Genomic DNA, 55,045 nt, shown 5'->3' with positions numbered 1-55,045 from the left:
TCATCGGGGAGCCGTACGAGATCCACCCCGAGGTCGCCCCCAAGGGCAGCCGGCGCCGGAAGGTCCAGGACCTGCTGGATGTCGTCGGGCTCAACCCGGAGTACATCAACCGCTATCCGCACCAGTTCTCCGGCGGTCAGCGCCAGCGCATCGGCATCGCCCGCGGCCTCGCGCTCAACCCCGAGATCATCGTGGCCGACGAACCGGTCTCCGCGCTCGACGTCTCCGTCCAGGCACAGGTGGTCAACCTGCTGGACCGGCTCCAGTCGGAGTTCAACCTCAGCTTCGTCTTCATCGCCCACGACCTGTCGATCGTGCGGCACATCTCCGACCGGGTCGGGGTGATGTACCTGGGCCGGATCATCGAGATCGGCACCGACGAGCAGATCTACGAACACCCCACGCACCCCTACACCCAGGCGCTGCTCTCGGCCGTCCCGGTGCCGGACCCGATGGCCCGCGAGTACCGCGAGCGGATCATCCTGCACGGCGACGTGCCCTCGCCCGCGCACCCGCCGTCCGGCTGCCGCTTCCGCACCCGGTGCTGGAAGGCCCAGGAGCGCTGCGAGCTGGAGGTGCCGCTGCTGGCGGTCCCGGCGGTGTTCCGGCTGGTGGACAGTCCGGCGAAGCACGACTCGGCCTGTCACTTCGCGGAGGAGAAGCGGGTGGTGCCGCCGGAGGGGCAGCTGGAGACCCAGGACGGGACTCCGGGCCCGGATGTGGAGGCCCCCGGCACGGCGCTCAGGAAAGGCCGGCCGCCGCAGGAAGCGGACCCCTCCGGCCCGGAGCCGGAAAAAGGACCGTGACGCCGCCCGGAAATTCCGGGAACGGTCCGTTGGATTACGGGGAGCCGCCGGGTGAATATCCCGCCGCCGGATTCCCGGACCGATTCCTGACCGATTCCGAACCGGAATGCGGAGCCGGGCGGCATACGGTGATGAATGAGCACCGACTTCGTTGACACGGAGGCAACTCGGCCGTCGCCGCACCGATATACGAACGCCCGACGATGAACGGCGTACGGCCGTGCGGGTGCCGTGAACCGGCCGGGGGGTCGTCATGTCGCCCCGGCCGGCTGCCCGTTCCCGTATCCAGGGCCGATTCCCTCCGGAGCCCCTTGTCCATCGTCACGGGGCAGTGGAGTATCGCCGGTGTGACATTGACACGGGGAGCAAGAATCACCGGTGCCGTGCTGTGCGCGGTGCTCGCGCTGATCGCGGCGGGCTGGATAGTGCGGGACCTGCGGGCCCTCGGCGGACCGGCCGAGCTGTGGGAGTACTGGGCCGGCTATATGGACTCCCGGCCGAAGGGAGTGCCCGCGACCTCGCAGGACGGCGCGGTGCTGCTCGTGGTCCATGTGCTGGCCGCCGTCGCCGCGCTGCGGTCCTCCGTCGCGGCCTCGGTGCTGGTCGCCACCGGGGTGGTCACCCTGGTCGTACGGCTCCCCGGCATCTGGATCATCGGCGCCTCCTGGATGGACGGTTCCTACGCGGACGAGCTGCGCACCCGCGCGATGATCGGCACCTTCGTGGCCCTGGCGGCCGCGCTCGCGCTGATCATCACCGGTGCGGCGGGCCGCCGCCCCTCGGACGAGACCGGCGGGCAGCGGCCCGCCCGGCCCGGCCGGGGTGCCTCGGTCCTCGCCTTCCTGGTGCTGGGTGCCACGGGGGCGGTCTACCTCGCGTGGGAGATCCGGCAGGCGTTCACCCTGCCGTCCTCCGTCTACCCCGACTGGTACACCGGAGGGGAGCGGATCCGGGTCGCGCTGACCGACGCGCCGCCCGGCTGGAGCAGTGTGTCCGTCGCCCTGCTCTGTCTGGTCGCCGCCTTCAGCGCCCTCGTCCAGGCGGTCCACACCCGGCCGCTGGGCCTGATCGCAGGCGGGTTCGTGCTCTCCTCGGGCGCCCTGGGCGTCGCCCGCACGGTCCACCACGACATGCTGGACAACTTCGACGGTATGGGGACCGAGCTCCAGCTGAACATGCTGACCATGTTCTTCTCGGTCCTCGCCGGGGCGGTGACGCTGATGGCCCTGGCCCGCGGCGGCGTCGAGCAGGTCCCCGGCGGGAACCAGGGCCCCGGCGGCTGGGGCCAGGGCTGGGGCCCCGGCGCCACGCCCGGTCAGGGAGCCGGACCGGGGTACGGACCGGGATACGCGCCGCCGGCCGGGCCGGGTCCGGGATACGGCTACCCGCCCGTTCCCGGCCAGGCGCCCGGTTACGGCTACCCGCAGGGCGGACCTCCCGCCGCCGCGCCGGGCACCCCGCCCGCCGGTCCGCCCGGCTACGGCCCGCCGCCGCCCTCCTCCCCGCCGCCCGGCTGGTGACGGGGCCTCCGGGAGCCCCGAGGCGCCCGGAGGCCCGGAGAAGGCCCTGCGGCGCGGAGAGGGCCGGCCGGGCGGGGCTGTCCGGCCGTGCGTGGCTCAGACGGCCTTCAGGCCCAGGGACCGCTTGAGGAAGTCCACCTGGAGCAGCAGCAGGTTCTCCGCCACCTGCTCCTGCGGGGTCATGTGCGTCACCCCGCTCAGCGGCAGCACCTCGTGCGGCCGGCCCGCGGCGAGCAGCGCCGAGGACAGCCGCAGGGCGTGGGCGACCACCACGTTGTCGTCCGCCAGACCGTGCACGATCATCATCGGCCGCATCTCGTCGGCGGGTTCGGACAGCCCGTCGTCCGTCATCAGGGCGTTGCGCGCGTACACCTCGGGCTGCTCGGCGGGGTCACCGAGATAGCGCTCCGTGTAGTGGGTGTCGTACAGCCGCCAGTCGGTGACCGGAGCGCCCACGACCGCCGCGTGGAAGACGTCCGGGCGCCGCAGCACCGCGAGCCCCGCCAGATAGCCGCCGAACGACCAGCCGCGGATCGCGACGCGGGACAGATCCAGCGGAAAGCGCCCGGCGAGCGCGTGCAGTGCCTCGATCTGGTCGTCGAGGGTGAGCACGAAGTCGTCCCGGACCGCCTTCTCCCAGCCCGGCGAACGGCCCGGTGCGCCCCGGCCGTCCGCGACGACCACCGCGAACCCCTGGTCGGCGAACCACTGGGACGTCAGATGCGCGTTGTGCGCGGCGACCACCCGGCGGCCGTGCGGCCCGCCGTACGGATCCATCAGAACCGGAAGCGGACCGTCCGACTCCTTATAGTCCGTGGGAAGCAGCACGGCGCACGGAATCCGCCGTGCGCCCCCCTCGGTGAGGGTCACCCGGGCGGACAGCACCGGTTCCTGGGCAAAGTTCGCGACCCGGGCGATCCGCTTGCCGTCCCGCAGCACCTGTACGTCGGCCCCCGGCCGCTCCGGCGACGCCGAGACCAGCACCGTCAGCGCACCGGACCGGACCGCCGAATGCACCCCCTCGCCCTCGGAGATCCGCTCGACGCCCAGCTCGTTGACCCGGTACACATGGCTCTGCCCGGTCTCCGCGACGGCCGCCTCCTCGCCCGCCGTCGCCGACACCAGGACATCCGAATCACCGATGTCCAGCACCGCCTGGATGTGCAACTGGGCCCCCGTCAGCGGCCGGTCGCCCACCGCGAGCACCCGTGCGCCGCCCTCGTCGGCGATCCGGACGAGCCGCCCGTCCGGTGCCCACGCGGGCACCCCGGGGAAAAGATCAAGCCACACCGGGTCCTCGTCGGCATGCACGGTCCGCGTCGCACCGCTCTCGGTGTCCACCGCCAGATACCGCTGGCCGCGCTGGTCCCGGGCCTGCACCAGCAGCAGCGGAGCGCCCGCCGACGACCAGTGCACCTGGGCGAGATACGGGTAGTGCGCCCGGTCCCAGACCACCTCGGTACGGGCCCCGTCCAGGTCCGTCAGGAAGAGCCGCACCTCGGCGTTGGGCGTCCCCGCGGCCGGGTAGGCGACCTCGGCGGGCCTGCGGTCCGGATGCGCCGGATCGGCGATCCACCAACGCTGTACCGGGCTGTCGTCGGCGCGTGCCACCAGCAGCCGGTCCGATTCCGGCGACCACCAGAAGCCCCGGAAGCGGTGCATCTCCTCGGCCGCGACGAACTCCGCGAGGCCGTAGGTGACGTTCGGGGCCTCCGGTTCGGCGAGGGCCCGGTCGTCCTCGCCCGCCGCGCCCACGACCCGCAGCGCACCCTTCGTCACATAGGCGATGTGCCGTCCGTCGGGGGAGGGCCGCGGGTCGATCACCGGACCCGGCACCGGCAGCGCCCGTGCCGTCCCGGCCCGCAATTCGGCCACGTACACCTTTCCGGAGAGGGCGAACGCCGCCAACTCGGCGGCGCTGTCGACCGCGTAGCCGACGATGCCCGCCGACCCCTCCCGGGTCCGCTCACGCCGGGCCCGCTCCTGGGGCGACAGCTTCTCCGCCGAACCGCCCAGCAGGGCTTCGGGGTCGGCGGCCAGGCGCTCCTCGCCGGTCGCCGGGTCCAGCACCCAGAGCCGGTTGGTCCGGTCGGTGCCCGAGGACGAGCGAAGGAAAATCACCCGTGTCTCATCCGGTGAGACGGTGAACGCGCGAGGTGCGCCGAGAGTGAACCGCTGGGTCCGTGCGTGCTGGCGGGGGAAAGACAGCTTCTGCGAGGTCATGGCTCCGAACTTAGCCCCGGGGAAGGGTTCGTGCGCCCCTCGTGCTGCCGTGCCCCGATCAATGCCTTGGCACGGATAGTTATGATCCGTAGCGCTCGGTGGGTATGAACCTGCTGGCTCCACGTGTGCTGCCCGTCCCGACCGTACTGATGGAGGTGAACCGCCGTGGCGCTCTCGATTTCGGCGGTAGTGCTGCTGGCGATCATCGTCTTCCTGCTGATCCGGAAATCCGGACTGAAGGGCGGACACGCGGTGGTCTGCATGCTGCTGGGGTTCTACATCGCGAGTTCGTCCATCGCGCCGACCATCTCCGATCTGACGAGCAACGTGGCGGGGATGATCGGCAGCATCAAGTTCTGACCGTGTGCGCCCGTCTTCTGACCGTGTGCGCTCGGCTTCTGCCCGCGCACCGGTCGATGCCGGGTATCTGAGCCCCAGCCCCGGACGCCGGACCCCGGACCCGGGGCCGGGCTCGTAGGGTGGTCCTCATGAAGGACCTTCCCGCGCGCCGGCTGCTCCTGGTGCACGCGCACCCCGACGACGAGTCGATCAACAACGGCGCCACCATGGCCAGGTACGCGGCCGAGGGCGCCCACGTCACGCTGGTGACGTGCACGCTCGGCGAGGAGGGCGAGGTCATCCCGCCCGCACTCGCCCACCTCGCCGCCGACCGGGACGACACGCTGGGGACCCACCGCATCGGTGAACTCACCGCCGCGATGCGGGAGCTGCGCGTGTCCGATCACCGCTTCCTCGGCGGCCCGGGGCGGTTCCGCGACTCCGGCATGATGGGCGCCGGGCAGAACCACCGGCCCGGCGCGTTCTGGGACACCGCCGTCGACGACGCCGCCGCCCCGCTCGTCGAGGTGATCCGGGAGGTCCGCCCCCAGGTCCTCGTCACCTACGACCCCGACGGCGGCTACGGGCACCCCGACCACATCCAGGCGCACCGGGTCGCGATGCGCGCCGCGGAGCTCGCCGCCGACCCGGCGTACGGCACCGGCACCGCCGCACCCCACACGATCGCGAAGATCTACTGGAACCGGGTGCCCCGTCCGGTGGCCGCGGCGGGCTTCGAGCGGCTGAGGGCCACCGCCCCGGACGCCTTCGCGGGCATCGCCGCCGTCGAGGACGTACCGGGCGTGGTCGAGGACGCGCGGATCACCACGGAGATCGACGGCTCGGCGTACGCGGAGGCGAAGACGGCCGCCCTGCGTGCCCATGCCACCCAGATCGCGGTGGAGGGCCCCTTCTTCGCCCTCTCGAACGGCCTCGGACAGCCCGTCTTCACGACGGAGTACTACGAGCTGGTGCACGGGGTTCCGGGGGCCGGAGGGGAGGCCCGGGAGACGGACCTCTTCGCGGGGCTGCCCGGCACGGAGCACGGACCGGACGGCGTGCCGGACGCGGCACGGGCACCGGGAGCGCGGGCATGAGCAACGGCAAGGACAAGGCGCGGGCATGAGCAACGGCAAGGACAAGGCGCGGGCCCAGGCACGTTCGCCGCGTACCAACGCACCGCCCAGGAGCCCGCAGCCCACCGGTCTCGCCGCGCCGCTGAACCCCTCCCGGATCGCCGCCTACGTCGGCCTCGCGGTGCTGGGGGCGCTGGTCGCGCTGGCCGGATCGTTCGTCCAGGCGGCCTGGTTCCCCGGCGGACTGCTGCTCGCCCTGGCCGCGTCGGCGGGAGTCTTCTACGGCGGCCGGACCCTGTTCGGGACCCAGCTCGGCGCGCTGGCGCCGGGCGCGGGCTGGCTCGTCGCGGTCATCGTCCTGCTGGGCGGCCGGCCCGAGGGCGACTACGTCTTCGGGGACGAACTCGGCCTGACGCTCTTCCTGCTCGGCGGGACGGCCGTCGCTGTGATCTGTGCCACCACCTCCAGGCTGCCCCGGCCGGCCACCGGAACAGGACGGTCCGGTACGTGAGGTGCCATGTCCTATCCCTGAACGACCCTCACGGGTGTGATGCGGGGGTGGAGGTTTCCCCCGGTCGCGAAGTGTCCTTCGGCGGCGGCCAGTATGGTGGTGCGCGCGCCGAGCCGTCCCCTGGCCTGCGGCATGGGGGAAGTACGGGCGGCGGAGCCAATCGGGAGAACCTGCTTTGAGTCGTGAAACTGACAGTTCGTCCTCCGGGCCCCAGGGGCGCGGCGGAGCCGCGTACCCGTCGGGTACGCCGCCGTACGGATCCCGCCAGTATCCGTCGCAGGACGGTCCGGGCGAGACCCCGGACCCTGCGGACCCGCCCCGGCCCGAGGAACCCAGGACCGAGACGACGCTGACGACGCGTATCCGGATCAACATCCCCGGTTCGCGCCCCATCCCGCCGGTCGTGATGCGTACGCCGATGGGCGAGGGCGACACCTCCGGTGGCCGCCCCGAGTCCGAGCGCACGGGGAGCACCGCGCGTCCCGGCACGCTCCCGCCCGGGTTCGCGCCCGCGGCGGACGGCGCGGGCTCCGGCGGGCCGGACACGGAGGCGCGGGACGGCGCCGCCGCCGAGCCGCCCGCCGCCAGGCCGGGCAGGGAGAAGAGCGGCAGCGACTGGTTCGCCCCGCGCAAGACCCCGACGACCACCTCGGTGGCCGGCCTCGCCGCCCCCTCCGGCGGCAGCGGTGACACCGGTGCCCCGGCGACCGGCGCGGGCAGCGCCGCCGGAGCCGGTACGGGCGCCGGGGCCACCCCGCCCCATGCCGACCTGCCGTACTTCTCGGACGGCCCGCAGTCCGGCGGCAGCGCCCTGGACGAGTTCGGCGACCGGGCTCCCGGTGGCCTCGGGGCCACCCCGCATCCCGGGGTACGCACCCCGGGCCCGTCCGGTCCCACCACGGGTCCGGCCACCGGCAGTTCGTTCCTCACCCCCGGCCTCGGGGAAGTCCACGGCATCGGCGTCCCGGCGGGGCCGGGCGGTCCGGGCGCCGGCGGGCCCGGTCCGATGGTGCCCGGTGCCCCCGGCGGCGTACCCCCGCGGATGTCGGACGACACCGCGATACTGACCCCGCAGGCCCCGGCCCCCGAGCCCGGCCCCGGCGGCCATGTCTTCGGTGACACGCTCACCAGCGGCATCCCCGTCGTGCCGAGCGAGCCCCGCTCGTCGTTCCCGAGCAGGTCCGCCGGAGCCGACGGCACGGGACCGGGCCCGATGGGCAGCGGGCCCGGCGGTGTGTCCGCCCAGGCGCCCGGAACCGCCGCCCGCCCGGCCCCGAAGGCCGCGCCCGCGAAGAAGGGCCGCTCCAAGCTGGTCCTGCTCGGCGCGGGTGCCGTCGTGCTGCTCGGTGTCGCGTACGGCGCGGGGCTCGTGATGAACCACTCCGAGGTCCCCAAGGGCACCACCGTGCTCGGCGTCGACATCGGCGGCGGCACGAAGGAGGAGGCGGTCGGCAAGCTCGAAGCCGCCCTCGGCAAGCGTGCCCAGGCTCCCCTCCAGCTGTCCGTGGACGGCAAGAAGGAGACGCTCGTCCCGGAGAAGGCCGGTCTCACCCTGGACAGCCAGGCGACCGTGCGTGCCGCCGCGGGCAGTGACTACAACCCGGTCTCGGTGATCGGTTCCCTGTTCGGCGGCGTGCGTCCGGCCGACCCGGTGATCCCGGTCGACGAGGAGAAGCTCGGGGTCGCGCTGACCGACCTGGCGGGCGTCTCCGGCTCCGCGACCGAGGGCACGGTCAAGTTCGAGCCGAACAAGGCCGTCGCCGTACCGGGCAAGGCGGGCAAGGCGCTGGACGTCAACCAGTCGCTGATCTCCGTACGGGACGCCTACCGGGCCCAGGTGCAGACCGGAAAGGCGGGCGTCGTCGAACTGCCCGTCGCCACGCACGAACCCACCATCACCCAGGCCGAACTGGACCGGGCGATGAAGGAGTTCGCCAAGCCCGCGATGTCCGGTCTGATCCTCATCAAGGCCGGTCCCAAGGAGATCCTGTTCGGCCCGGCGAGGTCCCTGCCGAAGATCCTCTCCATGAAGGCGGTCGACGGCCGGCTCGTCGACCACTACGACAAGCAGGCCATCGACACCCTGTGCGACGGAGTCTTCGACGGCGTCATGGCGGTCAAGGGCGACGGCAAGAAGCACCAGGTCAGCGCGGACGACGTGGCCCAGGCCATCAAGACCGCACTGGCGGGGAAGACCGCGGCCGAGCGCACCGTCACGATCGATCTGACGGGCCAGGGCTGACCCGCCGCCCGTACGAACCCGCGCAGGCACCCGCGTACGCGCCGGCGCACCCGCCCCGCCCCCGGCCGGAACCCTCCGGCCGGGGGCGGCGTCGTACGCCCCGTCACCGGCCCGGCATGACATCTGTCATCCCGCATCCACGACAGCCGGCCCTGCCGCCCGTACCCCTTCGACGGCGAGGCTGGGCACATGACAACAACAGCCGAAGCGCGAGCCGTTCCCGTACGGTTCGACCGCGTCAGCAAGGCGTACGGGGACGTCACCGCCGTCGACGGGCTCACGCTGGACCTGCACCCCGGCGAGACCGTGGCACTCCTCGGGCCCAACGGCGCCGGCAAGTCCTCCACCCTCGATCTGCTCCTCGGACTGCGCACCCCCGACTCCGGTACGGTCCGGCTCTTCGGCACCGCTCCCCAGGAGGCGATCGCCGCGGGACGGGTCGGCGCGATGCTCCAGAGCGGCGGCCTGATGGAGGACGTCACCGTCGGCGAACTGGTCCGCCTCGTCCACGGGCTGCACCCCAGGCCGTATCCGGTGGGCGAGGTGCTGGCCAGGGCCGGGATCGCGGAGATCGCCGGACGGATGGTCAACAAGCTCTCCGGCGGCCAGGAACAGCGCGTCCGGTTCGCGCTCGCCACCGTCGGGGAGAGCGATCTGATCGTCCTCGACGAGCCGACCACCGGCATGGACGTCACCTCCCGCCAGGCCTTCTGGGCCACCATGCGCGAACAGGCGGGCCAGGGCCGTACCGTGCTGTTCGCCACCCACTACCTCGAAGAGGCCGACACGATCGCGGACCGTGTCCTCGTCCTGCACAGGGGCCGCCTCCTCGCCGACGGCAGCGCCGCCGAGATCAAGGCCAGGGCCGGGGCCCGCCGGATCTCCTTCGAGCTGGAGGACGGCGCGGACCCGGCGGTCCTGCGCTCGCTCCCCTCGCTCACCGCCCTGGACATCACCGGCGGCCGGGTCCGTATCCAGTCGCACGACGCCGACGCGACCGTGCACGCGGTGTACGGCCTCGGGCTCCACCCCCGCAACCTCGAAGTCGCCGGGCTCGGCCTGGAACAGGCCTTCGTCGCCATCACCGGGGCAGAGGAGGCCGGAGCCGCATGACCAGTCCCTTCCCGGGTGCCCTCATCGGACTCGAAGTGACCCGCACCCTGCGGAACAAGAAGTTCATGTTCTTCTCGGTGATCTATCCGTCGGTGATCTACCTGCTGATCTCCGGCACCCGGAACACCACCGACACCGTGCCCGGCACGGACCTGAGCATGCAGGCCTTCTTCATGGTCTCGATGGCCTCCTTCGGCGCGCTGACCGCCGTACTCATGGGGAACAGCGAACGCATCGCCAAGGAGCGCGAGAAGGGCTGGGTGCGCCAGCTGCGGCTGACCCCGCTGCCCGGCAGCGGCTACGTCCTGGCCAAGATCGCCGGTGCCGCGATCGTCACGCTGCCCTGCGTCGTGGTGGTGTTCCTCGTCGCCGCGTCCGTCAGGCACGTCACCCTCGACGCCTGGCAGTGGTTCGCCCTGACCGGTCTCATCTGGGCCGGGTCGCTGGTCTTCGCCGCGCTGGGGGTCGCCATCGGCTATCTCGCCAGCGGTGACGCCGTCCGCCCGATCACGATGATCCTCTACTTCGGACTCTCGATCCTCGGCGGGCTGTGGATGCCGGCCGCCACCTTCCCGCAGTGGCTCCAGAACATCTCCGTATGGCTGCCCACCCATGCGTACGCTGCTGTCGGCCAGTCCGTCGAGATGGGCGGCGCACCGGCCGCCAAGGACATCGCGGTCCTCTGCGGCTACTTCCTGCTCTTCGCGGGCGGCGCGGCCTGGCTCTACCGGAAGGACACCCTGAAGGCGTGAGTGGCGTGAGCAGTGCGGGGGAGAGCGGTGCGGAAGAGACGTACGCGGGACCGGGCCGCCCGCCCCAGGACCGCCGGCAGTTCTTCATCAAGCTGCTGTGGATCGGCATCTGGCTCGCCTTCATGGGCGCGCCCGTCACCGATGTGGTCAAGGGCGACCACACCGCGTGGGCCCGCGCGCTCGGGGCGCTCGGCCTGATCGTCTTCGTCGCCGCCTACCTGGTCCTGGTCTTCCGGCACACCTCCAAGGCGCTCGCCCGCACCAAGGTCCTCGCGACGATCGCGTTCCTCGGCGCCCTGGCGGTGACCCTCTCGCTGACGCTCGGCACGCCCTGGCTGGTGCTGTTCGTGTACGTCGCGGTCTCCGCGGGCGCCACCCTCCCGATGCGGCTCGCCGCCCGGCTGATCCCGCTCACCACGGGGGTGCTGGTGCTCATCGGGCTGACCGGCGACCACCCGCGCGAGGTCATCACGGCGCTCGTCTTCCCCGCGCTGCTGGGCGGATTCGCCATGACCGGCGTACGGCAGATGATCCGTACGACGATCGAGCTGCGGGAGGCCCGTGCGACGGTCGCCCAGCTCGCCGCCAACGAGGAACGGCTGCGCCTGGCCCGCGATCTGCACGACCTGCTCGGCCACTCGCTCTCCCTCATCACGCTCAAGAGCGAGCTGGCGGGCCGGATGCTGCCGGACCATCCGGACCGGGCCGCCGCCCAGATCGCGGACATCGAACAGGTCAGCCGTCAGGCCCTGGTGGACGTGCGCAGCGCGGTGACGGGCTACCGCCGCCCCACGCTCCCCGGCGAACTGGCCGGAGCCCGTACGGCGCTGGCCGCCGCCGGAATCGCCGCCGCCGTCCCGGCGGAGGCTCCCGAGGACGTACCCGGGAAGCAGGAGGAGGTGCTGGCGTGGGGGCTGCGGGAGGCCGTCACCAACGTCGTACGCCACAGCGGCGCCCGCCACTGCACGGTCACCCTCACCCCGCGCCAGACCCTCGCCGGGCCGGTCCTCGAACTGTGCGTGGCCGACGACGGCCGGGGGCCCTCGGGGACGAAGGCGGGCAACGGCCTCACCGGCATCGCCGAACGGCTCGCCGCGGTCGACGGCACCCTGTCCACGGATCCGGCCCCGGGCGGCAGGGGGTTCGCCCTGACCCTCCGGGTCCCGGGCGCACTAGGATCCGCGGAATGAGCATGATCAGGCTTCTCCTCGCAGAGGACCAGTCCATGGTCCGCGAGGCCCTCGCGGCCCTTCTCGGCCTGGAACCCGACATCGAGGTGGCCGCCCAGGTCGCCCGCGGCGACGAGGTCCTGGCCGCCGCCCGCGAACACCGCGTCGATGTCGCGCTCCTGGACATCGAGATGCCCGGGATGACCGGGATCGAGGCCGCCGCCGAACTGCGCCGCGAACTGCCCGGCGTCAGGATCGTGGTCGTCACCACCTTCGGCCGCCCCGGCTATCTGCGCCGGGCGATGGAGGCGGGCGCCGACGCCTTCCTGGTCAAGGACGCTCCGGCGGCCCAACTCGCCGAAGCCGTACGCAAGGTGCTGGCCGGGGAGCGGGTCATCGACCCGACCCTCGCCGCCGCCGCGCTCGCCGACGGGGCGAGCCCGCTGACCGACCGCGAGCGTGATGTGCTGCGCGCGGCGGCCGACGGCTCCACCAACGCGGAGATCGCGAGCGCGCTGCACCTCTCGCAGGGGACCGTGCGCAACTACCTCTCCACGGCCATCCAGAAGATGGTGGCCCGCAACCGGGCGGAGGCCGTCCGGATCGCCCGCGAGAAGGGCTGGCTGTAGCCACCGGGCGGCTCACCGGCCGGTGGCCGACACCAGCCCCGCCTCGTACGCGATGATCACCAGCTGCACCCGGTCCCGGGCGTCCAGCTTGGCGAGCAGCCGGGACAGATACGTCTTCGCGGTGGCGACGCTGATGCTCAGCCGCTCGGCGATCTCGGTGTTGGACAGACCGCTCCCGACCAGGGTCAGCACCTCGCGCTCCCGCTCGGTGACCGCGGAGAGCGGCCGCGCGGCAGCGGAGGACGGCGCGGCCGGACGTCCGGCGAAGTCCTTGATCAGACGGCGGGTGACGCTCGGCGAGATCAGGGCGTCCCCGGCGGCGACGACCCGGATCGCGGCGAGGATGTCGTCCAGTGCCATGTCCTTGACCAGGAAGCCGGACGCGCCGGCGCGCAGGGCCCCGTAGACGTACTCGTCGTCGTCGAACGTCGTCAGGACGACGACCTGCGCGGCCGTGGGGCCCCCGGTGATCAGGGAGGTGGCCCGGATGCCGTCCATGCCCGGCATCCGGATGTCCATCACCACGACATCGGGGCGCAGTTCGGCGGTCAGCTCGACCGCCTCCGCACCCGTACCGGCCTCGCCGACGACCTCGACGTCGGGGGTGCCGGAGATGACCATGTTCAGCGCGGCCCGTACGAGCGGCTGGTCGTCGGCGAGGACGACGCGGACGCTCATCGCCCGGCCCCCGCCGGTACCGGCAGTCTGACCGCGACCCGGAAGCCGCCCGAGGGATCCGGCGCGGCGCTGAACTCGCCCTTCAGCAGGGCCACCCGCTCCCGCATGCCGACCAGGCCGAATCCGGTGCCCGGCGTACCCCCGTCGCCCCGGCCGCTGTCGGTGATCTCGATGGCCAGCTCCTCGGCGCCGTAGCCGACGGACACCCGGCAGGAGCCGGTGGCCGCGTGCCGCACCACATTGGTGACCGACTCCTGAATGATCCGGAAGGCCGACAGGTCGATGTCAGGCGGCAGGGGCCGCCGCTCACCGTGCCACCGCACGTCCACCCGGACCCCGGCGCCGGTCGTCGTCGCGGCCAGCCGATCGACGTCCGCGAGGCCCTCGGCGGGCCGCAGCGGTGCGGCGGCGGGCTCCGGCGCCCGCCCCCGTCCGTCGGCCGGTTCGGGCTGCCGCAGGGCGACGAGCATCCGGCGCAGCCCCGCCAGCGTCTCCCGCCCGGCCAGCTCCACCGCCGTCATCGCCTCGCGCGCCGCGTCGGGCCGGGTGTCGATGACCCGGGCCGCCGCACCGGCCTGCAGGGCGATGATGCCGATGCTGTGCGCGACGCTGTCATGCATCTCGCGGGCGATCCGCAGCCGTTCGGCGGTGACCGCCTGCGCCGCCGCGCGGGCCGTCAGCTCCCGTGCGTACTCGCGTGTCCGGCGCACCGACAGCCCGGCCAGGAAGGCGATCACCGACAGCAGGGTGTAGGTCTCCCAGAAGGTCCAGGTCGATTCGGCCCTGTGCGGGAACCGCAGAGGCAGGTCCAGGAGGGAACGCAGCAGCGCATGGCCGGGCAGCGCCGCGACGGTCAGGACGAAGGCGAGGGCCCACGTGCGGCGCGGCCGGTTCGCCACGATGACGCCGAGCGCGATGTCCAGGGCCAGATGATGGAGGAAGGCGAGCCCCACCGAGTCCACCGCCAGCGCCGCCCCGAGCGAGCCGGCGGCCAGCAGGGCGAGCGCGGACAGGGGCCGCGTGGACAGCAGCCGGCAGCCGGTCAGCGCCATGAGGACGGCCACCGCCAGGAGCGGCCAGTCCCCGGCGCCCAGAAGGCGAACGCCCTGGGGCATTCCCGGAATCCCGAACTGCGCACGGATCGAGGAGAGCGTGGCGGCGCACCACAGGAGGGCCGCCCAGGCGCCCGGCGACAGTCGGCTGAGCAGGAGGGACGGCTTCGTGGACATGGGGGCGATCGTAGCCAGACACTGCCGCGTCGCCATCCGCCCACGGATGTACACCCACGGCTGACACGCGGCCCCGCCGGGTGTCAGCGGTGGGCCGATGACGCGCGGGTGCGGCCGGCGGCACCGTGGTCACCGTGATCGAAGTCAACGGACTCACCAAGCGATACGGGGCGGCCACCGCCGTCAGCGACCTCACGTTCACCGTGCGCCCCGGCCGGGTCACCGGTTTCCTGGGCCCCAACGGTGCGGGCAAGACCACCACCCTGCGGATGCTGCTGGGGCTGGTCGGGCCCACGTCCGGGACGGCCACCCTGGACGGGCGGCCGTTCCGCGAGCACCCGCGCGGACTGCGGCACGTCGGCGCGCTCCTGGACGCGGGCGACGTCCACGGCGGGCGCACCGCCCGTGCCCATCTGTCCGCGCTGGCCCGCAGCAACGGCATCCCGCGCGGCCGGGTCGACGAGGTGCTCCGGGACGCGGGGCTGGCCGGTGCGGCCCGCCGCCGCATCGGGGGCTTCTCCCTCGGGATGCGCCAGCGCCTCGGCATCGCCACCGCCCTGCTCGGCGACCCTCCGGTGCTGCTGTTCGACGAACCGCTCAACGGGCTCGACCCGGAAGGGGTGCTGTGGGTGCGCGGGCTGTTCCGCGGGCTCGCGGCCGAGGGCCGCACCGTGTTCGTCTCCAGCCATCTGATGACCGAGATGGAGAACACCGCCGACCAGCTCGTCGTCATCGGCCGGGGCCGGCTGATCGCCGCGGAGAGCCTCACGGAGTTCGCGGCCCGGGGCACCCGTACCGGCGTGAGCGTCCGCAGCCCGGACGCCGCCCGGCTCGCGGCCCTGCTGGAGGCGGAGGGCGCCTCGGTGGGGCGCGGGCCGGAGGACGGCCCGCTCTCGGTGACCGGTATGGACGCGGCCCGGGTCGGTGAACTCGCCTTCCGGCACCGCGTACCGGTGCATGAACTCTTCACCCGGAGCTCCTCCCTGGAGGACGCCTTCATGGAACTGACGGCCGACAGCGTCGAATACCCCGCAGGAGACCCCCGATGACCACGGCGACGACCGCGCCCGCCCGTCGGGCGGCGGACACCGGCCCCCGGGCCCGCTTCACCGATCTGCTGGCCGCCGAGTGGATCAAGCTGTGGTCCCTGCGCTCGACCCCCTGGACGTATCTGATCACCGCGCTGGTGGTCATCGCGTTCAACGTGGGTACGGCGTACGACCACTACACGTACTGGTACGAGTCCGACGAGAGGGGCCGGACCGGCTTCGTCGCCGACGGCATGCCCCTGCTGGACGCCTTCACCACGAACGCGGGCATGCTGCTGGCGCTGGCCACCGGTGCCATCGGCGCCGTGGCGGTCACCGCCGAGTACGGGTCCGGCCTGATCCGCACGACGTTCACCGCCGTCCCGGCCCGCCGCTCGGTGATGGCGGCCAAGGCGGCCGTGCTCGCCTCGGTCATGACGGTGTTCGGCGCGGCCGTCGCGGGGACGTCCTTCTGGCTGACCCAGGCGATCCTGTCCGCGCGGGACGCCGGGGTCCCCCTCGGCCACCCGGGCGCCCTGCGGGTCGTCGTGGCCTCGGCGCTGCTCGCCCCGGTGGCCGCGCTCACCGGCCTGGCGCTGGGCACCCTCGTCCGGCACGGCGCGGGCTCCGTGGTCACCTCCGTCGTGGTGCTGCTCCTGCTCCCGATGGTGATCGACGACCGCCGGTATGCGGCGGCGGTCCTCGACCACGCCTTGCCGCTCAGCGCCTGGACGAGGCTGACCGATGTCCGGCACCTGCCCGTGCCGTTCCCGTGGACGGACGCGGGGGCGTGGACCGTGTACGCGGTGTGGGCGGCCGCGGCCGCGGCCGTCGCGGTCACCGCGGTGCACCGGCGCGACCAGTAGCGCGCCGGCCCCGGCCGCGAGCGGGGGTCCGCGGCGGGTACGGGTGCGGGGTGGGGAGCCAGGACCGGCTGGCCCCAGTCGGGGGCCCGCTGACTTCACAGGATGATGCGGGGGGAGCCGGAGCGCCCATTCAGCTCGCGCACCATGACCGAGAAGCTCGGACTGTCCGGGAAGGGCCGCTGATCGCCGACGCGCCGGTAACCCCAGGACTCGTACATGGCCAGCACCCCGGGGTGCTCCGGGTCGCACAGCAGCGTCACGCGCTCCTCCGGGCGCGGCCTCAGCAGCTCCTCGTGTATTCGGCGCGCGGCACCCGTCCCCTGCCAGGGCGCCCGGACCATCAGCTCGAAGAGGGCGAGGGTGCGCGCCCCGTCCTCGTCCGCGAACCCCTCGGGCAGCGGGGTCGTCATGTGCGACCACCAGCGGGCCCCCCGGCCCAGCGGAGCGCCGTACGCGTAGCCGACCGGCCGGTCGCCGTCGTAGCCGATCACCGCCTCCCACCCCTCGCCGGCCGAGTGGTTGGTCAGCCGCCGGTCGAACCGGTCCAGGCTGGTGAACGGGACGTGCAGCTCGTCGGCGTACACCTCCGCGTAGACATCCAGGAGTACGGGGCGGACGGCGGGCAGGCCTGCGGTGGTGAACCGGCGCAACTGGACGGTCATGATGTGGGAGTCCCCTTCGCTGTCCGCTGGAGCCATTCCTGGGCGAGTGGTGCCGGGTGCGCCGCCAGCCGATGGCGGAACCCGTCGAGGAGGTGCCCGATGCGCAGACTGCCGGGCGCGGTTCCGGCCGTGGCCAGCGCCCGGTCGGCACTCGCACAGGCCGCCTCGACGTCCTGCTGGCCGAGCTGCGCCAGCGCCAGCTGGGCGGTGTAGTAGACCCTGTTGCGCGTCAGCCCCGGGTCCAGCTGCGCGAGGGCCTGATGGATCCGGGCCTCGGCGGGCTCGGCCCGGCCGAGCCGGTAGTGGACGATGCCCGCCAGCCCGTGCAGCTCGGCCTGGTCGTAGAAGCTCAGCCAGGTGGGCCGGCGGCTCATGTCCGCGCGGGTGAGGGCGTCCTCCGCGTGCCCCAGGGCCCGCAGCGCGGACTGCTTGTCGCGCAGCCGGGCGTGGGACAGCGCGATGCGGGCGTGGGCCTGCGAGGCGTACAGCGGATCGCGCCGCGCCATCCCGGCGTCCCGCACCGCCTGCGCGGCGTGCAGCGCCTCCATGAGGCTGCCCCGCTGTCCGGCGAGTATGGCGACGTTGTTCCACACCCGGTGCATCGACTCCCCGTCCCCGGACAGCCCCGCGAGCGTCACCGCGCGGTCGAGGTACTGCGCCGCGCGCTGCGGGTTGCGGGAGTCGAGCGCGGCCCAGGCGGCGGTGCTGGCCGCGTTCGAGGCGGCGGCGTAGAGCATGGACCGTACCCGGGAGGAGGCGCGCCCCGACTCCAGGAGCGAGAGCGCGTGACGCATCCAGTGCAGGAACTGCGTCTCGATCCGGCTGGTGCCGCCGACCCTGCTCTCCTGGCGGTAGAGGGAGGCGAACGCCTGCCCTACGCGCTTCACATCGGCGATGCCGACGGTGGTGCGGCCGGGCGGCAGAACGACCGTCGCGGCCATTACGGCGGCCCGCTGGTTGAAATCCCGCCTTTCCACGGGATTGCCCGCGGCCGTCCCCCGGGCCCCGCTCGTCCGGGATCCGGCCCGTTGCCGCGGAATGAATCCGAGTTCCTCGGCGGTGCAGCCGAATTCCTTTTCCAGGGCGATCCGTTGACGGGCGTGCGGCCAACGCGTCGTGCCGGTCAGATAGTTCCGGATATGCCGGTCCTGCAGTGACCCCGGTTGTCCCGTAAGGCTCTCGATGTGCTCATTGAGCCGACTCGCGAGCTCGTGCTGCTTCAGCCCGGCGGCGCTCATACGGGCGGCCAGCAGAACATTGCCGGTCTTCCTCGTCATGAAACATCACCGTAGCGGTTCTCGTACCGCCAGATGGCCGATGATCCGGTCGAAATTTCCGGTTTCCGGAGAGTGGGAGAAACGCCGAATTGCCTGGGTTCCCCACCCGTTTGCGGCTCTCCTTGATACTTCACTGCCGGAAGAGCGGCCGGTGGCGGCCACCGCCGGCCACCGGGGAGGAGGACATGTGACCGGGGCCGACGTCACTCCGCCACGCACGAGCGTCGATATCGAGTCGGTCGCGGCGGCCGTGGACCATGCGCTCGCCACCCGCCCGGCCCTCCCGCCGCGCGGTGTCATCAACGCGGGTACCGACCAGTTGATCGGCCAGCTGCGCTCCCTGATGGCCCTGGACGACTACGGCCACGACGAGCCGGGGCGCGGGGCGGTCCGGGTGCTGTTCCGGGTCGCGTACCGCAACCTCGACCGCGCCGTGCGTCCCGACGAGACGACCTCGGACGCGGACGCGTACACCTACTGGCGGACCGTCGCGAGCCTGGCGGCCGCGTTCCGGGACCTGTATGTGAACCTGCCGCGGGAGCGGCCCGAATGACCGCCCCCGCCCGGACCGCCGGTGTACCGCGCCGGGAGCACGGCCTACGCTGAGCGGCACCGGAAACGGTGATGCGGGGGCGGCCGTGCCGAAGAGGTGCGCGAAGCGCGGCCGGTACGCGGGGAGTCCGGGACGCCCGTGCGGCACACCGGAGCCCGCCGCGGGCGGACGGCCGCTCCCGCCACCGGCGGCGGGCGGTGAGCCGCTGGTCCCTCGCACCGGATCGCCGCACCGCCCCAGCCGACGTTCGTGGAAAGGCCGTACGATGCCGGTCGTCCTGGTGCTCCTGCTCTCCGGGACCTGGCTGCTGTCCGGCGCCCTGGTCACCGGGACCGATCCGCTGATCGTCGCGGTCGGCCGCACCGCGGTCTGCTGCGCCGCGCTCACCGCCGCGGCCGCCTCCGCCCCCGGCGGCCGGGCCGATCTGCGCCGTGCGGCGGCCCGACCCGGCACCGTATGGCTGCTGGGCCTGCTCGGCTTCGCCGGATACGCCGCGGGGACGCTGCTCGCCATCCCGCGCATCGGCACCTCGCTCGCCAACCTGGTCGTCGCGCTGATGCCGTGTGTCTCGGTGGCGGTGGGGGCACTGTTCTTCGCCGAACGGTCCGGGCCGCGCAAGGCGGCGGGGGCGGCCCTCGCCTGCGCGGCGGCGGCCGGATACGCGGCGCTCGGCGCGGACGCGGGCGACGTGGACGGACCGGGGCTGCTGCTGGTGGCGGGGGCGACCGTGGCCTTCGCGGTGTACGGGTTCCTCTACCGGCGGCGGATGTCCGGGGTGCCGCCGTCGGCCGCCCTGCCCGTCCTGCTCGCGGCGGCCACCTGTCTGCTGCTGCCGATGGCCCTGCCCGCGCTGATTTCCCACCCCCCGACGCTCGCCGCGACGGGCGGGATCGTGGTGCTCGGCGCGGTCGTGTACGCGCCCGCCTACCTCGTACAGCACCGCCTCATCCTGCGCCGCGGGCCGGTCTTCACCGCCGCGGTCCAGCTGGCCGTGCCGTTCACCGTGCGCCTGGGGGACTGGGCGCTGGGCACCGCGCCCGTGCCCTCGTCGGCCGAACTGCTGCTCCTGGCCGTGTGCTGCGGGGGCATCGCGCTGGTCACCGGCCGGCCGGCCGCCCCGCTCGCCGCGAAGGCGTGACCGGCCGGCCGGGGCGGGACCTCGCGGCGGACCGGATCAGCCGGCCCGGCCGGCCACGGCGTCCTCCGGGCCGATCTTCCGGAGCACCCGTGCCGGATTGCCGACCGCGACGACGTTCGCCGGCAGGTCCTTCGTGACCACCGATCCGGCGCCGACCACCGTGTTCTCACCGATGGTCACCCCCGGGCAGACGATCACGCCGCCGCCCAGCCAGACGTTGTCGCCGATCGTGACGGGCCGGGCCGCCTCCCACTTGGCCCGGCGCGGCTCGGGGTCGACCGGGTGGGTGGGGGTGAGGAGCTGGACGTTCGGGCCGATCTGGGCGTCGGCGCCGATGCTGATCCGGCCGACGTCCAGGAGGACGGCCCCGACATTGATGAACGTACGGGCGCCGATGGAGATCTGATAGCCGAAGTCCACCCGCAGCGGAGGCCGGACCTCCACGCCCTCGCCCAGTTCGCCCACGAGCTCGGCGAGGGCCGCGCGCCGCGCCCGGGGGTCGGCGGCGGAGGAGGCGTTGAAGCGCTCGGTCAGCACGTCGGCGCGCAGGGCGTCGGCGCTCAGTTCCGGGTCGTCGGCGAGGTAGAGCTCACCGGCGAGCATGGCTTCCTTCTGGCTGGTCACGTGGTGCGTCCTCTCGTTCGGGTCGTCTCGGCCCGGTACATCACGATAAAGCGCCCGGTGGTGGCCCTGAGGCCGAGGGGAGGGGGAGGGGAGGGCGCGGTGGCCCCGCCGTTGCTGCCCGGAGCCGGGGGCCCGGAGCCCGGAGCCGGGGGCCGGGGGCCGGAGCCAGGGGTCAGGGCCGGGGCACCACGAGCGGGAGCGCCGTGACAGCCACCCGGGGTCCCGGGGTCCCGGGGTCCCGGGTGCGGGGCGAAGGCCCGGAGCAGCCGCGGCCCGCCGCCGGCCGGCGTTCGGCGACGCCCGCGCCGGCGGTCAGTTCAGCAGCGCCCGCGCCGCCCGCGCCCGTCGCCGGACCGCTTCGGCCGTCGCCGGATCGAACCCGGCGACGACCTCCGCGTACTCCTCCATCTCCGCTGCCCCGCGCCGGAACTCCCCGCGCTGCACGAGGAGCTGGGCCCGTTCGTAGCGCAGCCTGGCCGGGTGCGAGGGCAGCAGCAGCGACAGATCGACCGCCCACAGCGCCACATCGGTCCGCTCGGGGCGGGCCGCCGCCCAGGCCCTGATGTTGTTCAGGATCCGCAGTACGGTCTCCAGCGGCCGCGCGGGCACCAGCATCGAATCCTCCAGCGGTGCCCCGGTGGCGCCGGCCACCATCAGCTCGGCGTCCTGCCCGGTCAGCGGCGCACCGCCGGCGAACGGATCGGCCAGCACCCGTTCCCCGGGGTCCCCGAAACCGACGACGAAGTGACCGGGCAGCGCCACCCCGTACACCGGGGCGCCCGCCCGCCGCGCGACCTCGATCCAGATCACGGACAGCAGGATCGGCAGCCCGCGACGGCGGCGCAGCACCTGTTGGAGCAGTGAGGACTCCAGCCGCTGGTAGTCGGCCGGGGACCCCGCGAATCCGCACCGTTCACCGAGCAGTTCGGCCGCTGCCGAGGCCCAGGCGCGGGCGGAGCGCGCGCCGTACGGCAGCAGCCCGGCCAACCGGTCCAGCTCGATCTGCGCGGCGTCGATACCGTATGGATCAGGCGATTTTGCCCACGCGTCACCGGTCCCCGCGTCACCGGTCCCCGCCGCCCCGGCACCGGCCGCGGGACCGCCCGCACCCGGTAGCCCCGCACCGGCCCGCGGCCCCGTGTGCGGGCCCGCCTCCGCGCCGAGCAGCAGGCAGAGCAGCGCGAGGTCCGGCCGCTCCGCGCGGGCCTCCTCGGCGAACCGCCGCCGCCGTTCGGCCGCTCCGGAATCGTGGTGACCGCTCATCCGCCGCACTCGCCCGATGTGCTCCCGGGGCCCCGGCCGGTCCTCACTCCGCGGCCCGGAAGTGGTGATAGCGGTGATGCGCCGCGAAGCCCATCCCGTCGTAGAGCGCCCGCGCCCCCTCGTTGTCCGTCTCCACCTGGAGCCACGCGGCCGACGCGCCCTCGTCCAGCGCGCGGCGCGCCAGCGCGGCCATCACCGAGGTCGCCAGTCCCCGGCGCCGGTACTCCGGCCCCACCTCCACGGCCATGAACCCGGCCCAGCGCCCGTCCACGACGCACCGCCCGATCGCCGCGGGGGTGCCGTCCTCCGCGTCGCCGGGAACGGAGGCGAACCACACCGAGGGTCCCGATCCCAGGACCCGGAGCACATGGTCGCCGGGGGTGTCGAAGCGCTGGTAGCGGGAGAGCCACGCGGCGTCCGGCTCACGCTCCAGCCGGACCGCCGCCACCTCCGCGTCCAGATCCCCCACCGGCGCCAGCGCCGCGATCCGTACCTCGGCCGACACCTCGCGCAGCCAGCCGTGCCGCTCCAGCTCCGCGCACAGCTCCTCCTGCGTGCCCTCGGCACCGGTCGCGGTCTGGATGTACGCGGGCAGCCCCCGCTCCCCGTACCAGCGCCGGACCCGGCCGAGCGCCTCGGTGAGCGGCAGTCCCGGATCGCCGAGCGGCAGTACGGAGTTGGCCCGCCGGGTGAACCCCGCGGCGGCGCGCAGCCGCCAGTCGCCCAGGGGTTCGCTCTCCACCGGCTGCCAGGCCCGTGCGCAGGCCCGCGCCAGCTCGTCGAAGGAGGCGGCGGGACCCCGGCGCCGGGCCGGGGCGGCGGGCACGACCTTCCCGGCCACCAGCGTGGATTCCGCGATACGGACGCTCTCGCCGCTCTTCGGTGTGATCGAGAGCACACCGTCGTCCCATGATGTGAGAACCCCGACCGTGTCCGTGAACATGGCGCCTTGGCCGGCCCCCTCGGGGCGACTCCTGACCGATACGCGTTTGCCCACGTCAGCCGGTGTGATGCGGACTTCCAGCCGTCCGCCGATGGTGAATTCCACAGCTCTGTGCGCCCCTCCTGTTCGGATCGTGCCCGGGAACGGAGATACTAGGTGCGGGCATCGACGACGCCGCGCTCCCGCGCGAGAGCCAACGCCCTACCGAGGAGGAACGACAGCGTGACCTACGTCATCGCGCAGCCTTGTGTCGACGTAAAGGACAAGGCCTGCATCGAAGAGTGCCCCGTCGACTGTATCTACGAGGGCCAGCGGTCCTTGTACATCCACCCGGACGAATGCGTCGACTGCGGAGCCTGTGAGCCGGTCTGCCCGGTCGAGGCCATCTTCTACGAGGACGACACCCCGGAGGAGTGGAAGGACTACTACAAGGCGAACGTCGAGTTCTTCGACGACCTCGGCTCGCCGGGCGGTGCCTCCAAGCTGGGCCTGATCGAGCGCGACCACGCGTTCATCGCCGCGTTGCCGCCGCAGAACCAGTAATCAGCGGCAGCATGCGCGCCGCCCGGTCCCGTACGGCACGTCACCGTACGGGACCGCGGTGTTTCCGGCGCCCCGGCGGCCGCCCTCGTCACCGTGCGGGCGGCTCCCCGTAGTCCGTCGCCCGTACGAGAAAGCAGAGTTCCGTGTCCGCACCCGTCTCCTCCCGCCTCCCGGTCTTTCCCTGGGACAAGCTCACGCCGTACAAGACGACGGCCGACGCCCATCCGGACGGTATCGTCGACCTGTCGGTGGGTACGCCGGTCGACGCGGTGCCCGAGCTGATCCAGCGGGCGCTCGTCGCCGCCGCGGACAGCCCCGGATATCCGACGGTGTGGGGGACCGCCGCTCTGCGCGACGCCCTCACGGGCTGGGTGGAGCGGCGTCTCGGCGCGGTCGCGGTGGCCCACGAGAACGTTCTGCCGGTCGTCGGCTCCAAGGAGTTGGTGGCCTGGCTGCCGACCCAGCTGGGCCTCGGCGAAGGCGACCGGGTGGCCTACCCGCGGCTCGCCTACCCGACGTACGAGGTGGGCGCCCGGCTCTGCGGCGCCGAGCCCGTCGTCTACGACGACCCCACCGAGCTGGACCCGGCGGGCCTCAAGCTGCTCTGGCTCAACTCGCCGTCCAACCCGACCGGCCGGGTCCTGCCCAAGGACGAACTGATCCGGACCGTCGCCTGGGCGCGCGAGCACGGCATCCTGGTCTTCAGCGACGAGTGCTACCTGGAGCTGGGCTGGGAGGCCGAGCCGGTCTCCGTGCTCCACCCGGATGTCTGCGGCGGCAGCTACGAGGGCGTCGTCGCCGTCCACTCCCTCTCCAAGCGCTCCAACCTCGCCGGATACCGCGCCGCCTTCATCGCGGGCGACGCGGCCGTCCTCGGTGAGCTGCTGCTGATCCGCAAGCACGGCGGGATGATGACGCCCGCCCCGGTCCAGGCGGCCACCGTCGCGGCCCTCGGCGACGACACCCATGTCGCGGAGCAGCGCGCCCGGTACGCGGCGCGGCGCACCGCCCTGCGCGCCGCGCTGGAGGCCCACGGCTTCCGGATCGAGCACAGCGAGGCGAGCCTCTACCTGTGGGCGACGCGCGACGAGCCGTGCTGGGAGACGGTGGCCCACCTCGCCGAACTGGGCATCCTGGTCGCTCCCGGCGACTTCTACGGTCCGGCCGGCGACACCTTCGTACGGGTGGCGCTCACGGCGACCGACGAGCGGGTGGCGGCGGCGGTCAAGCGGCTGTCCTGACCGGCCTGTTCACGCGGCCGGGCGGCGCCGCACGCCCCAGGTGTGCGGCGCCGCCGGACACGCGCCGAGGGCCTCGGGAGTGCGCACTCCCGAGGCCCTCGGCGCGTTTCTGACCGCCGGTGCTGCCGGTGCTGCCGGTGCTGCCGGTGCTGCCGGTGCTGCCGGTCAGCCGATCGGCAGCTCGGTGGGGAGGCCGCCGCCGAGGGCGTCGGTGGGCAGACCGCCGCCGGTCGCGGCACCGGCGGTGTCCCCGAGGAGCTCACCGGCGCCGCCCGAGGTCCGGCCGGCGGTCTCCTGGGCGGAGGGAGCGGCGACGGCGCCCGCCTTGCCGACGGTCCTGCCCGCGGCCGGGAGGGTGGTGCCGACGAGCCGGCCGCCGGTCTCGCCCGCGGCCTTGGTGCCCTGCTGCGAGGCGCTGTCCAGGGTGTTGCCGAGACCGGCGCCGTCCAGCGCGGTCAGGCCGCCCAGGTCCGGAGCCGGCGGGAGCTCCGCGGCACCCGCGGCACCGGCCGCACCGACCACGGGTGCCGCGCCGGCGGCGATCAGCAGCGCGGCACGGGCGATCCGACGGGTCAGGGGGAGGGACATGATGCTCCTTCGACAGGAATTCAGAACAGATTTCGGAGTCTGTCTGTCCGCTGATCGGACGCACTGACAACCGGTCCGGGGGCGGGGAAGGTTGCGGTGCGGGAAGGTAAAGAGTCAGCAACGCGTCCGATGATCCGCGGCGGAGGAATCCGGGCAAACAGCGCCCCGGCCATGTGGATGACGAACCGTCACTTCCCTTTGCTGGCAAGGGAATTGGTGCTCGGAGACATGATTGCGTGACAAGCCGTCGGAGCGGCTTCCGGGGAGCGGTGGGATGCCCCGTCCGGGTGATCAGTCGTACTACTGCGCGATCCGGATTCCGACCTCGGCGGCGCCCGGTTCCTTCTGCTCCGCGCGCTCCGTCCGCCAGCCGGAACCGGCTGTCCACACCCGGTCCGCGAAGCGGACCTCGTCGATCCGCAGCGCCTCGGCGCTGGCGACGGCCCAGTGCGTCAGCTCCCAGCCGCGCTGCGCCGCGTCACCGTCCCCGGTCTTCGCGAGCGCCGCCGGCACGGGCACCGAGACCGTGGACGCGGCGGATGCCCCGGCCGCCTTGGCCGACGGCAGGACGCCCCGGCCGAAGGCGCGCACCAGCTCGGAACGGACCTTCGCCGCGTCGCCCGGACCCGACGCGGTCGCCGTGGACGGGGAGCAGTTCAGCGCGGCGGGCGCCCGCCCGGTCAGGGCGGCGGCCAGCAGCGTGGCGTCCGGCTCGTGCTTCGCGTAGGCCTGGGGGAAACCGCTGAGCTGCACCCGCTGCGCGGCGACCGTCAGCGGAAGCCTGGAGTAGCCGGGCACCTCGGCGAGCCGGTCGTAGAAGATCCCGGCGGAGTAGACCGGATCCATGATCTGCCGCGCGGTTCCCCAGCCCTGTGACGGCCGCTGCTGGAAGAGCCCCAGAGAATCCCGGTCGCCGTGGTCGATATTGCGCAGCGCGGACTCCTGCAGGGCCGTCGCCAGCGCGATGGTCACCGCGCGCTCCGGCATGCCGCGGGTGGTGCCGACCGCCGAGATCGTCGCCGCGTTGGCGGCCTGCTCGGGGCTCATCTCGTACGTACGCCCCTCGCCGCCCGCGCCGTCGGCGGCGCGCACCGTGCACCGGGGCACCCCCCTGTTGCCCGAGACGTACTGCATCGCCAGATATCCGCCCAGAGCCACGAGCACGGCGAAGGCGGCCGTGAGGCGGAAGAGGCGGCTGCGGCGGGTGGGGGTCGCGGTCCGGGGCACGGGCCCACCGTACTGGAGGGTACGAGCGGGGTGGAGACACAAGCCGCCACGGCCCGTTCCCGGGCGTCACCGCCGCCGCTCCCCGTGCGCCGCCGCCTCCGGCTCCCGCCCGCCGGACAGGCCGTTAGGGTCGTGACCATGGCCATCAGCACACTTGACCTCACCCTGGACGGACCGGCGCTGACCGCCCGGCTCGTGGACTTCCCCTCGGTCAGCGGGGAGGAGAAGGCGCTCGCCGACGCGATCGAGACGGCGCTGCGCGGGCTCCCGCACCTGACCGTCGACCGGTACGGCAACAACGTCGTGGCCAGGACGCGTCTGGGGCGCGCGGAGCGCGTCGTGCTCGCCGGGCACATCGACACCGTGCCGATCGCCGACAACGTCCCCTCCCGGCTCGACGACGACGGCGTGCTGTGGGGCTGCGGGACCTCCGACATGAAGTCGGGCGTCGCCGTCCAGCTGCGCATCGCCGCGACCGTTCCCGAGCCCAACCGCGACCTCACCTTCATCTTCTACGACAACGAAGAGGTCGCCGCCCACCTCAACGGTCTCGGTCACGTCGCCGAGGCCCACCCCGACTGGCTGGACGGAGACTTCGCCGTCCTGCTGGAGCCCTCCGACGGTGAGGTCGAGGGCGGCTGCCAGGGCACGCTGCGGGTCCATCTGCACATGACGGGGGAGCGGGCCCACTCCGCGCGCAGCTGGATGGGCTCCAACGCCATCCACGCCGCGGCCCCGGTCCTGGCCAGGCTCGCCGCGTACGAACCGCGCCGTCCGGTCATCGACGGGCTCGAATACCACGAGGGCCTCAACGCCGTACGGATCGGCGGCGGCGTCGCCGACAACGTCATCCCGGACGCCTGCACGGTGGTGGTCAACTACCGCTACGCCCCCGACCTCGGGGCCGAGGAGGCGCTGGCCCACGTCCATGAGGTCTTCGCGGACTGCGGAGTGGCCGAGTTCACCGTGGACGACCACTCCGGTGCCGCGATGCCCGGACTGACGCACCCGGCGGCCGAGGCGTTCATGACGGCCGTCGGCGGCACGGCCCGGCCCAAGTTCGGCTGGACGGACGTCTCCCGCTTCGGCGCGCTCGGCGTGCCCGCGGTGAACTACGGCCCCGGCGACCCGATCTTCGCCCACAAGCGCGACGAGCATGTGGCGGTCGACCGGATCACCCACTGCGAGGACCGGCTCCGCTCCTGGCTCACCAGCTGACGCACGGCATTCCCCTGCCCGTAACCCCGGTGGATCTACGCTGGCCCGGACAGGCACATCGCAGGTCGGCGGAGGGAGCAGGTCATGGGCAACCCCGAGGATGCACGGATCCCCGAGAGCACGGAGGTCCCCGAGGGCGTGGTCAGGCCCGAGGAACAGCGGATGGGCCCGGTGCTGCGCCGTCGCGAGCAGGTGCAGCCCGGTACGACCGATCAGCGGCTGCTGGACTCCGAGGGCGACTCCGAGTGGGTGCACACCGACCCCTGGCGGGTGATGCGCATCCAGTCGGAGTTCGTCGAGGGGTTCGGCGCCCTGGCCGAACTGCCGAGCGCCATCAGCGTCTTCGGATCGGCCCGTACGGCGCCCGGTACGGCGGACTACGAGGCGGGTGTACGGATCGGACAGGCGCTCGTCGAGGCGGGCTTCGCCGTGATCACCGGCGGCGGCCCCGGGGCGATGGAGGCGGCGAACAAGGGCGCGCGGGAGGCGAAGGGCGTCTCGGTCGGGCTCGGCATCGAGCTGCCGTTCGAGTCGGGGCTGAATCCGCACGTCGACATCGGAGTCAACTTCCGCTACTTCTTTGTCCGGAAGACGATGTTTGTGAAATATGCCCAGGGCTTTGTCGTCCTGCCCGGCGGTCTCGGCACGCTGGACGAGCTCTTCGAGGCGCTGACCCTGGTCCAGACGGGCAAGGTGACCCGCTTCCCGATCGTGCTCTTCGGTTCGGCGTACTGGGGCGGCCTCGTCGACTGGCTCCGGGACACCGTGGTCGCCCAGGGCAAGGCGTCCGAGAAAGACCTGCTGCTCTTCCACGTCACGGACGACGTGGAGGAGGCCGTCATGATGGTGACCAAGGAGGTCGGCCGGTAGGGCCGGTCCGGCACCTCCCGTCCGTCCGGCGCCCCGGCGCCCGCGGGCGGGTCCGGGGCGCAGGCTCCGGACCCGCCCCCGCCCGGAACGCGCCGAAGGCGGTCCCGTGATCCCCGCGCCCGTCCGCCAGGGAGCACGGGACGGCCTTCAGGCCAGCCCGCGCCGTGCCACCGCCGGCGCCCGGTGTCCGGCGATCGACGCCACCATGTCCAGCACCTGCCGTGTCTCGGCCACCTCGTGCACCCGGTACACCCGGGCCCCGAGCCACGCGGAGACCGCGGTCGTCGCGAGCGTGCCGGTCACCCGTTCCCTGACCGGCCGGTCGAGGGTCTCCCCGACGAAGTCCTTGTTGGACAGCGAGACGAGCACCGGCCACCCGGTCTCCGCCATCTCGCCGAGCCGCCGCGTCGCCTCCAGGGAGTGCCGGGTGTTCTTCCCGAAGTCGTGACCGGGGTCGATCATGATCCCGTCCGCCCGCACGCCCAGCTCCACGGCCCGCTCGGCCAGCCCCACCGTCACCCGCAGGATGTCCGCCATCACGTCCTCGTACGCGATCCGGTGCGGCCGGGTCCGCGGCTCGGCGCCGCCCGCGTGCGTGCACACCAGGCCCGCCCCGTACCGCGCCGCGACCTCCGCGAGCTTCGGGTCGACCCCGCCCCACGCGTCGTTCAGCAGATCCGCGCCAGCCTCGCAGACCGCCTCGCCCACATCGTGGCGCCAGGTGTCCACGCTGATCACCACGTCCGGGTGGCGGCGGCGGACCTCGGCGACGAACCCGACCGTGCGGCGGGCCTCCTCCTCGGCGGACACGTCCTCGCCGGGGCCCGCCTTCACCCCGCCGATGTCGATGATCGAGGCACCCTCGGCGACCGCCTGCTCGACCCGGGCGAGCGCCGGCTCGTCCGCGAACGTCGCGCCCTGGTCGTAGAAGGAGTCCGGGGTCCGGTTCACGATCGCCATGATCACCGGCTCGTGCGGCCCGAATTCCCGCCGTCCGAGCCTCAGTGCACCGCTTCGCATCCCGTGTTTCCTCCTCAGTAGGTCGCCTGCGACCCTAACCGCCGGTGCCGCATGGCACGATCGGACCCGGACAGGATTCCGCCCCCGGGGAGATGCTCGTGTTCTGGTTCTTGCTGCTGACGATGGTCGTGGTGGTCGCCGCGGTCACCCTCGCGGTGGTCGGCGGTGGCGGGAGCCCCGTGCTCCAGGACGTGGGGCCCGAGCGGCTCACCGACCCGCTGCCCGCGACGCGCCCGGTCGGCCGGGCGGATGTCGAGGCGCTGCGCCTGCCGATGGCACCCCGCGGCTACCGGATGGCGGATGTCGACGAGGCGCTCGACCGGCTCGGTGCCGAACTGGCCGAGCGGGATTCCCGGATCGCCGAGCTGGAGTCCGCGCTCGCCGGTGCCCAGGCGGCCGCGGCGGGCGGACCCGATCTGTTCAAGCGCCCCGGCGGTCACCCGGGGCAGGACCCGGGCCGGTTCCGGGACGACGAGCACGGCGACGAGCACGAGGAGGGCGGGCAGCGATGAGCAGCGGCGCCGAAGCGGCCCCGGACGGCAGGCTGCGCTGCCCCTGGGGGCTGTCCACCGAGGACTACCTCAGCTACCACGACACCGAGTGGGGCCGCCCGGTCCACGGCGACGACGCGCTCTTCGAGCGGCTCTGCCTGGAGGCCTTCCAGTCCGGCCTGTCGTGGCTGACGATCCTGCGCCGCCGCGAGGGCTTCCGCGAGGCCTTCGCCGGGTTCAGCATCTCCGCGGTCGCGGAGTTCACCGGCGCCGACAGGGAACGGCTGCTGGCCGACTCCGGCATCATCCGCAACCGCGCCAAGATCGACGCGACCCTCGCCAACGCGAAGGTGCTGGCCGGCTGGGCGCCCGGTGAGCTGGACGCCCTGATCTGGTCGTACGCCCCCGACCCGGCCGGGCGGCCCGCCCCGCGGGTGCTGGGGGACGTCCCGGCGATCACCCCCGAGTCCACCGCGCTCGCCAAGGAGCTGAAGAAGCGCTCCATCCGCTTCGTCGGCCCCACGACCGCGTACGCCCTGATGCAGGCCTGCGGCCTGGTCGACGACCACCTCGCCGACTGCGTGGCCCGCGGCCCCAGGTCCTGAGGGCTGTCCCGCAATTCCTGGCGGGTGCGCGACGACAGCTACGGCACCTCGCGGCGTTGTCGGAACGTCCACATACATCCAGTATGCGGACGTCCCTCCGCCTTGCGATGCACCGCATCCGACGCCGCGCACTGATCCACCACGAATTGCGGGACACCCCTCAGCCGGCCGGCCGCGCCCGGGACCGCGGATGTCCCGGACCGGCGCCCGGCCGCCTACTTTCCGAGGTACTCCGGCTTCCGCTTGGCCAGGAAGGCCTCCACCGCGATGGTGTGGTCCTGCGACGCGCCCGCCGCCGTCTGGAGTTCGTCCTCCTTCTCCAGCGTCTCGGTGAGGGTGTGCCCCGCCCCGTACGCCATGGACTCCTTCAGCGCCGCGTACGCCACCGTCGGCCCCTGTGCCAGGGCGCGGGCCACGGCGGCGGCCTCGCCGGCCAGCTCGGCGGCGGGCACCACCCGGTTCGCGATGCCCAGCTCGTACGCGTCCTGCGCGGAGATCGAACGCGGGAAGAACAGCAGGTCGGTGGCGCGGCTCCGGCCGATCAGCCGGGGCAGTGTCCAGGACACCCCCGAGTCGGCGGTCAGCGCGACGCCCGCGAAGGACGTGTTGAAGGAGGCCGTGTCGGCGACCACCCGGTAGTCGGCCGCCAGCGCGAATCCGAAGCCCGCCCCGGCGGCGACGCCGTTGACCCCGGCGACGACCGGCTTCGCCATCTCCGTGATCGCCCGTACGACGGGGTTGTAGTGCTCCCGCACCGTGCTCAGCGCGTTGCCGCTGCCCGCCTCCCGGGTGGCCGTGAGCGTCGCGACGTGCTCCTTGAGGTCCTGGCCCACGCAGAAGGCCCGCCCGGTCGCCGTGAGGAGGACCGCCCGCACGGCGGGGTCGTCCGCAGCGGACCGCAGGGCGTCCCGGAGCGCGACCTTGGCCTCGGTGTTCATGGCGTTCATCGCGTCGGGACGGTTGATCGTGATCGTCGCGAGCCCTTCGCTCACGGCGTAGAGCACGGTGTTCGCCATCTCGTCGGACATTCCGGTATCCCCTTACGGCTCGGGCATCGTTGCCACTGGAGGCAAGCATGTCCGACTCCGGGCGGACGGAACATGTGACCTGCGTCTAACAATTCGCCCCCAGCAGGGGGTCGAAGGCGGCGCAGTATCGCAGCCGGATCGCCGAATTGGGTGGTTTTGCGGGAGTGCGTTGCGCAAGCGATGCGGACCGATGTTGGTCATCGGGGTCTTTGATGCGGGATAATGGTGGGGAAGCAATGTGTTCGATGCCGGTGAGGCAGCGCCTGTCATGGGGCCGCCGGTTGCGATGAGCTGGTTTCAGGAAGGGGAACGAGCATGGCGGCCATGAAGCCGCGGACGGGCGACGGCCCGCTCGAGGTGACAAAGGAGGGGCGGGGCATCGTCATGCGCGTTCCGCTCGAAGGCGGCGGTCGGCTTGTTGTCGAGCTGACCCCGGACGAGGCCGATGCCCTCGGCGATGCCCTGAAGAAGGTCGTCGGCTGACGCGGAGCGCCCACTCCTGACCACTGCCCCGGCACGGAATTCCGTGCCGGGGCAGTGGCGCGTCCGGGAAGGCGCGTCCGCGGGACGTCCGGATCTCCGCGGCGGCGTCAGCCGCGCCGGACCGCGCAGAGCAGCCCGTCGCCGACCGGCAGCAGCGTCGACATCAGTTCCTGGCTCTCCCGCACGGCCCGGAGCAGCTCACGCAGACGCAGCACCTCGGCGGGCTGGGCCGCGGAGTCGACGGTGCGGCCGTCCGCGAAGACACCCTCGAAACAGACCAGCCCACCCGGCCGCAGCAGGCGCAACGATTCAGCGAGGCAGTCGAGGCTCTCCAGCCGGTCACCGTCGCAGAAGACGAGGTCGTAGCCGCCGTCCGCGAGCCTGGGCAGGACGTCCAGGGCGCGCCCGGGGATGAAGCGGGCCCGGTTGGCGGCGAAGCCCGCCGCGCGGAACGCCTCGCGGGCGAACTGCTGGCGCTCCGGTTCCGGATCGACCGTGGTCAGTACGCCGTCCGGGCGCATTCCGTGCAGCAGATGGATGCCGGATACGCCGGTCCCGGTGCCGATTTCCGCCACCGCTTTGGCGTCCACGGCGGCAGCCAGCAGGCGCAGCGCGGCACCGGTGCCTGGGGACACCGAGCGGAGTCCTGCCTCGTGGGCCCGCTCCCGGGCCCAGTGCAGTGCTTCGTCCTCGGCGACAAAGGCGTCGGCGAACGCCCAGCTCGTCTGCCGGTTGGCGGTAATGACCCTCTCCTGTCCCCGTAGTTGGCGCAACGGTGACTGTATCCGCTGAACCCGGGAACCCGCAGATGGGACCGGGCGTTAGGGAAGGGCAGGGGAAAGCGCAGGTAAGGACCCGCCGATCGGGCCCGCGGCCGTGCGCCGGAAGTTCCCGGGCGACGCCCGACCCCAGCAGGAAAAAGGCTTATCCGGAGCTAACGGGCGAGGTGGCTATGGTAGGGGCTCCACTGGACACCACCAGAGCCGATAGGGGAGGTGCGGCTGCGCCTGTGGACCGGAGAGGAGTGCTGCGGCGCTTCCTCGGGCCGGCGGGTGAGCCGAAATCCGTGACCAACATTGCTGACCGTTCTTCCAACGACTCCGCAACGACCGCGACCTTCGCCTCAGATGCGGACTCCCAGGCGTGGACCCCGCCCTCATGGGAAGAGATCGTCAGCACGCACAGCGGACGTGTGTACCGCCTTGCCTACCGGCTGACGGGCAACCAGCACGATGCCGAGGACCTCACCCAGGAAGTCTTCGTCCGGGTGTTCCGTTCGCTGTCGACCTACACGCCCGGCACGTTCGAGGGCTGGCTGCACCGCATCACGACCAACCTCTTCCTGGACATGGTCCGCCGCAAGCAGCGGATCCGTTTCGACTCCCTGGGCGATGACGCCGCCGAGCGGCTGCCGAGCCGTGAGCCGTCCCCGCAGCAGGTTTTCAACGACACCCATTTCGACGCCGACGTGCAGCAGGCCCTGGACACCCTGGCGCCCGAGTTCCGAGCGGCGGTGGTGCTCTGCGACATCGAGGGGCTCAGCTACGAGGAGATCGCCGCGACGCTCGGCGTGAAGCTCGGCACCGTGCGCAGCCGTATCCACCGCGGCCGCTCGCACCTGCGCAAGGCGCTCAAGCACCGTTCGCCCGAGGCCCGCGCCGAGCAGCGCTCCCTGGCGGGCGCGGTCCTGGCAGGGGAGGGCGGAACGGCGTGAGTGGCACAGGCCCGACACCCGCGGAGCAGCATCTGGGGGACCGGCTTGCCGCGCTTGTCGACGGCGAGCTGAAACATGACGCCCGTGAGCGGGTCCTGGCCCATCTGGCCACGTGTCCCAAGTGCAAGGCCGAGGCCGACGCCCAGCGGCGGCTGAAGAGCGCCTTTGCCATGTCGGCCTCACCCTCGCCCTCCGAGGGGTTCCTGGCCCGCCTCCAGGGCCTTCCCGGGGGTCCCAGCGGCGGAGACGGCGGACCGGGCGGACCGTTCGGCGGCGGCGGACGCTTCGCCGACGAGTTCTTCCCCCCGATGCGTCCCTCCGGCAGCAGCCGTGCGGACACGGCCAAGGGCAGCTCGCCCCTGGACACCTTCGGCTTCCTTCCCACCGCGCACGGCTCCACCGCGGTCCTGCCGGGCGGCGGTGCGCGCGGCGCCTTCCGCATCCACGACGTGGCCCGTGACGCCGACCGGTCGCCCTGGCGCGGCCGGAGGTTCGCCTTCGCCGCGGCCAGCGCGGTCTCGCTGGCCGCCATCGCGCTCGGCGGCACCCTGCCGCTGGACTCCGCGCCCGACAGCGCGCTCCGTGCCGAGGGCGGGGGCAGCAGCGTGACCCCGATCGACGCCGACGCCCGCGCCGACGCCAGTAATTCCGCGGCCAGCCGCCGGGGCAGCGGCGGTGGCGCGCTCGCCCTGAACGGCGACGGTCCGGCCACCGGCGGCACGGCGGCCCCGGTCGCTCCGGCACTCGCGGCCACGCCCGCACCACCGGTCCTCGTGGCGGTGCCCTCGCTGCTCGGCGCCGCGCCGCTCACCGGGCACTCGTTCGCCCTTCCCGTCCTGAATGTGGCTCTGTCGCCGCTGATACGCCCGACCGGCACCACCCCGCTGCTCGCCACCGCGCCCGGCAGCACTCCGGCACCGAAGCCGGCGCTGCCCTCGGCGCAGGCCTCGGCCATGCCGACCAACGATCACGCACTGCCGCATTCCTCCCGCCGCTGACGGGACCCTGCGCGAGGATTCGCAAACCTGGTTGAATTCCGGGAGGGACGCCTCGGTGGGGGCGTACAGAGGCCAGTTGCGGGGAGAGCATGGACGACGGGAAGCCCACCGGGCCGAAGGCGAAGTGGTGGAGCCGCCCCACCCCGGGCCGCGACGACCGCGGGGAACCGGAAGGCGTATCACCCGTCGCGGACGCCGAGGACGCCGCGAGCGCCCCGGGCGCCCCGGAACCGGCGGACGACGTGGCGGTGGAGCGCCCGGCGACGGCCGATGAGCGTTCCGCCCCCGCCGGACCGCCGGCCCGCCCCGCCGAGGAGCCGCCGCGGCCGGCCGCCGCGATGAAGCCCCTGCACGAACCCGACGAGTACAGCACCCCGCCGTACGGCGGTCCCGGTCCGTGGGCGCCCGCGCCGCCCGTGCAGCGGCCGGTGCCGACCCCGGCGCACGGCACCCCCGTCCCCCCGCAGTACACCGGCACGCACGCGGCTCCCACCGCCGTCGACCCGGGTCCGCCACCCGGTCCGGTGCCGGGCGGAACACAGACCCAGACCCCGCCGCAGCACCTCCCGCCCCACCAGCAGCCCCAGCACCCCGGTCCGCACGGACCGCAGCCGGTCACGCAGCAGGTCCCGCACCAGCAGACCGGGCAGCAGGCCCCCTCCCAGTGGCTCCAGTACGACCCCTGGGGCGCGCAGCGGCAGCCGCTGACCCAGCAGGGACCCCCGCTCGGGACCGAACCCGCCGGGCGCCGGAAGAGCCGCCGCGGCACGGTCCTGATCGGGGCCGTTCTGCTGGCGGTGGTCGCGGGCGGCATCGGCGGCGGGATCGGCGCGTACATCGAGCGCAACGGCGGCCTGACCAGCGTCGAGCTGCCGCAGGCGGGCCGGGACAACGGCGGCCGGGCCCCCGACAGCGTCGCGGGGATCGCCGCCAGCGCCCTGCCCAGCGTGGTCACCCTGCATGTCAGCGGTTCCGCCGAGTCCGGCACCGGCACCGGCTTCGTCCTCGACGACAAGGGCCACATCCTCACCAACAACCACGTCGTCTCCCCGGCCGGCTCCAGCGGCGACATCACCGTGACGTTCAGCGGCGGCGAGACGGCGGCCGCCGAGATCGTCGGCAAGGACAGCGGCTACGACCTGGCCGTCGTCAAGGTCACCGGAGTCTCCGGGCTCAAGCCGCTGCCCCTCGGCAACTCCGACAATGTGCAGGTGGGTGACCCGGTGGTGGCCATCGGCGCCCCCTTCGACCTGTCGAACACGGTCACCTCCGGCATCATCAGCGCCAAGCAGCGGCCGATCACCGCGGGCGGCGAGAAGGGCGACGGCACCGACATCAGCTATGTCGACGCGCTCCAGACCGATGCCCCGATCAACCCCGGCAACTCCGGCGGCCCGCTGGTCGACGCCCGGGCCCATGTCATCGGCATCAACAGCGCCATCCGCGCGGCCGACACCGGCGCCGGACCCGAGGGCGGCCAGTCCGGTTCCATCGGCCTCGGCTTCGCCATACCGATCAACCAGGGCAAGCGGGTCGCCGAGGAGCTGATCAACACGGGCAGGGCGACCCACCCCGTGATCGGCGTCACCCTGGACATGAAGTACACCGGTGACGGGGCGAAGGTCGGGGCGAAGGGCGCGGACGGCGGCCCCGCGGTCACCGCCGACGGCCCCGGGGCCAAGGCGGGCATCAAGCCCGGCGACGTCATCCACGAGGTGGAGGGCCAGCGGGTGCACAGCGGCGAGGAGCTGATCGTGAAGATCCGCGCCCACCGGCCCGGTGACAAGCTGAACCTCCGGCTGACCCGCGGTGGTAAAGACCTGTCCATGACTTTGACGCTCGGCTCCGCGAGCGGCACGTAACGGTCACCGGAAGGTACCGCCCGGACAGCTTCGCCAGGTACCTTTGAGCGGTCCGGGCCCTCATCCGGCCTGGCAGGGAACACACGGAGAACACGCGGAGAACACGAGGAGCAGCTAGGTGTTCAATGACATAGGCGCACTGGAGCTGCTGACGCTCATCGTTCTCGCCGTGCTGGTCTTCGGTCCCGACAAGCTTCCGAAGGTCATCCAGGACGTCACGCGCACCATCCGCAAGATCCGCGAGTTCTCGGACAGCGCCAAGGAAGACATCCGCTCGGAGCTCGGCCCGCAGTTCAAGGACTTCGAGTTCGAGGACCTGAACCCCAAGACGTTCGTCCGCAAGCAGCTGATGGACGGCAACGACGACCTGGGGCTGAAGGAGATCCGCGAGAGCTTCGACCTGCGCAAGGAGATGGCCGAGGTCACCGACGCGGTGAACGGGCGCGAGAGCGCGTCGGCCTCCTCCGCCACCAGTGCGGCGAACGGATCGGCGAAGGAGTCGTCGGGCGGCACGGCGAGCGGTGTCTCCACCACGCCTGACCTGCTCAAGAAGCCCGCGCAGCCCGTCAAGGACGAGCGCCCGCCCTTCGACGCCGACGCCACCTGAGACCGGTCAATCCCGACTCGTCCGTACGGTATGGCTATTCTCCATCTGTCCGGTTGCGAGACGCCCGAGCCCGCGGGGGGCGGGCCGCTCCGGACCGCGACAGATCGAGGAGGCGGCCGGGCAGATGGAGACGACAAGTCGGGTAGGCGCGGAAGGTGCGCCCAGCACAGTCACCGCAGAGGGGGTGCCGGCGGCCCGGCGTACGGTCGAGGGCTATCTGCGGGCGCCATTCCCCTGGTACGGGCTGGACGAGGCCTTCACCGGGCCGCGCTGGCTGATGCAGGTCGGCACCGCCGCGGACGGCACCGTGCAGCACGGGTCCACCGGACACGGTGACGAGCCCTCGCTGCGGTCCGACGCCCGCACGGAGAAGGAGCGCTTCGCGGTCGTCGTGACGGTGGCCAGCAGCCCTGTGCGGCGCAGCGGTGACGGTACGGGCGTGCTGGACGCCACCACGGTCTCCTCGGCGGCCTGGCTGGCGGGCTCCGGCCTGCTGGCGTACACCTGGCCGCCGCAGCTGGACCACGCGCTGCGGGACGACTGGCTGGACCAGCAGACCGAGACGGCGTTCGAGCTGGCCGACGACCTCGGCGGCCCGCCCTGGTCGAAGCTCTCGCTGCCGGTGGACGGCGTACCGGTGGAGTTCCACTACCGCGAGTCCGAGTTCGGCTGGGTGCTGGCCGGATCGGCGCACGACGGCGTGCACCTCGGGGCGTACGGGCGGGGGATGAGCGCGTACGGTCTGGGCTTCGCGGTGGTCGGCGACATCACCACGTACGCCTAGAGGCCCACCGGCGGCCGGGGTACGACGGGACGACCACCCGCCGTACCCCGGCCGCCGTGCTGTCAGAACTTGTTGCGGGGCGTGATGCCCAGCGACATGCCGGACAGGCCGCGCTGACGGCCGCTCAGCTTGCCCGCGATGGACCGCAGCGCGCTGCCGGCCGGGGAGTCGGGGTCGGACAGGACCACCGGCTTGCCCTCGTCGCCGCCCTCGCGCAGCCGTACGTCGATCGGGATGGAGCCCAGCACCGGCACCTCGGCGCCGACCGTCCTCGTCAGGCCCTCAGCGACCCGCGCACCGCCGCCGGAGCCGAACACATCGACCATCTCGTCGCAGTGCGGGCACGGCATGCCCGACATGTTCTCGACGACGCCGACGATCTTCTGGTGGGTCTGAACGGCGATGGAGCCGGCCCGCTCGGCGACCTCGGCCGCCGCCTGCTGCGGGGTCGTGACGACGAGGATCTCCGCGTTCGGCACGAGCTGTGCCACGGAGATCGCGATGTCACCCGTGCCCGGCGGCAGGTCGAGCAGCAGGACGTCCAGGTCGCCCCAGTACACATCGGCGAGGAACTGCTGGAGCGCGCGGTGCAGCATCGGTCCGCGCCAGACCACGGGGGCGTTGCCCGGGGTGAACATACCGATGGAGATGACCTTCACGCCGTGCGCGGACGGCGGCATGATCATGTTCTCGACCTGGGTCGGCCGGCCGTCCGCGCCGAGCATCCGGGGCACGCTGTGCCCGTAGATGTCCGCGTCCACGACGCCCACCTTGAGCCCGTCGGCCGCCATCGCCGCCGCGAGGTTCACCGTCACCGAGGACTTGCCGACGCCGCCCTTGCCGGAGGCGACCGCGTACACCCGGGTCAGCGAGCCGGGCTGGGCGAACGGCACCTCGCGCTCGGCGGTGCCGCCGCGCAGCGAGGACGCCAGCTCCTTGCGCTGCTCGTCGCTCATCACGTCGAGCGTGACGTCCACGCGCGAGACGCCCTCGACCCGGGCGACCGCGTCGGTCACGTTCCTGGTGATCGTCTCGCGCATCGGGCAGCCGGAGACCGTGAGATACACCGTGACAGCGACTACACCGTCAGCATCGATCTCGACCGATTTCACCATGCCCAGTTCGGTGATCGGACGGTGGATCTCCGGGTCGTTCACTGTCGCCAGTGCTTCACGCACCGCGTCTTCCGTAGCCATGAGGACGATGGTACGGCGCAGGGGCGTACGCGCGGGTAACCCCTCAGCGGTCGCCTTCGTCACTCTCCGCCCGGACGAGCACCTGGCGGTCCTCCATGTCCTTCACCATGTCCTGGAGTTCCGACCTGATCCAGTCCCGGGTGGCGACCTCGCCCAGACCCATCCGCAGCGCGGCGATCTCCCGGGTGAGGTATTCGGTGTCGGCGATGGAGCGCTCGTTCTGCTTGCGGTCCTGCTCGTGGGTGACCCGGTCCCGGTCGTCCTGCCGGTTCTGCGCGAGCAGGATCAGCGGTGCGGCGTACGAGGCCTGGAGGGAGAGCATCAGCGTCAGGAAGATGAACGGGTACTCGTCGAACCGCAGGGCGCGCGGCGCGAAGATGTTCCACACCACCCAGATGATGATGATCAGCGTCATCCAGACGATGAACCGTCCGGTGCCCAGGAAGCGGGCGATCCGCTCCGAGAACCGGCCGAACGCCTCCGGGTCGTACTCCGGCAGCAGCTTGCGCCGCGGGTCCTTCGGCTGGTCGATCCGGTTCCGAGGGGGGCGCACGATGCCCGAGGAGCCCGTCGACGCGGCCTTCGAACGCTCCTCACCCGCCATGGCTGATCCCCTCCTCGCCGTGGAAGTCCGTCTCGCGCCAGTCGTCGGGCAGCAGGTGGTCCAGTACGTCGTCGACGGTCACCGCGCCGAGCAGCGAGCCGCTCTCGTCCACGACGGGCACCGAGACCAGGTTGTACGCCGCCAGATAGCTGGTCACGGTCGGCAGCGGGGTGTCCGGGGACAGCGGTACGAGGTCGCTGTCGACGATCGAGCTGACCAGGGTGAACGGCGGATCGCGCAGCAGCCGCTGGAAGTGCACCGTGCCCAGGTACTTGCCGGTCGGGGTCTCGTCCGGCGACCGGCAGACGTACACCTGCGCGGCCAGCGCCGGCGACAGGTCCGACTGCCTGACCCGGGCGAGCGCGTCGGCCACCGTCGCGTCCGGCCGCAGCACGATCGGCTCGGTCGTCATCAGCCCGCCCGCGGTGCGCTCCTCGTACGACAACAGACGGCGCACATCGGCCGCGTCGTCCGGCCGCATCAGCGCGAGCAGCCGTTCCTTGTCTTCCTCGGGCAGCTCGGAGAGCAGGTCGGCCGCGTCGTCCGGGTCCATCGCCTCCAGGACGTCGGCGGCCCGCTCCTCCTGGAGCTTGCCGATGATCTCCACCTGGTCGTCCTCGGGCAGCTCCTCCAGGACATCGGCGAGCCGGTCGTCGTCCAGCGCGGCGGCGACCTCGGCGCGGCGCTTGGGGGAGAGGTGGTGCAGGGCGTTGGCCACATCGGTGGGCCGCAGCCGCTCGAACGTGGCGACCAGGCTCTCGGCGCCCTGGCCGTGCTCGTCCAGCGAGAAACCGCTGACCGCCGACCACTCCACCGTCAGTGTCTCGCCCTTGCGGCGCAGCGCCCCGCCGCGCCCCTTGCGGACGAAGTACTTGTCGATCTCCCAGTCGCGGCGGGCCGGCAGCTGCTGGATCGCCACGTCGAGGACGGTGACCTCCTCGCCGGACTCCACCAGCCGGACCCGCCGGTCCAGGAATTCACCGAGGATCAGACGTTCGGTGGGCCGCTGTTCGAAGCGCCGCATGTTGACCACGCCCGTGGTGATGACCTGGCCCGACTCGACCCCCGTCACCCGGGTCATCGGCAGGAAGATCCTCCGCCGGCTGAGCACCTCGACGACCAGGCCCAGCAGCCTCGGCGGGCGTCCGCCGACCCGCAGCATCGCCACCAGATCGCGGACCTTGCCGACCTGGTCGCCGTTGGGGTCGAAGACCGGCACACCGGAGAGATGTGAGACGAAGACCCTGGGGGCGCCTGCCGCCATCCGATGCGCCTCCTTCGCCCGCCGGTGTCCGTCCGTGACGCGCGCACGGGCGGCACACGCGTGCCGGCCGGTTCGATTGCGCCGTTATGCCGGGATCAGGCTAGCCCGTACCGCGCCGGTCCGCCCCGGCGGACCCGGCGCTCCGGCTCCCTGCCGGAGGACCCGGATGTCCCGGGTACGCTGCCGTCTGCCACCCCCGACATGCAGATGAGAGGCAGTGCGCCCGTGACCTCCGTTGCCCCAGCCGTCCGGAACCGCCGCCGGACCGCTCTCGCCGTCGTGCTCTGTGCCGGGCTCACCGCAGCCCTCACGGCATGCGCGGGCGAGGACCCGGACAAGGGGACGAACGGCGTCGGCAGACTCCCGGCCGCCGAGATCGAGACGAGGACCAGAACGGCGGCGGACGCGGCGGACGCGGTGCGGCTCGCGGGCAAGCTCGTCAGCAAGGGCGGCACGTACACCCTCGACATGCAGCTCAACGAGGAGGGCGGCTCAGGCTCCGTCACCTCGGGGAAGAGCACCTTCGTGCTGCTCCGGGTCGGTGACGAGCTCTTCCTCAAGGCCGACTCCGCCTTCTGGAACCACGAGGAGAGCGACCAGGGCTCGGCCGCCGACCGGGCGGCCGCCGAGAAGCTCGACGGCAAGTACGTGAAGGTCCCCGAGGGCGACCCCACGTACAAGCAGCTGCGCGGCTTCACGGACAAGGAGATCCTGCTCGACGGCCTGCTCTCGCTGCACGGCAAGGTCGACAAGGGCGACCGGGACACCGTCTCCGGGGTCCGCACGATCCAGATCTACGGCGGAAAGGGCGAGGGCGGCGCGCTCGATGTCGCCCTGGAGGGCAAGCCGTACCCGGTGCGCTTCGCACGCGGCGGCGGCGGGGGCACCATCCGCCTCCAGGACTGGAACAAGCCCTTCGCACTGGAGGCGCCGGCCGAGGACGACACCGTCGACTACGGCGGCCAGCTCCCGAAGTCCTCGGGCTGAGCCGCATCCCGGCGGGGCGCCGCGTCAGCTCCTGCGGCGGCGCTTCAGCAGCAGCCGGGGGAGGGCGTCCGGCACCGGCCGGCGGGTGGTCGCCCCGGTCGGCAGCGGGGGCGCGGCGAGCGAGGTGTCCGGCAGCCCGGTCCGGATCTCGCCGGGCGTCAGCCGTACCACCGCGCACTCGCGCGCCCAGCGTTCGGTCATCAGCTCGGCGTCCGGCGCGTTCAGCCGCTTGCCCTTGAGCTCGGCGACCGCGGCCTCCCACTCATCGGAGTGCGGTGCGAGCACGGCGACCGCGGCGGTCCAGACGACGAGACGGCCGCCCTTGTCCTTGCTCCGTACGGTGACCTCGGCGGTGGCCCCGTCGGTGATCCCGGGCGGGAAGGGCTGTTCACCGGGGCCGTCGCCGACGAGATGGGCCGCGCCCTCGTGCCAGACGTGCCACAGCGCACGGGCGGGCCCGGTGCCCCGTACCCAGACCAGACCGGACTTCTTCGTGGCCTCCTCGACGAGGGCCCGGTCCAGCAGCACGTCAGCAGCAGCAGTCATGGCCGCACTCTATGGGACCGGGCCGGTGTGCTCAGAGCCAGCCGTTGCGCTTGAGGATGCGGTGGATGGAGAAGCAGACCACCCCGATGACGCCCATCACCATTGCGTAGCCGTACTTCCAGTGCAGCTCGGGCATGTGGTCGAAGTTCATGCCGTAGACGCCGCAGATCATCGTCGGGACCGCGACGATGGCCGCCCAGGACGTGATCTTGCGCATGTCCTCGTTCTGGGTGACGGTCGCCTGCGCCAGATTGGCCTGGAGGATCGAGTTCAGCAGCTCGTCGAAGCCGATGACCTCCTCATGGACCCGGGCGAGGTGGTCGGCCACGTCACGGAAGTACTTCTGGATGTCGGGGTCGATCAGCCGCATCGGGCGCTCGCTCAGCAGCTGCATCGGGCGCAGCAGCGGCGAGACGGCCCGCCTGAACTCCATCACCTCGCGCTTGAGCTGGTAGATCCGGCCCGCGTCGGAGCCGCGCCGGCTGCCCTTCGCCGGGCTGGAGAAGACATCGATCTCCACCTCGTCTATGTCGTCCTGCACGGCTTCGGCCACGGCGATGTAGCCGTCGACGACATGGTCGGCGATCGAGTGCAGTACGGCGGAGGGGCCCTTGGCGAGCAGTTCCGGGTCGTCCTGGAGGCGGCGGCGCAGGGCGCGCAGCGAGCCGTGCCCGCCGTGCCGGACGGTGATGACGAAGTCCCGGCCGGTGAAGCACATCACCTCGCCGGTCTCGACGACCTCGCTGGTCGCGGTCAGTTCGGCGTGCTCGACGTAGTGGATGGTCTTGAAGACGGTGAACAGGGTGTCGTCGTAACGCTCCAGCTTGGGACGCTGGTGGGCGTGGACGGCGTCCTCCACGGCGAGCGGGTGAAGGCCGAACTCCCGTGCGATGACGGCGAATTCCTCCTCCGTCGGCTCGTGCAGGCCGATCCACGCGAAGCCGCCGCTCTCCCGCACCCGGAGCATCGCCTCGTGCGGGGTCGGGCAGGCGGACGCCTCGATGCGCCGTCCGTCGCGGTAGACCGCGCAGTCGACGACCGCGCTGGAGGCGGAGGGGTCGCGGGTGGTGTCGTAACCACCGCTGTAGGGAGCGCTGTTCTTGCGGAGGGACGGGCGCAGGGACGGGCGCACGGCGGCGCGCAGGTCGCGGATCATCGACATGGGCTGACTCCTTCACGGAGGGCCGTCGGCGGGGCGTGGAACAGCCCGGAATGGGGACGTGTGCTCACGTCCGCAAAGCGGGCGGCACCGCGCGGGCGCGATGACGGCATTCGCTACAGACAGGCAAAAACGAAAGGCTCTTCCGTGGTGCGAACTGCCGTGGGGTCTTGACCGCGAAGGGGTCAGATCACCGGGGGAAGGCGTCGTGCGGAAGAGCGGGCGGTACTGCACGGTCGACTTGGATCCATGGCAGTCCCCACCTCCTCCGGCCGGTCCCCCGTGAGGGACGACGTGTCGTCGGGACTGAGAGAGCGACGCTTCTGCGCGCTGTCCCGACCGGCGGCCAGGCTATCAGCCGCCCAAGGCCCAATCCCTTACTTTGCCCATTCGATACGCGCTCTATGCTCGCCGCATGGGAGAAATTCTTGCGCTGGTCGAGGCGCGGCTGCGGACGGCCCTGGGCGAGCCCGAGGCACGCGCCGGTGTGACGTTCCTCGGTACCGACCGCATCGAGGTGCTCCGCTTCATCGACGGTGACGTGGTGCGCTACGCCACGCTCGGCATGTCCGCCCAGCCGATGGCCGATCCCACCTCGCCGCTCGCCGATCCGGTGAAGGGCCCCCGGGCCGAACTCGTCCTGTCGGTACGGGCGGGGCTCGCCGACACCGACCAGGTGCTGCGTCCGCTCGCCGTGCTGGCCGCCTCCCCGCAGGTGGAGGGGCTGATCGTGGCCCCGGGCGCCTCGCTGGACCTCGGGCAGCCGCTGTGGACGGGGGCGCCGTTCAGCTCGGTGCTGGTCGCGGAGCCGGGCGGACTGGTCGAGGATCTGGAACTGGACGAGCCGTGTGAGCCGGTGCGCTTCCTGCCGTTGCTGCCGATGACGCACAACGAGGCCGCCTGGAAGCGGGTGCGGGGGGCGCAGGAGCTCCAGGAGCGCTGGCTGTCGCACGGGACGGACCTGCGGGATCCGCTGCGTACGTCCGTGGTGCTGGACTGAACCGCGGCCCCGGGGGCGCACCCGCCCGTCCCCGGGGCCCGGCCCGCCCGCGTACGCCGGTCAGCCGGCGAAGGCCGTGACGCCGTCCTCGGTGGCGTGCTTCGGCTCCAGCTCCCGGGCCTCGTGCGTCAGCGCCGTGCGCCGGATCCGGACGACGGCCGCTCCGGCCAGCGCGGCGAGCGCGGCGACGACGAACGGGATGTGGATGTCGCTCCACTCCTCGATCTTCGGGGCGAGGAAGGGTGCGGCGGCCGCGGCGAACCAGCGGACGAAGTTGTACCCGGCGCTCGCCACCGGACGCGGCGCGTCGGAGACGCCGAGCGCCAGCTCCGTGTAGACGGTGTTGTTCATGCCGATGAAGGCACCGGAGACGATCGTGCAGACGATGGCCGTGGTGTGGTCGCCGTATCCGAGGATCAGCAGGTCGGCGGCGAGCAGTACCAGCGAGGCGCCGACCACCTTCAGCGAGCCGAAGCGCTTCTGCAGCCGCGGGGCGACGAGCACCGAGAAGACCGCGAGCAGCAGGCCCCAGGCGAAGAACACCGCCCCCGACTTGTACGGGGTCATGTTCAGCACGAACGGGGTGAAGGCCAGGATCGTGAAGAACGCGTAGTTGTAGAAGAACGCCGAGGCCGCGACCGAGGCGAGACCGCCGTGGCCGAGCGCCTTGAGCGGGTCCAGCAGGGACGTCTTCCGCGCGGGCCTGGGCTGTTCGCGGAGGAAGGCGGCGATGCACAGGAAGCCGATCGCCATCAGGGCCGCGGTGCCGAAGAAGGGGTAGCGCCAGCTGGCGTCCCCGAGCAGCGCGCCGAGCAGCGGCCCGCACGCCATGCCGAGGCCGAGCGCCGACTCGTACAGCAGGATCGCGGCGGCGCTGCCGCCGGCCGCCGCGCCGACGATCACCGCGAGCGCGGTGGAGACGAAGAGCGCGTTGCCCAGGCCCCAGCCCGCCCGGAAGCCGACCAGTTCGGCGACGGAGGACGAGGTCCCGGAGAGCGCGGCGAAGACGACGACCAGGGCGAGGCCGGTCAACAGTGTCCGGCGGCCGCCGATCCGGCTGGAGACGAAGCCGGTGACGAGCATCGCGACCGCGGTGATCAGGAAGTACGAGGTGAACAGCAGCGACACCTGACTGGGCGTCGCTTCGAGCCCCTTGGCGATGGACGGCAGGATCGGGTCCACCAGACCGATCCCCATGAACGCGACGACGGACGCGCCCGCGGTCGCCCACACGGCCTTGGGCTGGCGCAGGATGCTTGACGCCCCCTCGTCGAACGGATCCTCTCCCGGCATGGGTTCTCTCGCTCTCCACTAGATCGTTGTGTTATACACAGAATAAGTTAGAGCGCCTAATAAGTGCAAGCTACATCTATTTTTGCGGACGAGAGCCACGCTGCGGACGGGTGATCGTCCTTGACGCGGGGAGGTCCGCGGAGGACCGTTGGCGGTTATGAGGGGCGAACCCAGTTGCCCGAAGTGCGGTGGCCGGGTCAGGGCGCCCGGTCTCTTCGCCGACTCCTGGCAGTGCCCTGCGCATGGTCAGATCCATCCGCTGCAGCCGGTGATCCCGCCCAGCGTCGAGGCGCTCGGCGTGGTCGTGCACCGCGCGCAGGTGCCCGTCTGGATGCCCTGGCCGCTCCCGGTGGGGTGGCTGTTCACGGGGGTCGCGTCCGCGGGGGACGACCGCAGCGGAGGCCGCGCGACCGTCGTCGCCTGCTCCGGCCCGGGGCCGCTCGGCGGCATGGGCGAGCTGCTGCTCGTCGCCGAGGAACTGGGCGTCGGCCTCGGTGCGCGCTACGCGGGGATCGAAGGACCCGACCCCGGCCCGCGTCTGTGCGTCGACGGACGGCCCGACGCCAAGGTCCTGGCCGCCGGACGCCCCACCCCTCTGTGGCACGTCAGGGGTGCCCCGGAGGACCGGGCGGTCTTCGCCGGTGAGGCGCGGGGGCTGTGGCTCTGGGCGATCGTCTGGCCCGAACAGGCGGGGCTGCTGCTCCACGACGAACTGGTACTGACCGATCTGCGTGACGCCGGGGGGGAGTCGGACCTCGTCCCGTGCGGGGCGCTCACACCCCGGCTGCTCAACGCTTCCGGCGGCCCTCCCCGGCAGGGGGCCGCCGGGGTATAGGGGGGCGGTTATCCTTGAGCGACCCGTCCGGCCACACCTGTCACTTTTCCCCGTCCTGTCCCCGCGAGTTCTGGAGTACGCGTCGTGCGCATAGATCTGCACACCCACTCCACCGCGTCGGACGGCACGGACACCCCCGCCGAACTGACGGCGGCCGCCGCGGCCGCGGGGCTCGATGTCATCGCGCTCACCGACCACGACACCGTCGGCGGACACCGGGAGGCCATCGACGCCCTGCCCGAGGGGCTCACCCTGGTCACCGGCGCGGAACTCTCCTGCAAGCTCGACGGCGTGGGCCTGCACATGCTGGCGTACCTCTTCGATCCCGAGGAGCCCGAGCTGGCCCGCGAACGCGAGCTGGTACGGGACGACCGGGTGCCGCGCGCCCAGGAGATGGTCCGCAAACTCCAGGCGCTGGGTGTCCCGGTGACCTGGGAGCAGGTCGCCCGCATCGCCGGGGACGGTTCGGTCGGCCGGCCGCACGTGGCCACCGCGCTCGTCGAACTCGGTGTCGTCGAGACCGTCTCCGACGCCTTCACGCCCGACTGGCTCGCGGACGGCGGACGGGCGTACGCCGAGAAACACGAACTCGACCCGTTCGACGCGATCCGGCTGGTCCGGGCGGCGGGCGGCGTCACCGTCTTCGCCCACCCGGCCGCCGTGAAGCGCGGCGCCGTGGTGCCCGAGTCCGCGATCGCCCGGCTCGCCGCCGCGGGGCTCGACGGCATCGAGGTCGACCACATGGACCACGACGAGCCCACCAGGGCCCGGCTGCGCGGGCTCGCCCGTGAACTGGGACTGCTGACGACCGGGTCCAGCGACTACCACGGCACCCGCAAGACCGTCCGGCTCGGCGAGTACACGACCGACCCCGAGATCTACGGCGAGATCACCCGGCGCGCCACGGGAGCCTTCCCGGTGCCGGGCGCCGGCGGAACCGGCCACTCGTAGTCCCCCGTTCGCGCGCTCGCGCACGAATCCGTACCGCACCCACCGCACACCGCTCCCGCGCGCCCGGCCGCCGTCATGCGGCAGGCCCCGGCCGCCGCTGAGGCTGCCCCGGCCCGCGGCCGCACACTCCCCGTACCGCCCGCTTCTCTCCTCGCAAGGCTCACTGTGTTCGACGTCGCTGTCTTCGGATCCCTTTTTCTCACGCTTTTTGTGATTATGGATCCGCCCGGAATCACTCCGATCTTCCTCGCGCTCACCGCGGGCCGCCCCGCCAAGGTGCAGCGCAAAATGGCGCTCCAGGCGGTCATGGTCGCCTTCGGGGTGATCGCCGTCTTCGGTCTGCTCGGCCAGCAGATCCTGGACTATCTGCATGTCTCCGTGCCCGCGCTGATGATCGCGGGCGGGCTGCTCCTGCTGCTCATCGCGCTGGACCTGCTGACCGGCAAGACCGATGAGCCGACCCAGACCAAGGACGTCAACGTCGCGCTCGTACCGCTGGGCATGCCGCTGCTGGCCGGGCCCGGCGCGATCGTCTCGGTCATCCTGGCGGTGCAGCACGCGGACGGGGTGGGCGGCCAGGTCTCGGTCTGGTCGGCGATCGTCGCCATGCACGTGGTGCTCTGGCTGACCATGCGCTATTCGCTGCTGATCATCCGGGTGATCAAGGACGGCGGCGTGGTGCTGGTGACCCGGCTCGCCGGAATGATGCTCTCGGCCATCGCCGTGCAGCAGATCATCAACGGCGTCACCCAGGTCATCCAGAACGCCTGATCCCGGGCGCGCACCACGCGCCCCGCACACCACAGCGCCCCCGCACGGACCTTCCGTGCGGGGGCGCTTCGTCTTTACGGCGCAATGCGTGACAAGGCGTTACGAAGCCGGACTGTCGGCCGGGCGGATATAGATGCGCTGGCCCACTGCCGCGGCCTGCTGCACGATCCGGTTGACGGAGGCGGCGTCCACGACGGTGCTGTCCACGGCGGTACCGTCGACATCGTCGAGTCGCATGATCTCGAAGCGCACAAGGCTTCCCTTCGTCTGATCCTCCTGCTGGAGAACTGCTGGGAGGACGGGGCGACCCCGTCCGCAAGGATGAAGAGCGCAAGGCATCGGCGTCTCGCGCTCCACAGGGGGTACAACGGCTTGCCCCCTGAAATCATTCCCTACGCTAAGGAAATTTTTTGGATGTCTAAGTACCCGCCAGTGGCTGCGCATGCGCAGACGATGAGGTCCGCATGAACGAGGCGGACGCAGAACCCTTCGGCCGGGCCGAGATCGAGGACCGCCTGGACCGCGCCAATCAGCTGCTCCAGCGCGTGCTGGCCGAGGTGTCGAAGACCCCCTCGACGCACGCGATCTTCGTGGACGCGGGCTATGTGTACGCGGCGGCCGGCCTGCTCGTCACCGGCACCGAGGACCGCCGCTCCTTCGACCTCGATGCGGAGGGGCTGATCGAGGCCTTCATCGACAAGGCCCGCACGATCTTCGCGGACAGCAGACTGCTGCGCGTCTACTGGTACGACGGGGCCCGGCGCCGCATCCACACCGTGGAGCAGCAGTCCATCGCCGAACTCCCCGACGTCAAGGTGCGGCTCGGCAACCTCAACGCCAACAACCAGCAGAAGGGCGTCGACTCCCTCATCCGCACCGACCTCGAATCACTCGCCAGACACCGCGCCATCAGCGACGCGGCCCTCGTCGGCGGCGACGAGGACCTGGTGTCGGCGGTCGAGGCGGCCCAGGGCTACGGCGCCCGCGTCCACCTCTGGGGCATCGAGGCCGCCGAAGGCCGCAACCAGGCCGAGCCACTGCTCTGGGAGGTCGACAGCCAGCGCACCTTCGACCTCGACTTCTGCCGCCCCTATGTCACCCGGCGGCCCGTCACCACGTACGAGGACGACACCCCGGCACCCTCGCGCGAGGACGTCCGCTTCGTCGGCGCGCAGATCGCCGCCACCTGGCTCTCCGCCCGCGGCCGTGAGTCCCTCGCCGACCTGCTGCCCGGACACCCCTATCTGCCGGGATCGGTCGACCAGGACCTGCTGGTGGAGGCGGAACGGCTGCTCCAGCACTCCCTGCGCGGCCACGCGCACCTGCGGCGCGCGCTGCGGGACGGGTTCTGGCAGCACCTCCAGGCGCAGTACTGAGGCACTGACGCGGCCCGGCCGCGCGGGCGACGCCGGCCACCGGGGCCCCGAAGGGGTGTCAGAGGCCGTCCCAGAACGCGGCCAGTGCGGCGGCCGTCTCCTGCGGCCGGGCCGTGTTGGGGGAGTGCTCGGCGCCCTCGACCGTGGTGCGGCGGGCCCCCAGCCGCCGCGCCATCGCGTCGAACTGCTCCACCGGCCAGACGTCGTCGCGCTCGCCGGAGATCACATGGACGGGGAGCGCGAGGGCGGCCAGTTCCGCCACCCGGTCCGGTTCGCCGGCCAGCTGGGCGCCGGTGGCGATCAGCTGCGCCGGGCTGTGCAGCAGCCAGCGGTGGCGCAGCGCCTCGCCGTCACCGGTGTCCACGTCCTGCGGCGGGTCGAGGGCCCGCATCGCCTCCCACACCTCGGCCATGCTCATCACCGACAGCGCGTCGCCGAGCATCTTCACCTTGTCCCGCTGGGCGGCGACGACCTCGGCGGGGCCCGAGGACATGAGCGTCAGGGAGCGGAAGGGGGTGGCGTCGAGCAGGACGGCGGCGCGGGCGATCTGCCCGCCGAGCGAGTGGCCGAGCAGGTGGACACGGCCGGGAGTGCCGTCGCCGTCCTCGGTGAGCGCGGCCGCCTGGGCGAGCACGTCGCGGGCCAACTCCTCCTGGACGTACGGCTCCTGACGGTCCGTTCCCCGGGTCTCGTACTGCCCCCGGCCGTCGACGGCGACCACGCGGTACCCGGCGTCGCAGAGCGGTTCGAGCAGGGCGATGAAGTCCTCCTTGCTGCCGGTGTATCCGGGCAGCAGCAGGGCGGTGGAGTGGGGTGCCCCGGTACGCGGTGCGGCATCCAGCACGGCGAAGTCCCCGCGTGCGGTTCGCAGCACACGGGCACGGGCACAGGAGGGCGGGGTGAAGGTGGGCGGCCGGCTCATACGACGAGGCTATCCCCGGATGTACGTATCACGCCCGGCAGCCGTACGGCCCCGCTCCCGCGAACTGCGGGAACGGGGCCGTACGGGAGCGATGCGCGGCTGTCAGCCCTCGGTCGTGGCCGCCTCGGCCTTGGCCGTCGCGCGGGTGGCCCGGCGGCGGCGCGGCTTGGCCGGGGCCTCCGCGTCGGCGGCCCCGCCCACCACGGCCTCGGCCTCGGCGACCACCGCGGCCTGTGTCGCGGTGACCGCGCGGGTCGCCCGGCGGCGGCGCGGCTTGGCCTCGGCCTCGTCGGCCGGAGCCTCGGTCACGGTCTCCGCGACGGCCTTCGCCCGCGTGGTCCCCGTCGCCGTGGTCTTCTTCGCCTTGGCGTCCGCCTTCGGCTTCGCTTCGGCCTTCGGCTCGGCCTTCGCCTCGGTCTTCGGCTTCGCGGCGGCGGTACGGGTCCGGCGGCGCGGCTTCGTCTCCGGCTCGGGCTCGGACGCCGGGGCGATCTGGAAGTCGACCTCGTCGACGGCCGGCTTCACGACCCGGGCGCGGCGGCGCGGCCTGGCGGCCGGCTCGGCCACCGGCTCGGCGAAGCCGACGGCGACGGCCACGGTCTGGAACTCGGCCGGTGCCTTGACGGCCGGTGCCTCGACCGCGGGGGTCCTGGCCGCAGGTGCCTGCGTGACCACGTCCTCCACCGGCTTCGCGGCGGCGGTACGGGTGCGGCGGCGGCGCGGCTTGCTCTCCGCCACGGGCTCCGCCTCGCTCACCACATCGGCGACTGGTGCCACATCGGCGACCGGTGCCGCGGGGGCCTCCACCACGGCCACAGCGGCCTCGGCGGCGGCCTCGGGGGCACCTACCCGGGTACGGCGGCGGCGACGCGGTGTACGCGGCTCCGCCGGACCCTCGGCGGCCTCAGGGACGACGGTGGCCTCGCCGGCCGGTGCGGGCACCGTGGCGGTGCCCTCCTCCAGCGTGGCTCCGCTGCGGGTGCGACGGCGCTGACGCGGCGTACGCGTACGCGGCTCGCGCTCCTCGCGGGCGGGGGCCGGTGCGCTCGCGGCGGACTTGCGGCCGCGGCCGCCCGTTTCGCCGAGGTCCTCGACCTCTTCCGCGCGCAGACCCGCACGGGTGCGCTCGGCACGGGGCAGTACGCCCTTGGTGCCCGCGGGGATGCAGAGTTCCTCGAAGAGGTGCGGCGACGTGGAGTACGTCTCCTGCGGGTCGGGGAACTTCAGGTCCAGCGCCTTGTTGATGAGCTGCCAGCGCGGGATGTCGTCCCAGTCGACCAGCGTGATCGCGATGCCCTTGGCGCCCGCGCGGCCGGTCCGGCCGATGCGGTGGAGGTAGGTCTTCTCGTCCTCCGGCGACTGGTAGTTGATGACATGGGTCACACCCTCGACATCGATACCGCGGGCCGCGACGTCGGTGCAGACGAGAACGTCCACCTTGCCGTTGCGGAACGCGCGCAGCGCCTGCTCGCGCGCGCCCTGGCCCAGGTCGCCGTGGACCGCGCCGGAGGCGAAACCGCGCTTCTCCAGCTGCTCGGCGATGTCGGCGGCCGTCCGCTTCGTACGGCAGAAGATCATCGCGAGCCCGCGGCCCTCGGCCTGCAGGATGCGCGAGACCATCTCGGGCTTGTCCATCGAGTGGGCGCGGTAGACGAACTGCGCCGTGTTCTTGACGGTCGAGCCCTCGTCGTCGGGCGACGTGGCGTTGATGTGCGTGGGCTGCGACATGTAGCGGCGCGCGAGGCTGATGACGGCGCCGGGCATGGTCGCCGAGAACAGCATGGTCTGGCGCTTCGGCGGCAGCATCGTGATGATGCGCTCGACGTCGGGCAGGAAGCCGAGGTCCAGCATCTCGTCGGCCTCGTCGAGGACGAGCGCGCGGATGTGGGACAGGTCGAGCTTGCGCTGGCCCGCCAGGTCGAGCAGCCGGCCCGGGGTGCCGACGATCACGTCGACGCCCTTCTTGAGGGCCTCGACCTGGGGCTCGTAGGCACGGCCGCCGTAGATCGCGAGAACGCGGACGTTGCGGACCTTGCCGGCGGTCAGGAGGTCGTTGGTGACCTGCTGGCACAGCTCACGGGTGGGAACGACGACCAGGGCCTGCGGGGCGTCGGTCAGCTTCTCGGGCGCGGCGCGCCCGGCCTCGACGTCGGCGGGGACGGTGACGCGCTCCAGGAGCGGCAGTCCGAAACCGAGCGTCTTGCCGGTGCCGGTCTTGGCCTGGCCGATGACGTCGGTGCCGGAGAGCGCTACGGGGAGCGTCATCTCCTGGATGGGGAACGGGGACATGATGCCGACCGCCTCAAGGGCTTCGGCCGTCTCGGAAAGGATCCCGAGGTCGCGGAACGTAGTCAGGGTGCTGCCTCTTCTGTGAGACGCGGTCCGAGGCGAACGCTGGGGGTCGTACCGTGCCGGGGTTGGTCATCCGGCCGTGGATGGGCCGGGTGGCGCGGGACCACTGCCGTCGCTCGAGCGCTCGTGCCGCTGAGGGGGCCCCTCATCTGCGGTCGTACGTGTCGTACGCCTCGCGTGGAGGGCTGTCGGGTCGGAGCCGATCGGGCCACCGACCGGGCATCCTCATTCAAGGTCGCGCCCCTGGCACAGGAAAATGCTCAGTAGACGCAATACCACTATACCCCGGATTCGCGCATGTGTGTTGGGCGAATTCATCGGAACGGTGTGATGTCCGTCGTCGGCCGGGCCTCTCGGTGCTCCGCCGAGAGGGCTATTGTGCGCTCCATGGAGACGCCTGACAACGCCGCTGAACCCGCCAACGAAGCGCCCGAATCCCCCGCACCCACCGGAATCGCCGCCCAGGACTGGGCCACCGCGTCCGCCGAGCCGCAGTACCGCGCCGCGGTCGTGGATCTGCTCGGCGCACTCGCCTACGGCGAGCTGGCGGCCTTCGAGCGGCTGGCCGAGGACGCCAAACTCGCACCGACTCTCGGTGACAAGGCGGAACTGGCGAAGATGGCCTCCGCCGAATTCCATCATTTCGAGCAGCTGACGGACCGGCTCACCGCGATCGAGACGGATCCGACGGCCGCGATGGAGCCGTTCGCCAAGGCACTCGACGACTTCCACCGGCAGACCGCGCCGTCGGACTGGCTCGAAGGCCTGGTCAAGGCGTACGTCGGTGACTCGATCGCCAGCGATTTCTACCGCGAGGTCGCGGCCCGGCTCGACACCGACACCCGCTCGCTCGTCCTCGCCGTGCTCGACGACACGGGGCACGGGAACTTCGCGGTCGAAAAGGTGCGCGCCGCGATCGAGGCCGAACCGCGGGTCGGCGGCCGGCTCGCGCTGTGGGCCCGCCGACTGATGGGCGAGGCGCTGTCCCAGGCCCAGCGGGTGGTCGCGGACCGGGACGCCCTGTCGACGATGCTCGTGGGCGGTGTGGCGGACGGATTCGACCTGGCCGAGGTCGGACGGATGTTCTCCAGGATCACCGAGGCCCACACCAAGCGGATGGCCGCGCTGGGTCTGGCCGCCTGATCCGTCTGATCCGTCTGGTCCCTCTGATCCGGCGGGCCCGCCCCGGCCCGGCGGGCCCGGCCGCACCGCCGGGGGGCCGGGCTACTGGGCCGCCGCCGACCGGCCGAGGCGGCGGCCGCGCGGCCGGATCAGCAGGGACAGGGTCACCGCCCCGACGAGCACCGCGCCGGTCAGGGTCGCCAGGACATGGCCGGAGCCCAGCGCCGTGTGGGTCAGATAGGCGCCGAACAGGGCGCCCAGTGTGCCGGTGAGGAACACGGGACGGCCGGACGGCAGACGGCCGGGCAGTGAACGGAGCGCCGCCCAGGACAGGGCGAGTCCGAGCACGACGGAGCCGAAGGTTTCCCAGATCACGGAGGATCACCTCGCGGGTTGTGCGGGGCGGGTAAGTCGGTCGAGGCGGTACTACCCGTGGGTCACCGGGCGCAACCCTCCCGCGAGCTGCGGAAACCCGGCCGAACGCACCCGGGGCACACGGAACCGGTACCGGCTCAGCGGGCCCCGGGGAAGCGGTCCCGGGGAGCCGGGGGAAAGCGGCCCCGGGAGCGCGGAGAAGCGGTCCGGGGAGCGCGGAGAAGCGGTCCGGGGAGCGCGGAGAAGCGGTCCGGGGAGCACGGAGAAGCGGGGGGGGGGGGGGCCCCCCCCCCCCCCCCCCCCGGGGCCGCGGGGGGGGGGGGGCCCCCCCCCCCCCCCCCCCCCCCCCCCCCCGCGGGGGGCGCCCCCCGC

Annotated in this window: 56 protein-coding genes (1 of these 56 cut by a window edge); 33 read left to right on the top strand and 23 right to left on the bottom strand. The window is 72.6% G+C overall.

Annotated elements, in window-relative coordinates:
- Positions 1-806: the 3' portion of an ABC transporter ATP-binding protein gene (locus ACIGJO_RS06620; protein WP_399952984.1), read on the top strand. The gene continues 445 nt to the left of window position 1, outside the view; the window shows 806 of its 1,251 coding nt (coding positions 446-1,251); the start codon falls outside the window, past its left edge; it ends in the stop codon at positions 804-806.
- A 347-nt stretch (positions 807-1,153) separates the two neighbouring features.
- Positions 1,154-2,326 carry a hypothetical protein gene (locus ACIGJO_RS06615; RefSeq protein ID WP_399952981.1) on the top strand — a complete coding sequence of 391 codons (1,173 nt, stop codon included), beginning with the start codon at positions 1,154-1,156 and terminating at the stop codon, positions 2,324-2,326.
- Positions 2,327-2,422: 96 nt separating this feature from the next.
- Here ACIGJO_RS06615 and ACIGJO_RS06610 read toward each other — a convergent pair whose 3' ends face one another.
- Positions 2,423-4,549, bottom strand: coding sequence for a prolyl oligopeptidase family serine peptidase (locus ACIGJO_RS06610; RefSeq protein WP_399952978.1), 2,127 nt, complete (start codon positions 4,547-4,549; stop codon positions 2,423-2,425).
- Between the two features lie 165 nt (positions 4,550-4,714).
- Between ACIGJO_RS06610 and ACIGJO_RS06605 the strand changes: the two genes are divergently transcribed.
- From ACIGJO_RS06605 to ACIGJO_RS06570, 8 genes are all read left to right on the top strand, one after another.
- Entirely contained in the window at positions 4,715-4,909 is a 195-nt protein-coding gene (locus ACIGJO_RS06605; RefSeq protein WP_003966517.1) for a hypothetical protein, read from the top strand.
- Between the two features lie 128 nt (positions 4,910-5,037).
- On the top strand, positions 5,038-5,985 hold the full coding sequence (mshB, locus tag ACIGJO_RS06600; protein ID WP_399952975.1) for an N-acetyl-1-D-myo-inositol-2-amino-2-deoxy-alpha-D-glucopyranoside deacetylase: 948 nt from the start codon (positions 5,038-5,040) through the stop codon (positions 5,983-5,985).
- 25 nt (positions 5,986-6,010) lie between these two features.
- A complete protein-coding gene (locus ACIGJO_RS06595) occupies positions 6,011-6,475 on the top strand; it encodes a DUF6113 family protein (RefSeq protein ID WP_399952972.1) in 465 nt (154 codons plus the stop codon).
- 175 nt (positions 6,476-6,650) lie between these two features.
- Positions 6,651-8,717, top strand: a complete 2,067-nt coding sequence (locus tag ACIGJO_RS06590) for a hypothetical protein (RefSeq protein WP_399952970.1) — start codon at positions 6,651-6,653, stop codon at positions 8,715-8,717.
- 189 nt (positions 8,718-8,906) lie between these two features.
- Positions 8,907-9,830, top strand: coding sequence for an ABC transporter ATP-binding protein (locus tag ACIGJO_RS06585; protein WP_399952967.1), 924 nt, complete (start codon positions 8,907-8,909; stop codon positions 9,828-9,830).
- Entirely contained in the window at positions 9,827-10,582 is a 756-nt protein-coding gene (locus tag ACIGJO_RS06580; RefSeq protein WP_399952964.1) for an ABC transporter permease, read from the top strand. Before ACIGJO_RS06585 ends, ACIGJO_RS06580 begins: the two co-directional genes overlap by 4 nt.
- A 5-nt stretch (positions 10,583-10,587) precedes the next feature.
- Complete coding sequence (locus ACIGJO_RS06575; RefSeq protein WP_399952961.1) at positions 10,588-11,772, top strand: sensor histidine kinase; 1,185 nt, start codon at positions 10,588-10,590, stop codon at positions 11,770-11,772.
- Positions 11,769-12,380 (top strand): response regulator, encoded by a 612-nt coding sequence (locus tag ACIGJO_RS06570; RefSeq protein WP_399952959.1) that lies wholly within the window; start codon positions 11,769-11,771, stop codon positions 12,378-12,380. Before ACIGJO_RS06575 ends, ACIGJO_RS06570 begins: the two co-directional genes overlap by 4 nt.
- A gap of 12 nt (positions 12,381-12,392) precedes the next feature.
- Here the strand turns inward: ACIGJO_RS06570 and ACIGJO_RS06565 are convergent, their stop codons facing one another.
- Together ACIGJO_RS06565 and ACIGJO_RS06560 are read right to left on the bottom strand one after the other, a co-directional pair.
- Positions 12,393-13,058 carry a response regulator gene (locus ACIGJO_RS06565; RefSeq protein ID WP_399952956.1) on the bottom strand — a complete coding sequence of 222 codons (666 nt, stop codon included), beginning with the start codon at positions 13,056-13,058 and terminating at the stop codon, positions 12,393-12,395.
- Entirely contained in the window at positions 13,055-14,287 is a 1,233-nt protein-coding gene (locus ACIGJO_RS06560) for a sensor histidine kinase (protein WP_399952953.1), read from the bottom strand. The genes ACIGJO_RS06565 and ACIGJO_RS06560 overlap by 4 nt, the downstream gene beginning before the upstream one ends.
- A 134-nt stretch (positions 14,288-14,421) precedes the next feature.
- On the opposite strand from ACIGJO_RS06560, the gene ACIGJO_RS06555 reads away from it, so the two are divergent.
- A complete protein-coding gene (locus ACIGJO_RS06555; protein ID WP_399952950.1) occupies positions 14,422-15,336 on the top strand; it encodes an ABC transporter ATP-binding protein in 915 nt (304 codons plus the stop codon).
- Positions 15,333-16,181, top strand: coding sequence for an ABC transporter permease (locus ACIGJO_RS06550; RefSeq protein WP_399952947.1), 849 nt, complete (start codon positions 15,333-15,335; stop codon positions 16,179-16,181). Before ACIGJO_RS06555 ends, ACIGJO_RS06550 begins: the two co-directional genes overlap by 4 nt.
- 95 nt (positions 16,182-16,276) lie before the next feature.
- On the opposite strand, the gene ACIGJO_RS06545 is transcribed toward ACIGJO_RS06550, so the two are convergent.
- Positions 16,277-16,843 carry a GNAT family N-acetyltransferase gene (locus ACIGJO_RS06545; protein WP_399952943.1) on the bottom strand — a complete coding sequence of 189 codons (567 nt, stop codon included), beginning with the start codon at positions 16,841-16,843 and terminating at the stop codon, positions 16,277-16,279.
- A complete protein-coding gene (locus ACIGJO_RS06540) occupies positions 16,840-18,120 on the bottom strand; it encodes a hypothetical protein (protein WP_399952940.1) in 1,281 nt (426 codons plus the stop codon). Before ACIGJO_RS06540 ends, ACIGJO_RS06545 begins: the two co-directional genes overlap by 4 nt.
- Before the next feature lie 187 nt (positions 18,121-18,307).
- Here ACIGJO_RS06540 and ACIGJO_RS06535 point away from each other — a divergent pair, with 187 nt between their 5' ends.
- A complete protein-coding gene (locus tag ACIGJO_RS06535; RefSeq protein ID WP_399952937.1) occupies positions 18,308-18,673 on the top strand; it encodes a hypothetical protein in 366 nt (121 codons plus the stop codon).
- Positions 18,674-18,938: 265 nt separating this feature from the next.
- A complete protein-coding gene (locus tag ACIGJO_RS06530) occupies positions 18,939-19,811 on the top strand; it encodes an EamA family transporter (protein ID WP_399952935.1) in 873 nt (290 codons plus the stop codon).
- A gap of 36 nt (positions 19,812-19,847) precedes the next feature.
- Here the strand turns inward: ACIGJO_RS06530 and ACIGJO_RS06525 are convergent, their stop codons facing one another.
- The 3 genes from ACIGJO_RS06525 to ACIGJO_RS06515 all read right to left on the bottom strand — a co-directional run bounded on the left by ACIGJO_RS06525 (position 19,848) and on the right by ACIGJO_RS06515 (position 22,746).
- Complete coding sequence (locus ACIGJO_RS06525) at positions 19,848-20,414, bottom strand: sugar O-acetyltransferase (RefSeq protein WP_399953248.1); 567 nt, start codon at positions 20,412-20,414, stop codon at positions 19,848-19,850.
- A 333-nt stretch (positions 20,415-20,747) separates the two neighbouring features.
- Positions 20,748-21,698, bottom strand: coding sequence for a transglutaminase-like domain-containing protein (locus ACIGJO_RS06520; RefSeq protein WP_399952932.1), 951 nt, complete (start codon positions 21,696-21,698; stop codon positions 20,748-20,750).
- A 43-nt stretch (positions 21,699-21,741) separates the two neighbouring features.
- The gene (locus ACIGJO_RS06515; protein WP_399952929.1) at positions 21,742-22,746 is read right to left on the bottom strand and encodes a GNAT family N-acetyltransferase; all 1,005 of its coding nucleotides are present in this window, start codon (positions 22,744-22,746) and stop codon (positions 21,742-21,744) included.
- 117 nt (positions 22,747-22,863) lie between these two features.
- Between ACIGJO_RS06515 and fdxA the strand changes: the two genes are divergently transcribed.
- Together fdxA and dapC are read left to right on the top strand one after the other, a co-directional pair.
- Complete coding sequence (fdxA, locus tag ACIGJO_RS06510; protein ID WP_018956287.1) at positions 22,864-23,184, top strand: ferredoxin; 321 nt, start codon at positions 22,864-22,866, stop codon at positions 23,182-23,184.
- 143 nt (positions 23,185-23,327) lie between these two features.
- Positions 23,328-24,425 carry a succinyldiaminopimelate transaminase gene (dapC, locus tag ACIGJO_RS06505; protein WP_399952926.1) on the top strand — a complete coding sequence of 366 codons (1,098 nt, stop codon included), beginning with the start codon at positions 23,328-23,330 and terminating at the stop codon, positions 24,423-24,425.
- Positions 24,426-24,590: 165 nt separating this feature from the next.
- Here the strand turns inward: dapC and ACIGJO_RS06500 are convergent, their stop codons facing one another.
- Together ACIGJO_RS06500 and ACIGJO_RS06495 are read right to left on the bottom strand one after the other, a co-directional pair.
- The gene (locus ACIGJO_RS06500) at positions 24,591-25,013 is read right to left on the bottom strand and encodes an ATP-binding protein (RefSeq protein ID WP_399952923.1); all 423 of its coding nucleotides are present in this window, start codon (positions 25,011-25,013) and stop codon (positions 24,591-24,593) included.
- Positions 25,014-25,313: 300 nt separating this feature from the next.
- Positions 25,314-26,240 carry a hypothetical protein gene (locus ACIGJO_RS06495; RefSeq protein ID WP_399952920.1) on the bottom strand — a complete coding sequence of 309 codons (927 nt, stop codon included), beginning with the start codon at positions 26,238-26,240 and terminating at the stop codon, positions 25,314-25,316.
- Positions 26,241-26,378: 138 nt separating this feature from the next.
- Between ACIGJO_RS06495 and dapE the strand changes: the two genes are divergently transcribed.
- Both dapE and ACIGJO_RS06485 read left to right on the top strand, forming a co-directional pair.
- Positions 26,379-27,458 (top strand): succinyl-diaminopimelate desuccinylase, encoded by a 1,080-nt coding sequence (dapE, locus tag ACIGJO_RS06490; protein WP_399952917.1) that lies wholly within the window; start codon positions 26,379-26,381, stop codon positions 27,456-27,458.
- Positions 27,459-27,542: 84 nt separating this feature from the next.
- Positions 27,543-28,328 carry a TIGR00730 family Rossman fold protein gene (locus ACIGJO_RS06485; RefSeq protein ID WP_399952914.1) on the top strand — a complete coding sequence of 262 codons (786 nt, stop codon included), beginning with the start codon at positions 27,543-27,545 and terminating at the stop codon, positions 28,326-28,328.
- 147 nt (positions 28,329-28,475) lie between these two features.
- Here the strand turns inward: ACIGJO_RS06485 and folP are convergent, their stop codons facing one another.
- Positions 28,476-29,348, bottom strand: a complete 873-nt coding sequence (folP, locus tag ACIGJO_RS06480) for a dihydropteroate synthase (protein WP_399952911.1) — start codon at positions 29,346-29,348, stop codon at positions 28,476-28,478.
- Positions 29,349-29,440: 92 nt separating this feature from the next.
- Here folP and ACIGJO_RS06475 point away from each other — a divergent pair, with 92 nt between their 5' ends.
- Positions 29,441-29,860 (top strand): DivIVA domain-containing protein, encoded by a 420-nt coding sequence (locus ACIGJO_RS06475; RefSeq protein WP_399953245.1) that lies wholly within the window; start codon positions 29,441-29,443, stop codon positions 29,858-29,860.
- Positions 29,857-30,444 carry a DNA-3-methyladenine glycosylase I gene (locus ACIGJO_RS06470; protein ID WP_399952908.1) on the top strand — a complete coding sequence of 196 codons (588 nt, stop codon included), beginning with the start codon at positions 29,857-29,859 and terminating at the stop codon, positions 30,442-30,444. Before ACIGJO_RS06475 ends, ACIGJO_RS06470 begins: the two co-directional genes overlap by 4 nt.
- A gap of 215 nt (positions 30,445-30,659) precedes the next feature.
- On the opposite strand, the gene ACIGJO_RS06465 is transcribed toward ACIGJO_RS06470, so the two are convergent.
- Entirely contained in the window at positions 30,660-31,472 is an 813-nt protein-coding gene (locus tag ACIGJO_RS06465) for an enoyl-CoA hydratase/isomerase family protein (RefSeq protein WP_399952905.1), read from the bottom strand.
- A 315-nt stretch (positions 31,473-31,787) separates the two neighbouring features.
- On the opposite strand from ACIGJO_RS06465, the gene ACIGJO_RS06460 reads away from it, so the two are divergent.
- A complete protein-coding gene (locus ACIGJO_RS06460; protein WP_003966491.1) occupies positions 31,788-31,955 on the top strand; it encodes a DUF3117 domain-containing protein in 168 nt (55 codons plus the stop codon).
- Positions 31,956-32,062: 107 nt separating this feature from the next.
- Here the strand turns inward: ACIGJO_RS06460 and ACIGJO_RS06455 are convergent, their stop codons facing one another.
- On the bottom strand, positions 32,063-32,728 hold the full coding sequence (locus ACIGJO_RS06455) for an O-methyltransferase (RefSeq protein WP_266923500.1): 666 nt from the start codon (positions 32,726-32,728) through the stop codon (positions 32,063-32,065).
- Positions 32,729-32,907: 179 nt separating this feature from the next.
- Here ACIGJO_RS06455 and sigE point away from each other — a divergent pair, with 179 nt between their 5' ends.
- From sigE to ACIGJO_RS06430, 5 genes are all read left to right on the top strand, one after another.
- Complete coding sequence (gene sigE / locus ACIGJO_RS06450; RefSeq protein ID WP_266923502.1) at positions 32,908-33,669, top strand: RNA polymerase sigma factor SigE; 762 nt, start codon at positions 32,908-32,910, stop codon at positions 33,667-33,669.
- On the top strand, positions 33,666-34,667 hold the full coding sequence (locus tag ACIGJO_RS06445) for an anti-sigma factor family protein (RefSeq protein ID WP_399952901.1): 1,002 nt from the start codon (positions 33,666-33,668) through the stop codon (positions 34,665-34,667). The genes sigE and ACIGJO_RS06445 overlap by 4 nt, the downstream gene beginning before the upstream one ends.
- An 89-nt stretch (positions 34,668-34,756) precedes the next feature.
- Positions 34,757-36,529 (top strand): trypsin-like peptidase domain-containing protein, encoded by a 1,773-nt coding sequence (locus ACIGJO_RS06440; protein ID WP_399952898.1) that lies wholly within the window; start codon positions 34,757-34,759, stop codon positions 36,527-36,529.
- 118 nt (positions 36,530-36,647) lie between these two features.
- Positions 36,648-37,136, top strand: coding sequence for a sec-independent translocase (locus ACIGJO_RS06435; protein WP_399952895.1), 489 nt, complete (start codon positions 36,648-36,650; stop codon positions 37,134-37,136).
- 124 nt (positions 37,137-37,260) lie between these two features.
- Positions 37,261-37,920, top strand: a complete 660-nt coding sequence (locus ACIGJO_RS06430; protein ID WP_399952892.1) for a hypothetical protein — start codon at positions 37,261-37,263, stop codon at positions 37,918-37,920.
- A gap of 62 nt (positions 37,921-37,982) precedes the next feature.
- On the opposite strand, the gene ACIGJO_RS06425 is transcribed toward ACIGJO_RS06430, so the two are convergent.
- From ACIGJO_RS06425 to ACIGJO_RS06415, 3 genes are read right to left on the bottom strand one after another with little or no spacing between them, the layout of a single operon-like run.
- Entirely contained in the window at positions 37,983-39,116 is a 1,134-nt protein-coding gene (locus ACIGJO_RS06425) for an Mrp/NBP35 family ATP-binding protein (RefSeq protein WP_399952889.1), read from the bottom strand.
- A 43-nt stretch (positions 39,117-39,159) separates the two neighbouring features.
- Complete coding sequence (locus tag ACIGJO_RS06420) at positions 39,160-39,720, bottom strand: DUF1003 domain-containing protein (protein WP_399952886.1); 561 nt, start codon at positions 39,718-39,720, stop codon at positions 39,160-39,162.
- Entirely contained in the window at positions 39,710-40,984 is a 1,275-nt protein-coding gene (locus ACIGJO_RS06415) for a magnesium transporter MgtE N-terminal domain-containing protein (protein ID WP_399952883.1), read from the bottom strand. The genes ACIGJO_RS06420 and ACIGJO_RS06415 overlap by 11 nt, the downstream gene beginning before the upstream one ends.
- Positions 40,985-41,209: 225 nt before the next feature.
- Between ACIGJO_RS06415 and ACIGJO_RS06410 the strand changes: the two genes are divergently transcribed.
- Complete coding sequence (locus ACIGJO_RS06410; protein WP_399952880.1) at positions 41,210-41,971, top strand: hypothetical protein; 762 nt, start codon at positions 41,210-41,212, stop codon at positions 41,969-41,971.
- 24 nt (positions 41,972-41,995) lie between these two features.
- On the opposite strand, the gene ACIGJO_RS06405 is transcribed toward ACIGJO_RS06410, so the two are convergent.
- Positions 41,996-42,517, bottom strand: a complete 522-nt coding sequence (locus ACIGJO_RS06405; protein ID WP_399952877.1) for a hypothetical protein — start codon at positions 42,515-42,517, stop codon at positions 41,996-41,998.
- A gap of 31 nt (positions 42,518-42,548) precedes the next feature.
- Positions 42,549-43,679 carry a magnesium and cobalt transport protein CorA gene (locus ACIGJO_RS06400; RefSeq protein ID WP_399952874.1) on the bottom strand — a complete coding sequence of 377 codons (1,131 nt, stop codon included), beginning with the start codon at positions 43,677-43,679 and terminating at the stop codon, positions 42,549-42,551.
- A 412-nt stretch (positions 43,680-44,091) separates the two neighbouring features.
- Here ACIGJO_RS06400 and ACIGJO_RS06395 point away from each other — a divergent pair, with 412 nt between their 5' ends.
- Positions 44,092-44,676 (top strand): suppressor of fused domain protein, encoded by a 585-nt coding sequence (locus ACIGJO_RS06395; RefSeq protein ID WP_399952871.1) that lies wholly within the window; start codon positions 44,092-44,094, stop codon positions 44,674-44,676.
- Positions 44,677-44,736: 60 nt separating this feature from the next.
- On the opposite strand, the gene ACIGJO_RS06390 is transcribed toward ACIGJO_RS06395, so the two are convergent.
- Positions 44,737-45,969, bottom strand: a complete 1,233-nt coding sequence (locus ACIGJO_RS06390; protein ID WP_399952869.1) for an MFS transporter — start codon at positions 45,967-45,969, stop codon at positions 44,737-44,739.
- Between the two features lie 157 nt (positions 45,970-46,126).
- Between ACIGJO_RS06390 and ACIGJO_RS06385 the strand changes: the two genes are divergently transcribed.
- From ACIGJO_RS06385 to ACIGJO_RS06375, 3 genes are all read left to right on the top strand, one after another.
- Positions 46,127-46,804, top strand: coding sequence for a DUF6758 family protein (locus ACIGJO_RS06385; RefSeq protein ID WP_399952866.1), 678 nt, complete (start codon positions 46,127-46,129; stop codon positions 46,802-46,804).
- 84 nt (positions 46,805-46,888) lie between these two features.
- Complete coding sequence (locus ACIGJO_RS06380) at positions 46,889-47,755, top strand: PHP domain-containing protein (RefSeq protein WP_399952863.1); 867 nt, start codon at positions 46,889-46,891, stop codon at positions 47,753-47,755.
- A gap of 165 nt (positions 47,756-47,920) precedes the next feature.
- Positions 47,921-48,526, top strand: coding sequence for a MarC family protein (locus tag ACIGJO_RS06375; protein WP_266923553.1), 606 nt, complete (start codon positions 47,921-47,923; stop codon positions 48,524-48,526).
- Positions 48,527-48,625: 99 nt separating this feature from the next.
- On the opposite strand, the gene ACIGJO_RS06370 is transcribed toward ACIGJO_RS06375, so the two are convergent.
- Positions 48,626-48,778: a hypothetical protein gene (locus ACIGJO_RS06370; RefSeq protein WP_399952859.1), complete on the bottom strand. Its 153-nt coding sequence runs from the start codon at positions 48,776-48,778 to the stop codon at positions 48,626-48,628.
- A 212-nt stretch (positions 48,779-48,990) separates the two neighbouring features.
- On the opposite strand from ACIGJO_RS06370, the gene ACIGJO_RS06365 reads away from it, so the two are divergent.
- Positions 48,991-49,902: an NYN domain-containing protein gene (locus ACIGJO_RS06365; RefSeq protein WP_399952856.1), complete on the top strand. Its 912-nt coding sequence runs from the start codon at positions 48,991-48,993 to the stop codon at positions 49,900-49,902.
- Between the two features lie 58 nt (positions 49,903-49,960).
- Here the strand turns inward: ACIGJO_RS06365 and ACIGJO_RS06360 are convergent, their stop codons facing one another.
- Together ACIGJO_RS06360 and ACIGJO_RS06355 are read right to left on the bottom strand one after the other, a co-directional pair.
- A complete protein-coding gene (locus ACIGJO_RS06360; RefSeq protein WP_399952853.1) occupies positions 49,961-50,824 on the bottom strand; it encodes an alpha/beta fold hydrolase in 864 nt (287 codons plus the stop codon).
- 102 nt (positions 50,825-50,926) lie between these two features.
- The gene (locus tag ACIGJO_RS06355; RefSeq protein ID WP_399952850.1) at positions 50,927-53,113 is read right to left on the bottom strand and encodes a DEAD/DEAH box helicase; all 2,187 of its coding nucleotides are present in this window, start codon (positions 53,111-53,113) and stop codon (positions 50,927-50,929) included.
- Between the two features lie 450 nt (positions 53,114-53,563).
- On the opposite strand from ACIGJO_RS06355, the gene ACIGJO_RS06350 reads away from it, so the two are divergent.
- Positions 53,564-54,319 carry a ferritin-like fold-containing protein gene (locus ACIGJO_RS06350; RefSeq protein WP_266923563.1) on the top strand — a complete coding sequence of 252 codons (756 nt, stop codon included), beginning with the start codon at positions 53,564-53,566 and terminating at the stop codon, positions 54,317-54,319.
- 81 nt (positions 54,320-54,400) lie between these two features.
- Here the strand turns inward: ACIGJO_RS06350 and ACIGJO_RS06345 are convergent, their stop codons facing one another.
- Positions 54,401-54,673, bottom strand: coding sequence for a hypothetical protein (locus tag ACIGJO_RS06345; protein WP_399952847.1), 273 nt, complete (start codon positions 54,671-54,673; stop codon positions 54,401-54,403).
- Positions 54,674-55,045 lie beyond the last annotated feature (372 nt).

The organism is Streptomyces sp. NPDC079020 (assembly GCF_044542225.1).
Lineage (GTDB): Bacteria > Actinomycetota > Actinomycetes > Streptomycetales > Streptomycetaceae > Streptomyces.
Note: the sequence above shows the minus strand (reverse complement) of the source record. Positions and strands in the feature narration are given on the sequence as shown.

What these genes read in the sequence shown, in the direction of transcription:
- ACIGJO_RS06610 (WP_399952978.1), bottom strand. Translation starts at nt 4,549, where the DNA reads ATGACCTCGCAGAAGCTGTCTTTCCCCCGCCAGCACGCACGGACCCAG.
- mshB (WP_399952975.1), top strand. Translation starts at nt 5,038, where the DNA reads ATGAAGGACCTTCCCGCGCGCCGGCTGCTCCTGGTGCACGCGCACCCC.
- ACIGJO_RS06595 (WP_399952972.1), top strand. Translation starts at nt 6,011, where the DNA reads ATGAGCAACGGCAAGGACAAGGCGCGGGCCCAGGCACGTTCGCCGCGT.
- ACIGJO_RS06585 (WP_399952967.1), top strand. Translation starts at nt 8,907, where the DNA reads ATGACAACAACAGCCGAAGCGCGAGCCGTTCCCGTACGGTTCGACCGC.
- ACIGJO_RS06580 (WP_399952964.1), top strand. Translation starts at nt 9,827, where the DNA reads ATGACCAGTCCCTTCCCGGGTGCCCTCATCGGACTCGAAGTGACCCGC.
- ACIGJO_RS06570 (WP_399952959.1), top strand. Translation starts at nt 11,769, where the DNA reads ATGAGCATGATCAGGCTTCTCCTCGCAGAGGACCAGTCCATGGTCCGC.
- ACIGJO_RS06565 (WP_399952956.1), bottom strand. Translation starts at nt 13,058, where the DNA reads ATGAGCGTCCGCGTCGTCCTCGCCGACGACCAGCCGCTCGTACGGGCC.
- ACIGJO_RS06560 (WP_399952953.1), bottom strand. Translation starts at nt 14,287, where the DNA reads ATGTCCACGAAGCCGTCCCTCCTGCTCAGCCGACTGTCGCCGGGCGCC.
- ACIGJO_RS06550 (WP_399952947.1), top strand. Translation starts at nt 15,333, where the DNA reads ATGACCACGGCGACGACCGCGCCCGCCCGTCGGGCGGCGGACACCGGC.
- ACIGJO_RS06545 (WP_399952943.1), bottom strand. Translation starts at nt 16,843, where the DNA reads ATGACCGTCCAGTTGCGCCGGTTCACCACCGCAGGCCTGCCCGCCGTC.
- ACIGJO_RS06540 (WP_399952940.1), bottom strand. Translation starts at nt 18,120, where the DNA reads ATGACGAGGAAGACCGGCAATGTTCTGCTGGCCGCCCGTATGAGCGCC.
- ACIGJO_RS06530 (WP_399952935.1), top strand. Translation starts at nt 18,939, where the DNA reads ATGCCGGTCGTCCTGGTGCTCCTGCTCTCCGGGACCTGGCTGCTGTCC.
- ACIGJO_RS06525 (WP_399953248.1), bottom strand. Translation starts at nt 20,414, where the DNA reads ATGCTCGCCGGTGAGCTCTACCTCGCCGACGACCCGGAACTGAGCGCC.
- ACIGJO_RS06520 (WP_399952932.1), bottom strand. Translation starts at nt 21,698, where the DNA reads ATGAGCGGTCACCACGATTCCGGAGCGGCCGAACGGCGGCGGCGGTTC.
- ACIGJO_RS06500 (WP_399952923.1), bottom strand. Translation starts at nt 25,013, where the DNA reads ATGTCCCTCCCCCTGACCCGTCGGATCGCCCGTGCCGCGCTGCTGATC.
- dapE (WP_399952917.1), top strand. Translation starts at nt 26,379, where the DNA reads ATGGCCATCAGCACACTTGACCTCACCCTGGACGGACCGGCGCTGACC.
- ACIGJO_RS06485 (WP_399952914.1), top strand. Translation starts at nt 27,543, where the DNA reads ATGGGCAACCCCGAGGATGCACGGATCCCCGAGAGCACGGAGGTCCCC.
- folP (WP_399952911.1), bottom strand. Translation starts at nt 29,348, where the DNA reads ATGCGAAGCGGTGCACTGAGGCTCGGACGGCGGGAATTCGGGCCGCAC.
- ACIGJO_RS06475 (WP_399953245.1), top strand. Translation starts at nt 29,441, where the DNA reads ATGCTCGTGTTCTGGTTCTTGCTGCTGACGATGGTCGTGGTGGTCGCC.
- ACIGJO_RS06470 (WP_399952908.1), top strand. Translation starts at nt 29,857, where the DNA reads ATGAGCAGCGGCGCCGAAGCGGCCCCGGACGGCAGGCTGCGCTGCCCC.
- ACIGJO_RS06465 (WP_399952905.1), bottom strand. Translation starts at nt 31,472, where the DNA reads ATGTCCGACGAGATGGCGAACACCGTGCTCTACGCCGTGAGCGAAGGG.
- ACIGJO_RS06460 (WP_003966491.1), top strand. Translation starts at nt 31,788, where the DNA reads ATGGCGGCCATGAAGCCGCGGACGGGCGACGGCCCGCTCGAGGTGACA.
- sigE (WP_266923502.1), top strand. Translation starts at nt 32,908, where the DNA reads ATGGTAGGGGCTCCACTGGACACCACCAGAGCCGATAGGGGAGGTGCG.
- ACIGJO_RS06440 (WP_399952898.1), top strand. Translation starts at nt 34,757, where the DNA reads ATGGACGACGGGAAGCCCACCGGGCCGAAGGCGAAGTGGTGGAGCCGC.
- ACIGJO_RS06430 (WP_399952892.1), top strand. Translation starts at nt 37,261, where the DNA reads ATGGAGACGACAAGTCGGGTAGGCGCGGAAGGTGCGCCCAGCACAGTC.
- ACIGJO_RS06425 (WP_399952889.1), bottom strand. Translation starts at nt 39,116, where the DNA reads ATGGCTACGGAAGACGCGGTGCGTGAAGCACTGGCGACAGTGAACGAC.
- ACIGJO_RS06420 (WP_399952886.1), bottom strand. Translation starts at nt 39,720, where the DNA reads ATGGCGGGTGAGGAGCGTTCGAAGGCCGCGTCGACGGGCTCCTCGGGC.
- ACIGJO_RS06415 (WP_399952883.1), bottom strand. Translation starts at nt 40,984, where the DNA reads ATGGCGGCAGGCGCCCCCAGGGTCTTCGTCTCACATCTCTCCGGTGTG.
- ACIGJO_RS06405 (WP_399952877.1), bottom strand. Translation starts at nt 42,517, where the DNA reads ATGACTGCTGCTGCTGACGTGCTGCTGGACCGGGCCCTCGTCGAGGAG.
- ACIGJO_RS06400 (WP_399952874.1), bottom strand. Translation starts at nt 43,679, where the DNA reads ATGTCGATGATCCGCGACCTGCGCGCCGCCGTGCGCCCGTCCCTGCGC.
- ACIGJO_RS06395 (WP_399952871.1), top strand. Translation starts at nt 44,092, where the DNA reads ATGGGAGAAATTCTTGCGCTGGTCGAGGCGCGGCTGCGGACGGCCCTG.
- ACIGJO_RS06390 (WP_399952869.1), bottom strand. Translation starts at nt 45,969, where the DNA reads ATGCCGGGAGAGGATCCGTTCGACGAGGGGGCGTCAAGCATCCTGCGC.
- ACIGJO_RS06385 (WP_399952866.1), top strand. Translation starts at nt 46,127, where the DNA reads ATGAGGGGCGAACCCAGTTGCCCGAAGTGCGGTGGCCGGGTCAGGGCG.
- ACIGJO_RS06365 (WP_399952856.1), top strand. Translation starts at nt 48,991, where the DNA reads ATGAACGAGGCGGACGCAGAACCCTTCGGCCGGGCCGAGATCGAGGAC.
- ACIGJO_RS06360 (WP_399952853.1), bottom strand. Translation starts at nt 50,824, where the DNA reads ATGAGCCGGCCGCCCACCTTCACCCCGCCCTCCTGTGCCCGTGCCCGT.
- ACIGJO_RS06355 (WP_399952850.1), bottom strand. Translation starts at nt 53,113, where the DNA reads ATGTCCCCGTTCCCCATCCAGGAGATGACGCTCCCCGTAGCGCTCTCC.
- ACIGJO_RS06350 (WP_266923563.1), top strand. Translation starts at nt 53,564, where the DNA reads ATGGAGACGCCTGACAACGCCGCTGAACCCGCCAACGAAGCGCCCGAA.